General features: G+C 67.0%; 54 protein-coding genes, 1 pseudogene and 1 riboswitch (1 of these 56 only partly in view). Of the genes and pseudogenes, 31 read left to right on the top strand and 24 right to left on the bottom strand.

What is annotated here, in order from left to right:
* The 15 genes from ACIP0B_RS00990 to ACIP0B_RS00920 form a co-directional block, all read left to right on the top strand.
* Positions 1–1,160 carry the 3' portion of a GMC family oxidoreductase gene (locus ACIP0B_RS00990; RefSeq protein WP_400829030.1) on the top strand. 358 nt of this gene lie to the left of the window's left edge, so the window shows 1,160 of its 1,518 coding nt (coding positions 359–1,518); its start codon lies beyond the left edge, outside the window; the stop codon is at positions 1,158–1,160.
* Between the two features lie 55 nt (positions 1,161–1,215).
* Entirely contained in the window at positions 1,216–2,205 is a 990-nt protein-coding gene (metA, locus tag ACIP0B_RS00985) for a homoserine O-succinyltransferase (protein WP_400829028.1), read from the top strand.
* A 31-nt stretch (positions 2,206–2,236) separates the two neighbouring features.
* The gene (locus tag ACIP0B_RS00980) at positions 2,237–3,589 is read left to right on the top strand and encodes a glutamine synthetase family protein (protein ID WP_400829170.1); all 1,353 of its coding nucleotides are present in this window, start codon (positions 2,237–2,239) and stop codon (positions 3,587–3,589) included.
* Between the two features lie 430 nt (positions 3,590–4,019).
* Positions 4,020–4,961, top strand: coding sequence for a sigma 54-interacting transcriptional regulator (locus tag ACIP0B_RS00975; protein ID WP_400829026.1), 942 nt, complete (start codon positions 4,020–4,022; stop codon positions 4,959–4,961).
* A gap of 144 nt (positions 4,962–5,105) precedes the next feature.
* Positions 5,106–5,312, top strand: coding sequence for an ATP-dependent helicase HrpA (locus ACIP0B_RS00970; RefSeq protein WP_085583717.1), 207 nt, complete (start codon positions 5,106–5,108; stop codon positions 5,310–5,312).
* 69 nt (positions 5,313–5,381) lie between these two features.
* Positions 5,382–6,332 (top strand): DNA-binding protein, encoded by a 951-nt coding sequence (locus ACIP0B_RS00965; RefSeq protein WP_400829024.1) that lies wholly within the window; start codon positions 5,382–5,384, stop codon positions 6,330–6,332.
* Positions 6,333–6,406: 74 nt separating this feature from the next.
* The gene (gene sctI, locus ACIP0B_RS00960) at positions 6,407–6,721 is read left to right on the top strand and encodes a type III secretion system inner rod subunit SctI (protein ID WP_400829022.1); all 315 of its coding nucleotides are present in this window, start codon (positions 6,407–6,409) and stop codon (positions 6,719–6,721) included.
* Between the two features lie 9 nt (positions 6,722–6,730).
* Complete coding sequence (gene sctJ, locus ACIP0B_RS00955; protein ID WP_400829020.1) at positions 6,731–7,525, top strand: type III secretion system inner membrane ring lipoprotein SctJ; 795 nt, start codon at positions 6,731–6,733, stop codon at positions 7,523–7,525.
* Entirely contained in the window at positions 7,522–8,118 is a 597-nt protein-coding gene (locus ACIP0B_RS00950; RefSeq protein WP_400829018.1) for a hypothetical protein, read from the top strand. Before sctJ ends, ACIP0B_RS00950 begins: the two co-directional genes overlap by 4 nt.
* On the top strand, positions 8,069–8,677 hold the full coding sequence (gene sctL / locus ACIP0B_RS00945) for a type III secretion system stator protein SctL (RefSeq protein ID WP_400829016.1): 609 nt from the start codon (positions 8,069–8,071) through the stop codon (positions 8,675–8,677). Before ACIP0B_RS00950 ends, sctL begins: the two co-directional genes overlap by 50 nt.
* Before the next feature lie 71 nt (positions 8,678–8,748).
* The gene (locus ACIP0B_RS00940) at positions 8,749–8,970 is read left to right on the top strand and encodes a serine kinase (protein ID WP_400829014.1); all 222 of its coding nucleotides are present in this window, start codon (positions 8,749–8,751) and stop codon (positions 8,968–8,970) included.
* Positions 8,957–9,367 (top strand): type III secretion system chaperone, encoded by a 411-nt coding sequence (locus ACIP0B_RS00935; RefSeq protein ID WP_400829012.1) that lies wholly within the window; start codon positions 8,957–8,959, stop codon positions 9,365–9,367. Before ACIP0B_RS00940 ends, ACIP0B_RS00935 begins: the two co-directional genes overlap by 14 nt.
* A complete protein-coding gene (gene sctC / locus ACIP0B_RS00930; RefSeq protein WP_400829010.1) occupies positions 9,360–11,381 on the top strand; it encodes a type III secretion system outer membrane ring subunit SctC in 2,022 nt (673 codons plus the stop codon). Before ACIP0B_RS00935 ends, sctC begins: the two co-directional genes overlap by 8 nt.
* Before the next feature lie 291 nt (positions 11,382–11,672).
* Positions 11,673–12,023, top strand: coding sequence for a negative regulator of hrp expression HrpV (locus ACIP0B_RS00925; protein ID WP_400829008.1), 351 nt, complete (start codon positions 11,673–11,675; stop codon positions 12,021–12,023).
* A gap of 100 nt (positions 12,024–12,123) precedes the next feature.
* Positions 12,124–12,522, top strand: coding sequence for a type III secretion system chaperone (locus ACIP0B_RS00920; RefSeq protein WP_400829006.1), 399 nt, complete (start codon positions 12,124–12,126; stop codon positions 12,520–12,522).
* Positions 12,523–12,594: 72 nt separating this feature from the next.
* Here the strand turns inward: ACIP0B_RS00920 and ACIP0B_RS00915 are convergent, their stop codons facing one another.
* The 13 genes from ACIP0B_RS00915 to sctW form a co-directional block, all read right to left on the bottom strand.
* Positions 12,595–13,206 carry an aspartyl/asparaginyl beta-hydroxylase domain-containing protein gene (locus tag ACIP0B_RS00915; protein WP_400829004.1) on the bottom strand — a complete coding sequence of 204 codons (612 nt, stop codon included), beginning with the start codon at positions 13,204–13,206 and terminating at the stop codon, positions 12,595–12,597.
* A 59-nt stretch (positions 13,207–13,265) separates the two neighbouring features.
* Positions 13,266–18,305, bottom strand: coding sequence for an AvrE-family type 3 secretion system effector (locus ACIP0B_RS00910; protein WP_400829002.1), 5,040 nt, complete (start codon positions 18,303–18,305; stop codon positions 13,266–13,268).
* A 117-nt stretch (positions 18,306–18,422) separates the two neighbouring features.
* Positions 18,423–19,514 (bottom strand): type III secretion system export apparatus subunit SctU, encoded by a 1,092-nt coding sequence (gene sctU, locus ACIP0B_RS00905; RefSeq protein ID WP_400829000.1) that lies wholly within the window; start codon positions 19,512–19,514, stop codon positions 18,423–18,425.
* Positions 19,515–19,560: 46 nt separating this feature from the next.
* Complete coding sequence (gene sctT, locus ACIP0B_RS00900; protein WP_400828998.1) at positions 19,561–20,361, bottom strand: type III secretion system export apparatus subunit SctT; 801 nt, start codon at positions 20,359–20,361, stop codon at positions 19,561–19,563.
* Position 20,362: 1 nt separating this feature from the next.
* Positions 20,363–20,623 (bottom strand): type III secretion system export apparatus subunit SctS, encoded by a 261-nt coding sequence (gene sctS, locus ACIP0B_RS00895; protein ID WP_085583685.1) that lies wholly within the window; start codon positions 20,621–20,623, stop codon positions 20,363–20,365.
* A 7-nt stretch (positions 20,624–20,630) separates the two neighbouring features.
* Positions 20,631–21,284 carry a type III secretion system export apparatus subunit SctR gene (sctR, locus tag ACIP0B_RS00890; RefSeq protein WP_400828996.1) on the bottom strand — a complete coding sequence of 218 codons (654 nt, stop codon included), beginning with the start codon at positions 21,282–21,284 and terminating at the stop codon, positions 20,631–20,633.
* Positions 21,281–22,315, bottom strand: a complete 1,035-nt coding sequence (locus tag ACIP0B_RS00885; protein ID WP_400828994.1) for a FliM/FliN family flagellar motor switch protein — start codon at positions 22,313–22,315, stop codon at positions 21,281–21,283. Before ACIP0B_RS00885 ends, sctR begins: the two co-directional genes overlap by 4 nt.
* A 1-nt stretch (position 22,316) precedes the next feature.
* On the bottom strand, positions 22,317–22,883 hold the full coding sequence (locus ACIP0B_RS00880) for a type III secretion system HrpP C-terminal domain-containing protein (protein WP_400828992.1): 567 nt from the start codon (positions 22,881–22,883) through the stop codon (positions 22,317–22,319).
* The gene (locus tag ACIP0B_RS00875) at positions 22,880–23,332 is read right to left on the bottom strand and encodes a type III secretion protein (protein ID WP_400828990.1); all 453 of its coding nucleotides are present in this window, start codon (positions 23,330–23,332) and stop codon (positions 22,880–22,882) included. Before ACIP0B_RS00875 ends, ACIP0B_RS00880 begins: the two co-directional genes overlap by 4 nt.
* A complete protein-coding gene (locus ACIP0B_RS00870; RefSeq protein ID WP_400828988.1) occupies positions 23,319–24,674 on the bottom strand; it encodes a FliI/YscN family ATPase in 1,356 nt (451 codons plus the stop codon). The genes ACIP0B_RS00875 and ACIP0B_RS00870 overlap by 14 nt, the downstream gene beginning before the upstream one ends.
* The gene (locus ACIP0B_RS00865) at positions 24,674–25,603 is read right to left on the bottom strand and encodes an FHA domain-containing protein (RefSeq protein ID WP_400828986.1); all 930 of its coding nucleotides are present in this window, start codon (positions 25,601–25,603) and stop codon (positions 24,674–24,676) included. The genes ACIP0B_RS00870 and ACIP0B_RS00865 overlap by 1 nt, the downstream gene beginning before the upstream one ends.
* A 12-nt stretch (positions 25,604–25,615) precedes the next feature.
* A complete protein-coding gene (gene sctV / locus ACIP0B_RS00860) occupies positions 25,616–27,709 on the bottom strand; it encodes a type III secretion system export apparatus subunit SctV (protein WP_400828984.1) in 2,094 nt (697 codons plus the stop codon).
* Positions 27,706–28,806 (bottom strand): type III secretion system gatekeeper subunit SctW, encoded by a 1,101-nt coding sequence (sctW, locus tag ACIP0B_RS00855; protein WP_400828982.1) that lies wholly within the window; start codon positions 28,804–28,806, stop codon positions 27,706–27,708. The genes sctV and sctW overlap by 4 nt, the downstream gene beginning before the upstream one ends.
* Positions 28,807–29,099: 293 nt before the next feature.
* Between sctW and ACIP0B_RS00850 the strand changes: the two genes are divergently transcribed.
* Positions 29,100–29,630 (top strand): RNA polymerase sigma factor, encoded by a 531-nt coding sequence (locus ACIP0B_RS00850; protein WP_225927243.1) that lies wholly within the window; start codon positions 29,100–29,102, stop codon positions 29,628–29,630.
* Entirely contained in the window at positions 29,627–30,205 is a 579-nt protein-coding gene (locus ACIP0B_RS00845) for a GNAT family N-acetyltransferase (RefSeq protein ID WP_085640779.1), read from the top strand. The genes ACIP0B_RS00850 and ACIP0B_RS00845 overlap by 4 nt, the downstream gene beginning before the upstream one ends.
* A gap of 21 nt (positions 30,206–30,226) precedes the next feature.
* Here the strand turns inward: ACIP0B_RS00845 and ACIP0B_RS00840 are convergent, their stop codons facing one another.
* The 3 genes from ACIP0B_RS00840 to ACIP0B_RS00830 form a co-directional block, all read right to left on the bottom strand.
* A complete protein-coding gene (locus ACIP0B_RS00840; protein ID WP_400828979.1) occupies positions 30,227–31,162 on the bottom strand; it encodes a LysR substrate-binding domain-containing protein in 936 nt (311 codons plus the stop codon).
* 94 nt (positions 31,163–31,256) lie between these two features.
* The gene (locus ACIP0B_RS00835; RefSeq protein ID WP_400828977.1) at positions 31,257–32,030 is read right to left on the bottom strand and encodes an SDR family oxidoreductase; all 774 of its coding nucleotides are present in this window, start codon (positions 32,028–32,030) and stop codon (positions 31,257–31,259) included.
* Positions 32,031–32,133: 103 nt separating this feature from the next.
* Positions 32,134–33,054: a LysR substrate-binding domain-containing protein gene (locus ACIP0B_RS00830; protein WP_400828976.1), complete on the bottom strand. Its 921-nt coding sequence runs from the start codon at positions 33,052–33,054 to the stop codon at positions 32,134–32,136.
* A 106-nt stretch (positions 33,055–33,160) separates the two neighbouring features.
* On the opposite strand from ACIP0B_RS00830, the gene ACIP0B_RS00825 reads away from it, so the two are divergent.
* Together ACIP0B_RS00825 and ACIP0B_RS00820 are read left to right on the top strand one after the other, a co-directional pair.
* Positions 33,161–33,430: a hypothetical protein gene (locus ACIP0B_RS00825; RefSeq protein ID WP_085583656.1), complete on the top strand. Its 270-nt coding sequence runs from the start codon at positions 33,161–33,163 to the stop codon at positions 33,428–33,430.
* Positions 33,431–33,442: 12 nt separating this feature from the next.
* Positions 33,443–34,048, top strand: a complete 606-nt coding sequence (locus ACIP0B_RS00820; RefSeq protein ID WP_400828974.1) for a glutathione S-transferase — start codon at positions 33,443–33,445, stop codon at positions 34,046–34,048.
* Here ACIP0B_RS00820 and ACIP0B_RS00815 read toward each other — a convergent pair.
* Positions 34,033–34,935 carry a LysR family transcriptional regulator gene (locus tag ACIP0B_RS00815; RefSeq protein ID WP_400828972.1) on the bottom strand — a complete coding sequence of 301 codons (903 nt, stop codon included), beginning with the start codon at positions 34,933–34,935 and terminating at the stop codon, positions 34,033–34,035. The genes ACIP0B_RS00820 and ACIP0B_RS00815 overlap by 16 nt on opposite strands.
* Positions 34,936–35,028: 93 nt before the next feature.
* Here ACIP0B_RS00815 and ACIP0B_RS00810 point away from each other — a divergent pair, with 93 nt between their 5' ends.
* From ACIP0B_RS00810 to ACIP0B_RS00800, 3 genes are all read left to right on the top strand, one after another.
* Positions 35,029–36,216: an MFS transporter gene (locus ACIP0B_RS00810; protein WP_400828970.1), complete on the top strand. Its 1,188-nt coding sequence runs from the start codon at positions 35,029–35,031 to the stop codon at positions 36,214–36,216.
* Positions 36,216–37,244, top strand: a complete 1,029-nt coding sequence (locus ACIP0B_RS00805) for an AbrB family transcriptional regulator (protein WP_400828968.1) — start codon at positions 36,216–36,218, stop codon at positions 37,242–37,244. Before ACIP0B_RS00810 ends, ACIP0B_RS00805 begins: the two co-directional genes overlap by 1 nt.
* Positions 37,245–37,295: 51 nt before the next feature.
* Positions 37,296–37,364: riboswitch (Fluoride riboswitch) on the top strand.
* Between the two features lie 80 nt (positions 37,365–37,444).
* Positions 37,445–38,701, top strand: a complete 1,257-nt coding sequence (locus ACIP0B_RS00800; RefSeq protein WP_400828966.1) for a voltage-gated chloride channel family protein — start codon at positions 37,445–37,447, stop codon at positions 38,699–38,701.
* 26 nt (positions 38,702–38,727) lie between these two features.
* On the opposite strand, the gene ACIP0B_RS00795 is transcribed toward ACIP0B_RS00800, so the two are convergent.
* A complete protein-coding gene (locus ACIP0B_RS00795) occupies positions 38,728–40,074 on the bottom strand; it encodes a hypothetical protein (protein WP_400828964.1) in 1,347 nt (448 codons plus the stop codon).
* A 242-nt stretch (positions 40,075–40,316) separates the two neighbouring features.
* On the opposite strand from ACIP0B_RS00795, the gene ACIP0B_RS00790 reads away from it, so the two are divergent.
* The gene (locus ACIP0B_RS00790; RefSeq protein WP_400828962.1) at positions 40,317–41,891 is read left to right on the top strand and encodes a tyrosinase family protein; all 1,575 of its coding nucleotides are present in this window, start codon (positions 40,317–40,319) and stop codon (positions 41,889–41,891) included.
* Positions 41,892–41,893: 2 nt separating this feature from the next.
* Positions 41,894–42,613 (top strand): DUF2182 domain-containing protein, encoded by a 720-nt coding sequence (locus ACIP0B_RS00785; protein WP_400828960.1) that lies wholly within the window; start codon positions 41,894–41,896, stop codon positions 42,611–42,613.
* Here ACIP0B_RS00785 and ACIP0B_RS00780 read toward each other — a convergent pair.
* Positions 42,592–43,245 (bottom strand): TetR family transcriptional regulator, encoded by a 654-nt coding sequence (locus ACIP0B_RS00780; protein WP_400828958.1) that lies wholly within the window; start codon positions 43,243–43,245, stop codon positions 42,592–42,594. The genes ACIP0B_RS00785 and ACIP0B_RS00780 overlap by 22 nt on opposite strands.
* 138 nt (positions 43,246–43,383) lie before the next feature.
* On the opposite strand from ACIP0B_RS00780, the gene ACIP0B_RS00775 reads away from it, so the two are divergent.
* Positions 43,384–44,040, top strand: coding sequence for an O-methyltransferase (locus ACIP0B_RS00775; RefSeq protein WP_400828956.1), 657 nt, complete (start codon positions 43,384–43,386; stop codon positions 44,038–44,040).
* A 47-nt stretch (positions 44,041–44,087) separates the two neighbouring features.
* Here ACIP0B_RS00775 and ACIP0B_RS00770 read toward each other — a convergent pair whose 3' ends face one another.
* The 5 genes from ACIP0B_RS00770 to ACIP0B_RS00750 all read right to left on the bottom strand — a co-directional run bounded on the left by ACIP0B_RS00770 (position 44,088) and on the right by ACIP0B_RS00750 (position 49,247).
* Entirely contained in the window at positions 44,088–44,867 is a 780-nt protein-coding gene (locus ACIP0B_RS00770) for a MetQ/NlpA family ABC transporter substrate-binding protein (RefSeq protein ID WP_400828954.1), read from the bottom strand.
* A gap of 35 nt (positions 44,868–44,902) precedes the next feature.
* Positions 44,903–45,568 carry a methionine ABC transporter permease gene (locus tag ACIP0B_RS00765; RefSeq protein WP_400828952.1) on the bottom strand — a complete coding sequence of 222 codons (666 nt, stop codon included), beginning with the start codon at positions 45,566–45,568 and terminating at the stop codon, positions 44,903–44,905.
* Positions 45,565–46,938 carry an LLM class flavin-dependent oxidoreductase gene (locus tag ACIP0B_RS00760; RefSeq protein ID WP_400828950.1) on the bottom strand — a complete coding sequence of 458 codons (1,374 nt, stop codon included), beginning with the start codon at positions 46,936–46,938 and terminating at the stop codon, positions 45,565–45,567. Before ACIP0B_RS00760 ends, ACIP0B_RS00765 begins: the two co-directional genes overlap by 4 nt.
* Before the next feature lie 9 nt (positions 46,939–46,947).
* Positions 46,948–48,171: an SfnB family sulfur acquisition oxidoreductase gene (locus ACIP0B_RS00755; protein WP_400828948.1), complete on the bottom strand. Its 1,224-nt coding sequence runs from the start codon at positions 48,169–48,171 to the stop codon at positions 46,948–46,950.
* A gap of 182 nt (positions 48,172–48,353) precedes the next feature.
* On the bottom strand, positions 48,354–49,247 hold the full coding sequence (locus ACIP0B_RS00750) for a LysR substrate-binding domain-containing protein (protein ID WP_400828946.1): 894 nt from the start codon (positions 49,245–49,247) through the stop codon (positions 48,354–48,356).
* A gap of 144 nt (positions 49,248–49,391) precedes the next feature.
* Here ACIP0B_RS00750 and ACIP0B_RS00745 point away from each other — a divergent pair, with 144 nt between their 5' ends.
* The 6 genes and pseudogenes from ACIP0B_RS00745 to ACIP0B_RS00720 all read left to right on the top strand — a co-directional run.
* On the top strand, positions 49,392–50,585 hold the full coding sequence (locus ACIP0B_RS00745; RefSeq protein ID WP_400828944.1) for a M20 aminoacylase family protein: 1,194 nt from the start codon (positions 49,392–49,394) through the stop codon (positions 50,583–50,585).
* A 101-nt stretch (positions 50,586–50,686) separates the two neighbouring features.
* Complete coding sequence (locus ACIP0B_RS00740; protein WP_400828942.1) at positions 50,687–51,460, top strand: ABC transporter substrate-binding protein; 774 nt, start codon at positions 50,687–50,689, stop codon at positions 51,458–51,460.
* A gap of 357 nt (positions 51,461–51,817) precedes the next feature.
* Positions 51,818–52,546: an ABC transporter permease gene (locus ACIP0B_RS00735; protein ID WP_217892023.1), complete on the top strand. Its 729-nt coding sequence runs from the start codon at positions 51,818–51,820 to the stop codon at positions 52,544–52,546.
* On the top strand, positions 52,543–53,253 hold the full coding sequence (locus ACIP0B_RS00730; protein ID WP_400828940.1) for an ABC transporter permease: 711 nt from the start codon (positions 52,543–52,545) through the stop codon (positions 53,251–53,253). The genes ACIP0B_RS00735 and ACIP0B_RS00730 overlap by 4 nt, the downstream gene beginning before the upstream one ends.
* 15 nt (positions 53,254–53,268) lie before the next feature.
* Complete coding sequence (locus ACIP0B_RS00725; RefSeq protein ID WP_085583625.1) at positions 53,269–54,033, top strand: ABC transporter ATP-binding protein; 765 nt, start codon at positions 53,269–53,271, stop codon at positions 54,031–54,033.
* A gap of 185 nt (positions 54,034–54,218) precedes the next feature.
* Positions 54,219–54,396, top strand: a pseudogene (locus ACIP0B_RS00720) (urocanate hydratase); the annotation flags it as partial.

Genomic DNA, 54,396 nt, shown 5'->3' with positions numbered 1-54,396 from the left:
TCGAGCGCCAGAAGGAGCGCATCACCGTCGAGCGACGTCCGGAGCGCCACCCGGTCTCCCGGGCGTTCCTTGAGGCGGGCGTCGAACTGGGCCTGCCGAAGGTGGATTTCAGCCAAGGGGTCGGGCCCGGCATCGGCATGCTGACGCTGAACGCGAAAGGGCGGCTGCGCAGTTCCTCGTCGGTCGCCTATCTGCATCCGTTGGGCGAGGGGCACGACCGGCTCAAGATCCTCACCGACACCCAGGTGACGCGGATCGAGTTCACCGGCACGGTGGCCAGCGCCTGCCTCACCGACAAGGGACGCTTCGGGGCGCGGCGGGAGATCCTCCTGTGCGCCGGCAGCATCCAGTCGCCGCAGCTGCTGCTGGTTTCCGGCGTCGGCGACGGCGCGGCGCTGCGCGACCTGGGCATCGACGTGGTCCACGACAGTCCCGGCGTCGGCAAGCACCTGGTCGACCACTATTCGGTGCCGGTGATCTTCGAGACGGCCGAAGCGGTGCCCGAATGGGACGTGACCCCCTACGAAGCCATCGCGATGCTGAAGACCCGGCCGGACGGCGCGTCGGCCGAGAGCCAGATCCAGCTGGGCCTCACCGCCGGCTGGGTCAACGGCAGGTTCGGCGACGAGTACGAAGCGTCGGCCCCCAAACCCCGGACCGTCATCGCCCTGGAGCCCAATGTGGCCATCAGCCGCAGCCACGGCGAGGTGCGCATCACCTCGGCGGATATCGCGGTGCCGCCGGCCATCGAGCTCAACTACCTGTCCGACGCCGAGGGCCACGACGAGGACGTGCTGCTGGCCAGCGTCCGGTTCTGCCGCCGGCTGGGGCAGACGCAGGGGTTGGGGAGCATCATCCGCCGGGAGCTGGCGCCAGGCCCCGACGTGCAGAGCGAGGCCGAGCTGCGCCAGTACATCCGCGACAACTGCCAGACCTACTACCACGCTTCCGGCACCTGCCGGGCCGGTGCGGCGGACGATCCCCTCGCGGTGCTCACGCCGGACCTCAAGGTCAAGGGCGTGTCGGGGCTGCGGGTCTGCGACGCGTCGGTGTTCCCGGCGATGGTCTCGGTCAACATCAACGCCACGGTCATGATGGTCGGCGAGAAGGCCGCCGACCTGATCATCGGCGAGGCCAGGGCAGCCGCCACCGGCCACTGACGTTCACGCTGAGACCGAACACGCGTGCGAACCCTTTACGGAGGCTTGGAAGCCTATGTCGATCAGAATCCCCAAAGGTTTGCCGGCGGTGACCGCCCTGGCGACGGAAGGCGTCACGGTGACCGACGAAGACCACGTCGCGCAGCCGCTGCAGCGCCCGTTGCGGATCGGGTTGCTTAACCTGATGCCCAACAAGATCAGCACCGAAATCCAGATCGCCCGGCTGCTCGGCGCCACACCGCTGCAGGTGGAGCTGACGCTGGTCAAGATCAGCAACCACGCGCCCAGGAACACGCCGCTGGAGCATCTGTCGTCGTTCTACCGCGCCTGGTCGGACATCAAGGAGCAGACGTTCGACGGCTTTATCGTGACCGGTGCGCCGATCGAAACGATCCCGTTCGAAAGCGTCAGCTACTGGGACGAATTCACCAGCATCCTGCGCTGGACCCAGACCCATGTGCACAGCTGCTTCAACATCTGCTGGGGTGCCCAGGCCGCCGTGCACTATTTTCACGGCATGCCCAAGCATGCGCTGGGCGAAAAGGCCTTCGGCGTGTTCAGGCACCATGGGCTGAGCAGCGGGTCACCCTATCTCAAGGGGTTCTCCGACGACTTCACCGTGCCGGTGTCGCGCTGGACGGAAATGCGCCGCAGCGACATTCCCGCCGGCAGCGGCCTGCGCGTGCTGATCGATTCCCCGGACACCGGGATCTGCCTGCTGGACGACCCGAGGCACCACTCGCTGCATTGCTTCAACCACATCGAGTACGACTCGCACACGCTGGCCGACGAATACTTCCGCGACCGGGACGCCGGAAAGGACATCCGCCTGCCCAGGAACTATTTCCCGGACGACTGCGAAACCCGCCCGCCGAAGAACCAGTGGCGCAGCCATGCGCACCTGCTGTTCGCCAACTGGATCACGCAGATCTACCAGACCACGGCGGCCGATCCGAAGAGGATCGGCAGCGACAGGTTCACGCCTTCCGTGGTCCGGCCTGCGCACACCGTGCCACGCGCCTCGGAGCTGCTGTGGTGCAAATAACCTTCTGACCGTCGGGTGAACACACATGAGCATGACGTTCGATGAACTGAAACACGCGGTCGCCTCCGGCACCGTCGATACCGTGCTGGTGTGCCTGGTGGACATGCAGGGACGCCTGATGGGCAAGCGGTTCCACGGCGATTTCTTTGTCCGCCACGGCCATCATGAAACCCACGCCTGCAATTACCTGCTGGCCGACGACGTCGAGATGGCGACCGTGCCGGGCTACCTCAGCGCCGGCTGGGCGCAGGGGTACGGGGATTTCCTGCTCAGGCCCGACCTGTCCACCCTGCGGCGGTTGCCGTGGCTGACGGCCACCGCGCTGGTGATCTGCGACGTGTTCGACCACCACGGCCGGCCCGTGGCCCATTCGCCGAGGCAAATCCTGCAGCGCCAGTTGCAGCGGCTCGCCGACCGGGGGCTGCGCGCCTGCTTCGCCTCGGAGCTGGAGTTCTACCTGTTCGACGAACCCTACGAGACCCTGTCGGCCCGTCGCTACGCCGATCCGAAGACCTTCGGCAGCTACAACCAGGACTACAACATCCTGTCGACCACCCGGCAGGAATCGGTGATGCGCCCGATCCGCAACGGCCTGCACGGCGCCGGCATCAGCATCGAATGCACCAAGGGGGAGGGCGGACGGGGCCAGGGGGAAATCAATGTCCGCTACGCCGACCCGCTGGTGATGGCCGACCATCACACGATCATCAAGCACGGCAGCAAGGAAATCGCGGCCCTGCACGACAAGTCCATCACCTACATGGCCAAGTGGAGCGACACCCTGGCGGGCTCCTCCAGCCACGTGCACGCCTCATTGTGGTCGCTGGACGGGCAGGCGCTGTTTCGCGGCGACCCCGAGGCGCACGGCATGTCCGACCTGATGCGCCACTACCTGGGCGGCCTGTTGAAGTATTCCCAGGACATCACCCTGTTTCTGGCGCCCACGATCAACGCCTACAAGCGGTTCCAGAGCGACACGTTCGCGCCGACCAAGGTCGCCTGGAGCCATGACAACCGCACCGTGGGCTACCGCGTCTGCGGCGAAGGCACCGAAGCGGCCAGGGTCGAATGCCGCATCGGCGGCGCCGACCTGAACCCCTACCTGGCGTTCGCCGCGCTGATCGCGGCGGGGTTGTCGGGCATCGACGAGAACCTGCCCCTGTCGCCCGCGTTCGTCGGCGATGCCTACCGCGACCGCGAACTTGCGCAAATCCCGAAGACCCTGCGCCACGCCACCGACATCGCCCAGGGGTCGACCTGGCTGCGCGAGGCGCTGGGCAACGAGGTGGTCGACCACTACGTCCATGCCGCACGGTGGGAGCAGTCCGAACACGATCGGCGCGTCACCGACTGGGAGCTGGCCCGAGGGTTTGAGCAGGGCTGACCTGCGCCTGGGCCGTTTCCCCGATCCTCCCCGCGAAAGCGCAACGCTTTCACCGCAGACGCCGTTTGCGCCGCCTCGATCCGCCGAAATTGTCGGCGGATTGAGAGTTTCTATGGCTTTTGCGGCGAATTTCAATTTCGCCACGCCCCCACCCGGCGCTAGACTGCGGCCTTGCCGCAGGAGAGCGGCCGGCGCACCCGCAGCGGCGTCCGGTCCTGGATTACGCACTGAACAATGGGGGGACATGAACGCGCAGGCAGGTGACGGGTATCTGCCGCTATCAACACCGCCCTGAAAAAAACAATGGTGTCGCAGGCATACGCGTAAGTTTCTGACGTCCATCGACCTTCCGATGCTCGGATTAAAGAAGGCGCGGCGTCCCTGTATTCCTCGATCCCGACAGAAGTGATCATCATCGTGAGGGAACAAGATGACTGGGGGCTTTTCGAACAACCACTCCGTGCAATGGGAACATGAAGTTCTCGACACAGTGGGCACCTTGCAAGCGTTTATCAGAAAGGCGGCACCGTTGAAGGTCGACATGGTGCTGGAGGGGGAGACCGGCACCGGCAAGGACACCTTGGCCCGGCGCATCCATGAACTGTCCGGGCGCGAGGGCCAGCTGGTGGCCCTGAACTGCGCGGCGGTGCCGGAGCAACTGGCCGAGAGCGAGCTGTTCGGGGTCATCGCCGGCGCCTACACCGGCGCCTCCAAGTCGCGGGCCGGCTACATCGAGGCGTCGAGCCGCGGCACCCTGTACCTCGACGAGATCGACAGCATGCCCCTGCTGCTCCAGGCCAAGCTGCTGCGGGTGCTGGAGATGCGCGGCATCGAACGCCTGGGCTCGACCCGCTTCGTGCCGCTGGACCTGCGGGTGATCGTCGCCACCCAGACGCCGCTGGAGAAACTGGTGGAAGAGGGCAAGTTCCGCCGCGACCTGTTCTTTCGCCTCAACGTGATCAAGATCCAGCTGCCGACCCTGCGTTCGCGCCTCCAGCACGTGCAGCCGCTGTTCCAGCGCTTCGTCAGCGAGGCCGCCGAACGCCACCGGCAACCGATGCCGGCCCCGGACCCGCATCTGCTCAAGTGCCTGCTCAGCCACCGCTGGCCGGGCAACATCCGCGAACTCAAGTGCGCCGCCGAACGCTTCGTGCTGGGCATGCCTGCCCTGCAGACCGACGACCCTTCGCCGCCGTGCCGGCAGGCCGCACCGCTCAAGAGCCACCTGCGGCTGTTCGAGAAGACCCTGATCATGGATTGCCTGTCGCGTCACGCCAAGTGCATCGATTCGGTGGTCAGCGAGCTGGGCATTCCGCGCCGCACGCTCTATCACCGCATGAAAAGCCTGAGCATCGACTCGCCCGAACTCTGACGCCCGCCGTCCGTCAACCGACGCCCGGAACCTGCCGCACCGGCCAAATCGCGTTCGCCATGGAACCGCTTCCGAGAATCGACCACTCATTGTTCGAACACCATCCGGTGCTCAAACAACAATCGATTATCAGGAGTAAACACTATGGCCGGTACCGCATCCCTTGGCGCTTCGATGGCTGCCATGCAACAGATGGACGCCACTGCAGCAGCCACCACCACCATGAACGCCCAGGCCCAGTCCAACAAGATGATGACCGATACCGTCAACGGTATCGCCAGCGCCTACCAGGACTCCGCCACCAAGGCGCAGAACGCCGCCCAGCAGACCGGCAAGGCGATCAACTACTAAGTGGTCACAGGCCCTTCCGGCCTTGGCCGGAAGGGCCATGACTCGGGCAATCCAGGCAAGGAGCACCTTATGTTTTCCACTGCGTTAACACTCCCTCCAGGCGGTTCGTTCCAGGGCGGCTTCAGCCTGCCGGGCATGGGCGGATCCCAGGGCGGCTCGGGCAACGCCGCCGGGCAGATCGCTGAGCTGTTGAGCCAGGCGCTGTTCGAGAAGAACGGCAACGGCGCCAATATCCGCGACGCGAAAAACCCGCTGCTGGGCATGATCGCCGACTACATGGACAAGAACCCCGGCAAGTTCGGCAAGCCCGACGACGCCAACGGCAAGGTGCGCAGCTGGCGCGATGAGCTGAGCGAGGACAACTACCTCAACGGCGAAGAGAAGGCCGCCTTCACCAAAGGCCTGGAAGGGCTGATCAAGGATATGTTGGGCGGCGGCCTGCAGAACGGCGGCCAGTTCGGCGGCGGCAACGGCGGCGGGGGCTGGAACCCGATGCCGGGCGGCAACGGCGGCGGTGGCTGGAACCCCATGCCCGGCGGCACCGGTGGCGGTGGCGGCGTGCAGGACCTCTTGTCGTCGCTGCTGGGCAGCCTGGGCGAGGAGAAGCTCGACAACCTGCTCAAGCCCACCGGCAACCCGGCCCGCGACGCGCGCGGCGAGATGGCGTTCTCCAACGAAGACAAGGACGTGCTCAAGGAAGTCGCCCGCTTCATGGACATGCACCCTGAAGAGTTCGGCAAGCCGGACGGCAAGTCCAAGGACTGGATGGGCGAGCTGTCCGAGGGCGATCAGTTCATGTCCCGCGACGAGAGCAAGCAGTTCCAGAAGGCGATCGACATGATCAAGGGCGAGGTCAAGGGCAGTGCCCAAGGCAACTCCCTGGGCGGACTGTTCCCCAACGCCGAGCAGAACTTCCTCAACGGCGGCGCCGGCAACACGCTGCAGACCGATGCCCGGATCACCGCCGGCAACGTGCTCTCGGTGCTGACGCAGCAAAGCACCGGCAGCCTCTTCGGCTGAATGTAAACCTTCGTCTTGGCAGGAGAGCGTGAATGGCGATTACAGGGGTAACAACCGGGCATTCGGGGACATCCGTGTCCGAGGCAGCGCCGGTCAGGCCGCCTGCCGAGGCGGACATTGCCTGGTTCAACGCACAGATGCAGCAGGCGGCGACACGCGCCGCCAGCCAAGAGCCGCAGCCGTCGGCGGTTTCCCAGGCCTCGACGGCGCTGCAGAAGGACGCCGACAAGGCCTCCCGCGACCTGCAGCGGGCCGCGCGGTCGGTGGATCCGCAGCAGGCGCTGCAGGCCAACCGGTCGCTTTCGTCGTTTTATCTGCAAAGCCTGCTCAGCGCCAAACTGGTGAGCAAGGCCGCCCAGAGCGTGGAAAAACTCACCAGTCTTCAATAAGGCGCAGCCATGCATCCCAAGGTATTCGGGCCGCTCGCGGCGGTGCTGATGGTTCTGCTGCTGGCCGGTTGCGGCGAGCGCATGGAACTGCACCGCGACCTCTCTGAACAGGACGCCAACGAAGTGCTGGCGGAACTGGCCGGCAAGGACATCGACGCACAGAAGCGCCTGGACAAGAACGGCGTGGCGGTGCTGGTGGCCAGCCGCGACATTTCCCGGGCGGTGCGGGCGCTGGAGGCGGTGGGCCTGCCGCGCCGCTCGCGGTCGAGCCTGGGCGAGGTGTTCCGCAAGGAAGGGGTGATCTCATCGCCCCTGGAGGAGCGGGCGCGCTATCTCTATGCGCTGTCCCAGGAACTGGAGCAGACCCTGTCGCAGATCGACGGCGTGGTGGTGGCGCGGGTGCATGTGGTGCTGCCCGAGCGCATTGCGCCGGGCGAACCGGTGCAGCCGGCGTCGGCGGCGGTGTTCATCAAGCACCGCGCCGAGCTGGATCCGGACAGCGTGCTGCCGCGCATCCGGCGCATGGTGGCCAGCAGCATTCCGGGGATCGGCGGTGCCGACGACAAGAAGCTTGCGGTGGTGTTCGTGCCGGCCCAGGGCTACCGCGAGACCGTGGAGACGGTGACCGTCGGCCCGTTCACCCTGACCCGCGAACGCTGGCGCTTCTGGCAATGGCTGATGGGGTTGTGCGCGGTGGCCGCCGTGCTGCTGGTCGCCGGCCTGTTCGCCCTCAATCCCCGTTGGCGCCAGCGCCTGGGCAGCAGGGCGGGCGGCGCCGGGAACGCGCCGAGCGGATCGGCATGACGTCGCTGGAGGTCACGCCGCCGCAGGCCCTGGCGTGGGTGCGCTGGTGGGTCGTGGCCGGTCCGAAGAACCCGTCGGCCTCGGCCCGCTTGGCCCAGGTTCCCGAAGCATGGCTGGAACGGTGCGCGGGCATGGACGCCACGTTGCCGGCGCCGCCCAACCCCGGCCTGCTGCCTTTGCTGGCACTGGACGCGGCGCAGTGGTCGCGGGTGCTGGCATTGGCGGCGGCGGTCTGCGCCGGCAGCCAGGCCGCGCCGCAAGGGCTCGACGAGGCCGGCCGGCTCTGGTGCCGCCGCTTGGGCCGGGCGCTGCAGCCGGGGCACTGGCTGCCGGCCCGCTGGCGCGACGGCGATTCCCGTACCCAAGGCCTGCGGCTGCTGCGGGCCTGGGTCGGCGAGCCGGTGTGGCAGCGCCTGCGCCTGGAGTTCGCCGGCACGCCCATTGAGGACGCGCCGCTCGAAGGGCTGCCGCACGCCAGGCTCGCATCGCTGTGGCAGGCCGTCGGCTGGTACGCCCTCACGTTCACAACACAAGGATCCTCCCATGCTGACCCGTCGCCGCCTGAGCCTGAGCCATCCCCAGGCGCTGCCTGACGACCCCGTCCTGCGCCGAGAAATCTTCGAGGACAGCCTGCTGGCCGGGCAACTCCTTGAACATGCCCGCGCCCAGGCCGAAACGTTGCTGGCCGACGCCCGCGAAGAAGCCGACCGGCTGCGCGAAGACGCGCAGGCCCGTGCCGTCGCCGACGTCTTGCAACAGGCCGATGCGCTGCTCGCCCAATGGCAGGCGCAGCGCGAACAGATGTGGGACGGGATTCTCGCCAGCGCCGAAGCATTGATGGGCCAAGCCTGGCAGCAATTGCTGGGCGAGCAGGGCGACGCAGTACGGATCGCCGCCCTCTGTCGGCAGTTGAGCGCCGCCCGGCCGCCGGACGAGCCCGGTGTGCTGCATTGCCACCCCGACCGGCTGGACCTGGCCGCCCGCCATCTGCAACAGGCCCAGGCCGTGTGGAGCCTGCGCGCCGATCCGCAGCAGGCGCCGGACAGCCTGTGCCTGCGCACCGAGCAGGGCGACTTCACTCTCGACTGGCAGTCCCTGGGCAGTGCGCTCTGGCCGCTGCCGGACAGCGCAGCCATGAACCCGGAGCAATGACTGCAGGCGAGCAGGGAACCAACTCCGGGATCGGGCCACTCAGTGGGCAGTTTCCGACCTGGAGTCTCACCATGCTTTCTCCCGATGCACTGCGCCGCCGCCTGGACAACAACTTCGAACATGCGCAACAGGATCTGGACGCTTCGGCGCTGGACATGGACGCTTTCTCCCCGGACGACTGGCATGCCTTCAACTCGGCGATCCGTCAGTCCTCCACCGCCAGTTGGGCGGCGAACCAGGAAATCGTGGTCAAGCACAACCTGGCCAAGGCGATCATCAATGAAATCCGCTGAGTTGGCGGTCACCGCGCAACGCTGGCTGGACGGCGGCGACGGCGAACTGGGGCTGTTGATCGACGGCGCGCCGCTGCGCCTGCAACGGCGTCCCGGCGGCGTGCTGTGCCTGGCCATGCTCAGCGCGGCCTGGCGCGGCGACGACACAAGCCTTGAAGCGGCGCTGCGCCTGTCCGGGCCGAGCCTGGGGCGCTTCAGCGCGGCCCTGGCGCTGGATCCGGCCGAGCGCCGCCTGTGCCTGATGCGCTACCTGCCGTTCCAGGGCATCCCGGCGCTGATCGCCGCCATCGAATCGCTGGCCAATCAACGGGACGTGTGGGAGGCCATGCTCGAACGCAGCATGCCCGTCTCCCGCCCCCTGACACGTCCTCTGCCTCTGGGAAGATCCTATGTTTAAGCGACTGTGCGCCTTGACCCTGCTGCTGGCCGCGTCCAGCCCGGCGCTGGCCGTGGTGCCCGACGACTGGCGGCAATCGGCCTACGCCTACGAGGCTTCGCGCACGCCGCTGGAGACCGTGCTCAAGGATTTCGCCAACGCCTACGGCGTGGGCCTGAGCCTGAGCGGCGTCAGCGGCGTGGTGGACGCCAAGCTGCGGGCGGCGACGGCCGAGGAATTCCTCGACCGCCTGGCGCTGGAGCATCAGTTCCAGTGGTTCGTCTACAACGGCAAGCTCTACGTCAGCCCGCAGTCGGCCCAGGTCTCGCAGCGGCTGGAGGTGTCCGCCGACGCCGCGCCGGACCTGAAGCAGGCGCTGACCGACATCGGCCTGCTGGACAAGCGCTTCGGCTGGGGCGAGCTGCCCGACGAAGGGGTGGTGCTGGTCAGCGGGCCGTCGCGCTACGTCGAGCTGATCCGCGGGTTCAGCAAGGAGAAGGCCAAGCCCGACGACAAGCAGCAAGTGATGATGTTTCCGCTGCGCTACGCGGCGGTGGGCGACCGCCAGGTCAATTACCGCGAGCAGAGCCTGCGCATCCCCGGCGTGGCCAGCATCCTGGAGGACATGCTCGACAGCCAGCGCTCCACGCAGCCGTCGCCCCAGGATCCCAAGGCCAACATCGACGCCCTGCAAGGCATGGCGGACATGGCCCGGGGCAAGATCCTCAACCTGGCCAGCGAACGCACCGCCGGGCGCAGCGGCCACCGCCCCCAGCCCTCCGCCGGCCAGCGCCGGGTGGCGGCCGACGTGCGCAACAACGCCGTGCTGATCTACGACAACCCGGACAAGCGCGCCACCTACCAGCAACTGATCGAGCAGTTGGACCTGCCCGGCAACCTGGTGGAGATCGACGCGATCATCCTCGACATCGACCGCAGCCAACTGGCCAACCTGGAGTCGCGCTGGTCGGCCAAGGCGGGCAAGGTCGGCTTCGGCAGCTCGTTGCTCAACAGCGGCTCCTCGACCCTGTTCATCAGCGACTTCGAGCGGTTCTTCGCCGAGATCCAGGCGCTGGAGGGGCAGGGCATGGCCTCGATGATCGCCCGGCCCTCGGTGCTGACCCTGGAGAACCAGCCGGCGGTGATCGACTTCAGCCGCACCCAGTTCATCACCGCCACGGGCGAGCGGGTCGCCACGATCCAGCCGGTGACCGCCGGCACCAGCCTGCAGGTGGTGCCGCGCACCATCGGCGGCGGGTCGAGCAACCGCTTCCAGTTGATCGTCGACATCGAGGACGGCCAACTGGAGCAGCAGCGCGACCAGCAGACGCCGACGGTCAAGCGCGGCACGGTCAGCACCCAGGCGGTGATCAGCGAAAACCGCTCGCTGGTGATCGGCGGCTTCCATGTGGACGAGCAGGGCGACCAGAGCGACCGGGTGCCGGTGCTGGGCAAGCTGCCGTGGGTCGGGCCGCTGTTTTCCTCGACCCGCCGCGAACTGTCGCGCCGCGAGCGCCTGTTCATCCTGACGCCGCGCCTGATCGGCGACCAGGTCGACCCGGCCCGCTACGTGGCCAGCGAAAACCGCGGGCAACTGGACCGCGCCCTGGCGTCCGGTCGCCAACCCGGCGGCCCCGCGGTGCTGCGGGCGGCCATCGGCGCGACCTTCGCCGAACTGGTGCGCGGGCGGATACCCGGTGATATCAAACGAACATCATCTGGTGTGGCCTTGGGCGACCTGTGTAAAGTGGACGGCCCGTTCGCGCTGGACCGCGGGCGGATGCAGTGGTTCAGCGCAACGGACTACTCGGTGGCGGTCGGCGTGGTCAAGAACGTCGGTGTCAAACCGCAGCGCTTCAACCCCGAGGCGTGTTCCGGCGCCGCGACCTTGGCAGTGACGGCTGCCCCGCGGTTCCTGTTGCAACCTGGTGAATCAACGGAGGTGTTCGTGGCCTTGCGGCCCGCAGCGACAGCGTCGCCTGCGGCGGCACCGGCACGGGTATCGATGTTGCCCCCGCTTTCGCGCGGGTTATAAGAGAAGACTCAATAATCTGGACATGGCGTTTGCCTGTCGCGGTGCCCTTAAGCAGCTAGGCTTTGAGGCGATAATCTGTAGAGTCCGACAAGGAAGGTGAAAAGATGAAGTGGTGTCGTGCCGGTATTGCGTGGCTGTGTTTACTTATATTGAGCGCTTGTACGTCAGTACCTGAAACTTCCTGTCACATAGGGAATTGTCAGCAACTTGACGCCAACAACTCCGAGTTGAACGTCTGGTGGTCCCCGGCACTGCGTGACGGCGGTGGCCAATACAGTACGGTGTCTCTGAATGACTGAAACGATTCTTCAAAGCACCGATCAGCAGGACTTCCTCCAGCGCATCGCCCAGAAGCGGGCAAGCGTCTGGCAATGGGCTCCCGGCGTCGAATTCGTCTGTCGCCAGGAGAGCCTGGGCTGGGGCGTCTCCCTGAACATCCAGCGTCAGGCCCAGCGTCCGGACCTGTTTTCCGAGACCCTCAAGCGGCGGTTCGACAATGTCGAATCCTATGAGGGTTACTACATATGTCTCGATAGCCAGCACACTTTCGTGGTCTGGCATGAACTGCACAACGATGATCAGGGCGAACAACTACAGGCATTACTCGGACAACTCCTGTCGTTGGCCGGATTGAAGCACTGAATCCGGAATATTTGTTCCGCCTGGAACTTTTCGCCATTGTTTTTCCACTCAAGTTGCGAACCGGCCAGCCCCGGCCCATTCAACTTAAGAGGAGAAACAAATGGCGAACACCACACCGGTCATCCAGCGTTTCATCGCCCATCTGGCCGATCAGTTGGGCACCCCGCTGACATGGCAGAACGGCGTCTGCGCGCTGTACGACAGCGAACAGGCCCAGGCCGCCGTCATCGAATCGCCCGAACACAGCGAAAACGTGATCATCCACTGCCGGCTCGGCGCCTTGCGGCCAGGCCCGGACAACCTGCAGCGCCTGTTGGCCATGAACTTCGACATCGCGGCCCTGCGCGGCTGCTGGCTGGCCCTGGACAAGGGCGATGTGCGGCTGTGCACCCAGCGCGAACTGGCCCGGCTGGACGAAGACAGCTTCAGCGACGTGGTCGGCGGCTTCGTCGCCCAGGTGCGCGAAACCCGCTCCGGACTGGGCCGGGCCCTGCACTGAAACACCCGGACAAATAAAAAACGGGCGCATGCTTCATGCGCCCGTTTCTTTTTGTGTGCCCTGCGGCGCGGCTTACGCCGTGCGTGCGAGGCGTGCCCGGTCGAACTCCAGATAGAGCAGGGTGCGCGGCACGTCGCTGGCGTTGACCACGAAATGGTCCAGCGAGCCGTCGAACACCGCCGCCGCGCCGCAACGGTGCCGATGGAATTCGCCGGCCACGTTCAGGTAAGCGTCGTTGCGTTCGTGCGCGGCATCGAGGGTCAAGTGCATCTGCAACAGGCCTTCGGCGCGGATCTCCGGGTGCCGGTGGCGAGGCAGGAACGCCTGGGGCGCCAGCCGCGCAAGGGCCGCGACCTTGAGCCCGCCGACCTCGCCGAGCAGGGCCAGGGTCTGGGGCAGCGCCGCCACCGCCGGGGCGATGGGCACATCCTGAAACAGCAGCGGGTATTGCACCCAGTCGCGGTTGCCGCCGGCCTCGCCCCAGCCCTTGAGCCAGCCGTAGGCGCCGCCCTGTCGCAGATGGGCGCTGACTTCGTCGTGCACCGCGTGGTGGGGCTTGTCGGTGCGGTCGATGTCCAGCAGCGGCGCGTGCAGCGCCAGCAGTTCCTGGCGCATCTCTGTCCAGCGGGCGGCGAGGGCGGCCAGGGCAGGGAAGGTGTCGAGCGGGTAAAAGGCAGGATCCATGTGAACTCCTTGAAGGGATGAAGGCCCCGTCCGGGCGGGCGGGGCCGGTTGGACGGGCGTCAGCCCTTGAGTTGCAGGCCCTCCTGTTTCAGCGCCCCGACCGCCGTCTTCAGCGCACCGCCCGGCTCGGCGGCCATGCCGTCGAGGGTGTAGCTCTTGGGCGTGTCCTGATCCTGGCCGTAGCTGAAGTTGATCTTGCCCAGGGCCTTGCTGACGTTGAGCGAGGCGCTGCTGCTGTAGCTCAGCACCGGCAGCGGCGAGGTGAAGCTTTCCGGCTGGTTGACGCTCTGGGACACGGTGATCGCCTTGATCCGCATGTTGTCGCGATCCGACAGCAGCCCCGCCAGTTCCTTCTGCGACAAGGTGCCGTCGCGGCTGCCCTGGTCGATGCGGTCCTGCACCGCGTCCTTGAGCTCCAGCCGCACCCGGGCCTGGGTGCCGGGCGTGGCCTGGAGCTGCTTGACCAGCGCCTTGAGGTCCGGATCGCGCTCGATCAGCGCGGTGATGCGTTCGGCGTTGCTCGGCGAGTGGTGCGGATTGAGCCGCGCCATGACGCTGGCCACCGCGCTTTTGCCGTTCATGCGCGACAGGTTGGTGTAGGTGCTCTCGAACCGGCCGCTGTCGAGCAGGCTGTGCTTGGCATCGGCGGCCTGCTGCTGGACACCGGCGCGGGTGAGGGCGCGCAGGGCGGCGTATTGCTCGTCGTTGTCCTTCGGCTTGCCGGCGAAGTGCGCCTCCAGGGTTTGCAGGTGTTGCTTGAGCCGCTGCGACGCATCGACGCCTTCGCCCTGCGCGTCGCCGGCGTCGGCCAATTGGCTCAGCACCCGCTGCGATTCAGGATCCTTGAACGCCTTGCCCAGGCTCTTGCCGAGCTTGTCCAGGTTCTCGGCGGTCAGCGGTTCGGCCTCCTTGAAGTTGAACTTGATGCGCTTGGTGGTCTTGTTGTCCACCGAGGCCGAGCCCGAAATGCCGAACGGGGCGGTGATGCCTTGGTTGGCGGGCGTCGCGGCGTCCGAGGCCGGGGTGTTGCTGCCGGCGACCTGCGCACGGGCGAAGGCCGACACGCCGAAGTTGTTGAGCAGGCGCGGCCGGTTGCGGCTGCTTTCCTGCAGTTCGCCCTTGTTGCTGTGCTGTTCCAGCGAGTAGTTGCCGTAGTTCAGCAGGTTGACGCTGACCGTGCCGCCGATGCCCACCCGCGCCGCCGACGACAGCGGCGTACTGTCCTTGTCGGTCAGGCCGAACCCCACACGGAACTCCGCCGTGCCGCTGGCGTTGAGGTCGAAGTTGAAGCGCAGGCTCTTCTGGGCTTCGTGGTCGACGCCTTTCTTCATCAGCTCCAGCGGGTTGAGCTTGCCGGCGACGAGGTTGTCGATGAACGGGTCGATCTCTTCGTCGGGCAGGGTGAACACCACGCCGTCGCGCCAGGTGCTGGTGGCGGTGCCGGTGACGTCGGCCGACAGACGCAGGGCCGGGGTCATCTGGCGGTCGTTGCCGATGTCGACCTTGGTGTACTTGTCGGCGTTTTCGCCCCGGAAGAACCCCGGCCACAGGTCCTTGCCGCCGCCGACGCCACCGCTGGCCGTGCCCGCGCCTTCGCGTTGCAGGTAGACGGTCACGCCTTTTTCGCCGCGCTCGGCGCTGAAGAGGTAGTTGCGCCCGCCGCTGACGGCACCGCTGGGCCACGGCCCCAGGCCCTTGTTGGCCAGGGCCACGAACGGCGTGCTCACGCTCACGCCGTAGCCGCGCTGCAAGGCGATCTCGTCGTCGGCGTGATGCAGTTGCTTCATCGCGGCCTTGAGCTTCTCCGCCATTTCCGGTTGGGTCTTGCTGCCGGTGGCCGCGCGCAGGGTGACGCTGGTGGCGTGGTCTTCCTTCTTGAAACCGTTGAGGAAGGCCTTGATGCCGTCGTAGGCGCCTTCGAGGCTGGCATGGTCGACGAAGCCCATGTCGGTGATCTGCTTGAGCGGATGTTCGCCGTATTTCTTGTCCTTCAGTTCGCTCAGGCTTTTCTTCAGCGCGTCCGCCCCGGCACCGGCGTCGGTCGCGTGGGAGAGCGCCTCGGCGCTCTTGAGCACCTGGTCGAGTTCCTCCAGCGTGCCCACGTCGAGCGCCAGGCGCGCCTTGACCAGGCCAAGGCTGTCGCTGGCGTCGCGCTGCTGGCCGAGCGGGATGTCGGCCTTCTGGTGGGACACCCGCAACCCGTTGTTGCGCAGATCCGTGAGCAGGGCGCCGGTGCGGTTCTCTGCCGAGGGCGGCAGATGCGCCAGGGCACCGTTCAGTTCCTTGATGAAGTCGTGGCCGGAGCTGGCGAAGTTGAAGTTCTGCGAAAGCCGGTCCAGCTTCAGGCTCAGCTGACTGCGCTTGGAGGGCGCCGCCAGATCACCGTGGACGTTGAGCAAGCCTTCCTTCTGCTGCAGCAGCTTGGACCTGCCGGCATGCCGGCCCAGGTGCTGGGTGGCGCGCAGGCTGTTGTCCTCAAGCTCCTTGCGAAACGCCTCCAGCGCCTCGACCAGCCCGGTGCCCTGCAAGCCGGGCCGGGAGCCGAGCGCGGCGATGCGCGATTGCAAGTCTTGGCCTGCGCCGGTCTGCGGCGGTTTCGCGCTCAGCAGTTCCAGCCGCTTGAACTCACGGCCTTCGGAGGCATAGAGCGGCCGCAGGCCTTCACGGCCCTGATAGCGGTGCTGGAGGTGATAGCCGACGTTCTTCATCGGCCGCGGCACTTCCAGGGTCGGCTTGAAGATGTGGGCACGGAAGAAGTCGCCGACGCTGGCGCGGTTGTCCGTTTCGATCCCGCCGCGGCCCAGCAGGTTGCCGGTGAACTTGGCGGTCATGCCGGTGCCGGGGATCTTGGCGGTCTTGACGCTGTCCTTGAGCCGGCCGAACAGGTCGTTCAGCGCGTTGTGGTCGGCCGGACGCGGCGTCAGCGGTTGCCACGCCTGGCCCTTGAGCTGCACCTGCGCGTTGTCCTCACTGCCGTGAACGGTGGCGCTCAGGCGGTTGTCGTCGGCGGTGCGGATGCTGGCCAGCGTCCGTCCCTCGGGCAGCGGCACGGGTTTCCAGCGGGCCTCGGGGCGCGGATTGTCCGGCGGCGCCTGCCAATCGTCCTTGGCCAGGGTGAACAGTTTGCCCTCGGTGGTCAGCGCGTGCAGGTTGTGGTTTTCGTCCAGGGCCAGGGAGGCGACCGAGCCTTCCAGGTCGAGACGGCTCAGTTCGCTGGTTTCGCCGTTCTTGTGGTGGGCGGTGAAACGGTCGTTGTCGTCCAGCGCCACGAACTGCTTGTCGTTGAGCATGGCGAACGCGGTGATGTGGCGGTCGGTCAGGCCCGGCAGCGGGTCGCCCAGGGCCACGTCGGTGGTGCGCGACGGCCGGTTGAGGGCGTGGCCGTCGCTGACCGCCACCGACTCGAACTTGGGGCTCACGTCCAGCTTGTGCAGCTTGCCGTCCTGCACCAGATACGCCTTGCTGTCGATGCCCCGCTGCATCTGCGAGACATCCTTGATGCCGGTGTCTTTCCAGTCCTGGCTGGTGGAGTCCCAGCTCTGCACCCGGCCGTCGCTCAGGCCGACGCGCCCCGAGCGGTCCAGGTCGAACGTGGCGGCCGGCGTCGGCGCCTGCGAGCCGGGCAGGCCGCGGCGGTTGTCCAGCACCAGCGCGTCGCTGAGGTTCCAGCCGTGCTCAAGGGCAGGATGCGCTTCGTCCAGCGGATGGGAGTGGCTGTGCCCGGCCTTGTCGCCGACCAGCACGTTCAGGTTGCCGTCGTCGCCATGGAGAAAACCGGCGGCCTGTCGGGTTCCGCCCAGCGGTTCGCCCGGCGGCTGGAAGCGCAGGTCCGGCTGGAGCTTGAGGGTGGTCGCGTCGTCGTCGATCTCTCCGCGCCCGACGCTGTACAGGCGGCCTTCGGTGTCGCTGATGAACAGTCGGTCCTCTGTCAGGCCGATGTGCTTGGGTTCGGCCGAGCCGCCGTTCAGCTCCAGGGTCATGGACTTGGCGGTTTGGTCCGAGAGTTGCGTGAACTGCAGGGTCTGGCTCCTTTCGCCGCTCAGGCTGGCGGCGATGCCCTCGTTGTTCACGGAGAAAGCCTTGAGATCCGCCACCGTGAGCGGTGCGGCATCGTGATCGGTCAGGTCCACCAGGTTGTCGCCGCTCTGGCCGTAGAGCTTGCCGTCGCCCTGGCTGGAGAGGTGGCTGAACGTCGCCGGTTCGGCCTCGGTTTCCGGCTGCCGCCAGGTGGCGCTGGCCCGGTCGAGTTCATACAGTTTGCCGTCGTGCAGGCGCAGCGTCTGGCCTGCGCTGTCCTCGTGGATGCCGGTCAGATGCCCCATCTGCGCGCGCCCGAGGGTGGGCAGCGGCGTGCCTGCGCCGACCTTGGCGGCGTTGCCTTCGAACGTCAGGGGCGGCGCCGTCGACGCCGACGGCTTGTCCGTCACCGGCCCTTCGGCCTGGCTGCTGCGCAGCGCTACCAGCGCCGTCGGGGTCTGTTTGACGTGCAGCAGGTGGCCTTGGGGATCCAGCAGCAGATGCTCCTGACCGTTGCCGGCGCTGTGCTGCGCCTGATAGCGCTGGCCGGACTGGCCCAGCGCGCTCTGCAGCAGGTCGCCGACCGTCGACGGCTGGAAGTGCTGGAACTGGGGCTTGCCCTTGGCGTCCAGGCGGATGCCTGCCGACGGCGGCTCGGGCGTGGCCTGGCGTTGGATGCGTTCGCTTTGGCTGTCGAAGCGCCCGGCGTTGCTGCGGCTCAGGCGCGGGGTCGAGCCGGACGCCTCGGCGGCTTCGCTGTGGTGTTCCTGGAGTTCGATCGTCTCGCCTTGCTGAGCCGGTGCCGTTCCCGGCGCCGCGCTGCGCATCGGGGCTGCGCCGGCGGTTTGGCCGCCGGGCGCGGCCGTGTTCTGGCTGCGTCCCCAAGGGCGCGGCATGGCCCGCAGGTCCTGGGTCAGTTGGCCGAGGTTGCGCATCAGCCGCTGGCCCATGTGGCGCAGCGAATGGGTGCTGCGTTGGGTCGGTTCCTGCGGGCGCTGCTCCAGCCCCAGGGGGTTGTGCCCGGTGCGGGCGGCGACCGGGCTGGTGACCGCGGTGAAGTTGGCGTGAACCGGTGACTGCATGCTGTTCTCCGTGTCATGGACTGACAGGGCGAGTTCGTTAGGCTCGCCGAGGGCGTTCAGGAATGATTCCTTTGCCCTGAGTGGCAGCGGTCGCGGCCTGGTTCCAGCACCGGGGCGTCAGTACGGCACGCCGGGCATCTCGATCAGTTCGCCGTGGGCGGCGTCGTCCAGTTCGCGCAGCAGGCGATAGACCTGGGCCACCGCCTGCAACGTCTCGCGCGGGACGAAATGGCCCACCTCGCTGCGGTACAGCGTGCGCGCCAGCCAGACGAAGCGGATCACCGGCACGCCGGCCTGGCGGGCGCGCTCGATCAAGGCCCGGGCCTCGGCGTCGTGCCCTTTGCAGACGATCCGCGGCAACGGCGTCTGCTGCGGGCGGTAGAACAGCGCGACGGCGTAGTGGGTCGGGTTGACCAGCAGCAGGTCGGCGTCCTCTACCGGCGCCTTGGCCGGCGCGGCGCCCGCCGGCTGCTGGGTGAGTTCGCGGGCCAGGGACTTGCGGTGGGACTTCATGTGCGGGTCGCCCTCCATCTCCTTGTATTCCTTGCGCACGTCCTCGTGGCTCATGCGCTGGCCCTTGATGAAGAAATACTTCTGCAAGGCGAAGTCGGCCACCGCCAGCACCAGCAGCACGCCCAGGCAGGTGCGCGACAGCCGGCTGAACAGGGCGATCATCGCTTGCCAATACGTGTCCAGGTCGGTGTTGGCCAAGCCGATCAGGTCGTTCAGGGCCGGCGGCAGCACCCAGTACAGCACCGCGCCGATCAGCAGGGCCTTGCACAGGCTGTTGAGCAGGTTGAACAGTTGGCGCGAGGAGAACATCTGCTTGAACTGGTTCAGCGGGTTGAGCCGTTCGAAGTCCAGCTTCAGGGTCTCGGGCGCGAACAGGGGGCCGAACTGCACCCAGCCGCCGGCCAGGCGCATGGCCACGGCGATGCCCAGCACCGGCAGCATGAACAGCAGCAGATCCCAGCCGGCCTTGGTCAGCACCTCGCCGACGGCCGCGCCGAAGGGCCGGTCCAGTTGGCGCAGCGGCAGCATCACCAGGCCTTCGAGCTTGCCGATGCCGCCGCCGGCCAGGCCGAGGATCAGCTCCAGCAGCGCCGCGAAGATCAGCAGCTTGGGCACGTCCTGGCTCTGGCCGACCTGGCCTTTCTTGCGGGCGTCGGCGAGTTTCTTCTGGGTGGGCTGTTCGGTCTTTTCGCTCACGGGCGGTGCTCGTCAGGTTTCAGGGCGCAGGTGTCAGGGGCAGCCGTCAGGGGGCAGGGCGCAGCAGCAAGGGCAACAGGTGCCTGAGGTCGGCCAGCTCCGCCAGCCGGCCGTTGCCCAGCCAGCACAGCATCGGCAGATAGAGCACCAAAAAGCCCAGGCCGATCAGGCTCTTGGCCGGCATCGCCAGGGTCGAGACCTGCAACTGCGGGCTGTACAGGCTGAGGATCGCCATGCCGAACTCGATCAGCAGCAACAGGCCCACCAGCGGCGCGGCGAACAGCACCATGAAGCGGAAGGTGCTGGCCAGCAGCTTGAGGTACAGGCCCCAGCCGTCCACGGCGGGCATCGGCAGCCACTGGCTGGCGGGCCACAGGCCGTAGCTGTCCCAGATCACCTGGGTGAGGCTGGCGTAGCCGCCGCCCAGGATCAGCAACAGGATCAGCACCTGCTTGAACATGTGCCCCAGCTCCGAGGTGTTGTCCCCCAGCGCCGGGTTGATCTGCCCGCCGATCAGGGCGCCGCGCTGGTTGTCGAACAGACAGCCGACCGACTCGAACAGCCAGAACGGCATCGCCAGCAACAGCCCCAGCAGCAGGCCGATCAGGCTTTCCTTGAGCATCAGCCCGCTCAGGTCGAGCCAGCCGAGGTCGCGCCCGGCCAGGCTTGCGCGGATCGCCGGCATCGGCACCAGGGCCAGCGCCAGGACGATCGCGTGGCGCAGTGCGCCCTTGATTTCCCGGAAGGCGAACGCCGGTATCAGAAACAGGCACGGGTACAGGCGCGCCATGCCGACGGTCAGGGCAATGATCGATTCGCTGATGTCGTCGAAGGCCGGCTGGAACATCTCAGGCCCTCGTCTGCGGGATCATGGCGAAGGCCAGTTGCGCCAACTGGATCAGCTCCACGCCGATCCAGCGCCCGGTCAGCGCCAGGGCGATGCCCACGGCCACCAGTTTCACGGCGAACGGCAGGGTCTGGTCCTGCAACTGCATCACCGCCTGCAGCAGCGAGGTCAGCACGCCGACGATCACCGCCACGATCAGCGGCGGCGCCGACAGCACCACCACCAGCAGCATGGCCTGCTTGAACAGGGTCAAGGTTTCCATGGCGTCCTCACAGGTAGCTGTAGAACAGGCCGTCGAGCAGCCGCGTCCAGCCGTCCACCAGCACGAACAGCAGGATCTTGAGCGGCAGCGAGATGGTCATCGGCGCCACCATCTGCATGCCCAGGGCCAGCAGGATGTTGGAGACGATCAGGTCGATGACGATGAAGGGCACGTAGATCAGAAAGCCGATCTGGAAGCCCGCCTGCAACTCCGAGAGCACGAAGGCTGGGATGACCAGCAGCAAGTCGTCGCGGCTGGCCTTGGCCGCCATCGCCGCCGGCCACATGCGCTGGGTGTTTTCCAGCAGGTGGGTCTGGATGTCCGGGTCGACGTTGCGCGACATGAACTTGCGCAACGGTTCGGCCACCTGGCCGGCGGCGCTTTCCATCGCGGGGTAGTCGGCCATGCGTTGGGGCAACTGTTTGAAGCGCTGGCCCATATCGCTGAACACCGGGGCCATGATGAACAGCGTCGCCGCCAACGCGATGCCGTACAGCGCCATGTTCGGCGGCGCCTGCTGGACGCCGATGGCGTTGCGGGTGATCAGCAGCACCATGGAGATCTTCAGGAACGCGGTGCAGATCATCATCAGCAGGGGCACCAGCGACAGCGCCCCGAGAAACAGCGCGAGCGTCAGCGGATCGACATCCTGCAGGTTCACGGGCGCGGCTCCAGACGGGTGATCTGCAGGCCCAGCCGGCCGTCGATGTCCACCAGGTCGCCGTGGGCCAGCGCGCGTTCGCCCTGGAACAGGCTGGCCTGGCCCGGTGCGCAGCCGCCGAAGGCCAGCACCGAACCGACGCTCAGGTGACGCAACTGGCCCAGGCTCAGGCTCACGCTGCCGGCGCGCAGGGTCAGGGCCAGCGGCAGGTCGTCGAAACGGCCCGGGTCGGTCGGCGCGTCGAAGGATTCGGACGCGGCGTACAGCGGCTCGCTGTCGGCCAGGGCGAAAGCGTCAAGGGAGGCGTTCATGGGCAGGTCTTCCAGTTCAGTGAGGGTAAAACGCAGGTCCGTTGCAGGCAGGAGCCGCAGGTGCAGGCGACAGGCGCCGAGTTGCAGGTGGCCGAGGCCTTCGGGGGTGAACAGCGGCTGTTCGGCGAGCAGCACATCGCCCGTCCGCAGGCTGGCCAGGTCCGCGGCGCTCAGCGTGCAGCGGCCCAGCGCCAGGGGGATGCGCAGCGGCCAATCCGGCGCTGTGTCATGGCTCGACGGCTTTTGCCAGGGGGCGCCCCGGATCAGGTTCAGCAGCGTGGCGGCGGGTATCCGCGCACGGCAGACGAGGGCGGCTGCGCTGTCCTCGTGCAGTCCCAGCAGGCAATCGATGCCCGCCTCCGGCAGGGCCGCCACCGCCCGCAACGGACTGAGCAGCGGCTGGAGTTCGGTGGCCAGGTAATGGTTGTACAGCGGCCAGTACCAGTCGTTGTCGTCCGAGGCCGGTTGCGCCGGATCCAGGATCGCCGGGCATTGCGACAGCCGGCTGAGCAGCGGCTGGGCATCGTCCAGCCACAGCCGCCCGCAGGCGGTTTCGAGGGCATTGCCCGGTGCCCGGACGAAGGGCTCGGGGGCCAGGCGCAGGGTCAACGCGGCGGAGTGCGGCGCGGCGAGCCGCAGGTCCAGGCCGGCGCCCAATTGCAGGCGGGCCTGGGCATCGGCGGCGGGCAGGCTGCGCAGGCGCAGGGCTTGGGCCGGCATGTCAGCGCGCCTCGCTGTGCAGGGTCAGACGCACGGCGCGGCCCAGTTGGCGGCCGAGCCAGTCGGCGCTGGCCTGGCGGCGGGCGTCGCAATAGCGCCGGGCGCTGTCCTTGGCGAAGCCCAGGGCGATCTCCAGCGCGGCGCCCTGTTGGGTGATCCGCGCCGACACCGTGCCGAGGGTCGGCATGTGCAGCTGGACTTCGAGCGGTCCTGCGTCGAGCGCTTCGAGCCGTTCTTCCAGGCGCGCCAGCAGCGTTTGCCAAAGGCCCGCCGACGGTCCGGGGGGCAGGGGCGCGCCGGCGGACCGCTCCGGATCCTGGCCGGAGGGCTGGCGGTCGCCGCCGCTGAAGTCCGCCACCGCGCCTTGGCCGATGTCCGCCGGACCTGGGCCGTCAACGCCTGCCAGCAGTTGTTCGAAGCGGTCGCCGTCGTCGTGGGTTTCGCCGCGCAGTTCACGGGAGGCGCCGTGCCGGGCCGGCCAGGCGCCGGTCGCTTGCGTCTCCTGGCGCGCACGGGGCGGTTCCGGTGGCCGGGGCGGCGGCTTGAGCAGGGCGGGACGTGCGCTCATGAGGCCTCCCGGGACAGGTCGCGCAGGCAGTCGAGCTTTTCCAGGTCGCGCTGGCGTCGGCGCACCTGTTGGCGGCTGTCGTCGATCCAGTGCTGCTGTTGCCGATGCTCTTCCTGCAAGGCCCTGTAGTGCTGCTCGAAGCGCTCGATGCGGCGGATCGCCTGCTGCTCGCCGGCCAGCCAACGGTTCATTTCGTGCAGCGGCAGGCGGCGGTGGCTGTGCTGCTCGCGTTGCTCCTGGCGCTCCTGTTGCTGGCTTTGGCGCAGCTGTTGCAGCTCGTCGGCCATTTGCGTCAGGCGCGTCTGCAACGCCGCCAGCACGTCGCGCTGACGGCGCCAGGCCTGTTCGGCCATGGCCAGCCGGTGGCGGCGGATCGGGCCCAGCAGGTCGAGGGTCGGCAGCAGCGCGTCGTCGGCGGGCGACAGGGCGTCGGAATCAGAGTGGGACATCGGCGGTCACCTGCAAGAGATGGTCGAGGGTGTCGTCGAGCGACACGGGTTCGCGCAGCGACTGCTGCAGAAAGGCGTCGATCCGCGCCCGTGAGTCCACGGCGCAATCGGTCAACGGGTCGTTGCCCGGCTGGTATTCGCCCAGCTTGAGGAGCATCTCCACTTGCTGGTAGGCCGCCATCAGCCGGCGCAACTGTGTGGCGCCGTGCAGCTGTTCGGTTCCCGTGACGTTGCCCATCGTCCGGCTCAGGCTGGCGAGCACGTCCACCGCCGGGTAGTGCCCGCGCTCGGCCAGGCGCCGGGACAGCACGATGTGGCCGTCCAGCAGCGAGCGCACCTCGTCGGCCACCGGGTCGTTCATCGAGTCCTGTTCGATCAGCACCGAGTACAGCGCGGTGATCGCCCCGTCGCCGGTGCGTCCGGCCCGTTCCACCAGACGCGGCAGCAGGCTGTAGACCGAGGGCGGCAGGCCGCCGCGCCCGGCCGGTTCGCCGCTGGCCAGGCCGATCTCGCGCTGGGCCCGGGCGAAGCGGGTCAGCGAGTCGATGATCAGCAGCGTCGAGCGGCCCTGTGCGCGGAACCCTTCGGCGATGGCGGTGGCGGTGAAGGCGGCGCGGGCCCGCTCCATGCTGCTGCGGTCCGAGGTGGCGCAGACCAGCACGGTGCGGCGGCGCAGTTCGTCGTCCAGTTCATGGTCGAGGAATTCGCGCAGCTCGCGGCCCCGTTCGCCGATCAGGCCGAACACGATGGCCTGGCACGGCGTGTTGCGCGCCAGTTCGGCGAGCAGGGTGGTCTTGCCGCAGCCGGCCCCGGCGAACACCCCGACGCGCTGGCCTTCGCCCAGGGTCAGCAGGCCGTCGATGGCGCGCAGTCCGGTGGGCAGCGGGGCCTCGATGCGCGGCCGTTCGGTGGCCGCCGGGGCATCGCGGATCACCGGCAGGGCGCCGGGCGTGCCGGCCGGGGCGAAGGCTTCCGGGCCTTCGCCGCCGAGGGCGCGGCCGAAGCCGTCGAGCACGGTGCCGAGCAGCCGGTCGCTGACCACCAGGCCATGGGGCTGGAACAGCGGTGTGACCGGCGCACCGACGGCAATGCCGTCCAGCGGGCCGAGGGCCGCCAGCAGGGTGTGGTCGCGGTCGAAACCGACGATCTCGGCCATCACCTCGCCGCCGTCGGCCCGGCGGATCCGGCACAGGTCGCCGATCCGTGCGCGGGGCATGCGGCTGTGCAGCAAGATGCCGCTGACCCCGACGATGCGTCCGCGGATCTCCACCGCCGCGCAGTGCCCGAGGCGGGCCTGGTGCTGGCCTTGCCACTGGGCCAGGCGTTCGAGAGCGGCCTGCATCACCAGCTCAGCTCGACGCGTTGGTCGCTTTCGAACACCACGGTGTGGTCGCTGATGTCCACCAGCCGCACCCCGGCGACCTCGTCACCGAGGAACAGCCGGCGGCCGTCGCTGGTCAGCACGCTGGGCAAGCGCGCGTTGCTGATCTGCACCACGGTGAACGGCAAGACATCGGTGGCCGGGGGCAGGGCGCTCTGCACCGGCAGCGGGCTGCGGTACTGCTGCTCGAAGCGCAGCAGCATGCGTTCGGTGGATTGCAGCAGGTCGTCCTCTTCGAAACGGCCCTTGAGCAGCACCTTGCCCTGTTCCTCGACGATGCTGATGCGGCTTTGCAGCTCCCGTTCCTTGAGCATGTCCTCCAGCACTCCGCGCACGGCGGCGGCATCCTTGAGCGGCGTGCGGGCCGGGGCGACCGGCACCGGCGGCACCGGGTCCTCGGCGCTGAGCCCCCAGATCAACGCCCCGAGAAACAGCGCCAACGCGCCCAGCAACAGCAGCGGCCCGAGCAGCGGACGGGGCTGCACCACCGCCTGCGGCCGGGGCGCGTCATCCGGTTCGGCGTTCAGCGGCAAGGCTTCGGGCGCGAAGGCGTCGGCGACGGGGTCCTCGTCCTCGGGCCATTCGGTGTTGGCGCTGACCACCGACAGCCAGACGCCGTTGAGCGAGAAGGGCGTGCCCGGCTCCAGGGTGTCGATGGCGTCGACCTTGTGCCCTTCGCTGTCGGTCACCGCGCCGTCCTTGCGCGCCAGCGACCAGGTGTCGTCCACCAGCCGCAGCAGGCAATGGCGGTCCTTGATGCCGGGATCGTAGAGCGCAAGGTCGGCGCCGTTGGAGGAGCCGATGCTCCACTCGTCGCCGGTCAGCGGCAGGGCCGCGCCACGGTGCAGGCCCGTGAGCACGCGCAGTTCATAGAGCATCTGGGGTTTCATGGTCGCACTCCGTCAGGCCAGCATGGCCTGTGCCTCTTGCAGATCGATACGCCCCAGCACCTGCACCTGCACGCTGGACAGCAGCTCGGCGAAGGACAGCACCGGGACGTGGTTGAATTCGTCGTTGAGCAAACCGTGCAGCGGGCTGCGCAGGTCCTGGGCCACCAGCAGCACCGGGGCCGGCCGCGCCCGCAGCGGGAACGCGTCGCGCAGTTGCTCCAGCAGGGCGCCGCCGAGTTCGGGCTCCAGGGCGAAATAGGCTTCGTTCTGGCTCTGGCGCAGGGCGTCGCGCAGCAGCACTTCGGTCTCGGGGTTCAGCAGCCAGGCGTTCAGCGCGCCCTGGTCGGCGTGCTGATGGCAGATCTGCGCCTTGAGGGCGATGCGCACATAGTCGGTGAGGGCGCTCAGGTCGCGTTCGTGCTGGCCCTGTTCGATCAGGGTCTCGGCGATCGGCCGCACCGCACGCAGCGACACCAGTTCCGCCGACAGCCGTTGCAGCACCGCCGCGAAGCGGGCCAGCGGCAGGGTGCGTTGCAGCTCCTGGGCCAGTTCCGGCTGTTCGCTCTCCAGCCAGCCGAGGATCGCCTTGCTTTCCTGCAAGCCGATGAAGCGCGGGCCGGTGGCCTGGAAGGCGCGGCCCATGCGCTCCAGGATCAGTTCCTCGGCGCTCGCCGGCTCCACGCTGGTCATGCGCAGCAGCGTGTGTTCCGGTTCGAGCCAGACCCACTGGCTCTCGTCGCGCTCCGCCGACCCGCGTTCGCCGTCATGCAGCTCGCCCACCTGATGCAGCGGTACCGCCACCCGGCGGCTGTCGAAGGTGGCGCGGATCAGCGGAACCTCGTAGACGCAGAAGCAGAATTCGTCCTCGGCGCAGCGCTCGGTGAACTCCAGCTCGAACGACGGCAGGGTCAGGCCGAACCGGTGCACCAGGGTATTGCGCCGCTGGCGGATGCCGGACACCAGCCGCTCGACGTCGGCGCTGCCCTGGTGAGCGGGGTGGAATTGCAGCAGGTAAGGGCGCGAGGGGTTGAAGCGGCGGATGTCTTCGCGGCCGTTGAGCTCGGGCGCAGCGTTGCGGGCGGCGCCGGCATGTTCCTGCAACAGTTGCCGGCGGCGGATGCGCCACAGCTGGAGCAGCCCGCCGGACAGGCACACCAGGCTGATGCTGACGAACACCAGGCCCGGCATGCCGGGGATGGCCGCGAAACCGAGCATGCCGATGGAGGAAAACACCCAGGCCTTGGGCTGGCTGGTCAGTTGCTCGGCGATCTCGTGGCCGATGTTGGCGTCGCCGGCCTGACTGTCCGGCGCCACGCGGGTGATGATCATGCCGGCGGTGAGGGAAATCAGCAGCGCCGGAATCTGCGCGATCAGGCCGTCGCCGATGGTCAGCACCGAATACAGGTGCATGGCGTCGGCGGCTTCCATGCCGTTCTGCAGGACGCCGATGGAGAACCCGCCGATCAGGTTGATGAACACGATCACCAGGCCGGCGATGGCGTCGCCCTTGACGAACTTCATGGCCCCGTCCATGGCGCCGAACAGCTGGCTTTCCTTGGACAGCTGCTCGCGCCGCTGGCGCGCCTCGCGGACGCTGATCAGGTTGGCCCGCAGGTCGCTGTCGATGGACATCTGCTTGCCGGGCATGGCGTCCAGGGTGAAGCGCGCCGCCACTTCGGCCACCCGTTCCGACCCCTTGGTGATCACCAGGAAGTTGACGATGGTCAGGATCAGGAAGATCACCAGGCCCACCGCCAGGTTGCCGCCGACCACGAAGCTGCCGAACGCCTCGACGATGTGCCCGGCGTCCTGCTGCAGCAGGATCAGGCGGGTGGTGGCGATCGACAGCGACAGGCGGAACATGGTGGTCAGCAGCAGCACCGCCGGAAACGTGGAAAACGCCAGGGGCCTTGGCAGGTACATGGCCAGCACGATCAGCAGCGAGGAAATGCAGATGTTCAGGGCGATCAGCACGTCCACCAGCGGCGTGGGCAACGGCAGGATCATCATGAACACGATGGCCATGACCATCACCGCGCCGACGATCTCGGTGCGCCGCATCACCGCCAGCGCCAGGCGGTTGAGGCTTTGGATCAGTCGGTTCATCGCGGGCTCCGGCCGTCGTCGAGGCCCAGGGCCTGACGCTCCTGGCGGGCCATCTCATCCATCAGGCCTTGCAGCAGGCGCAGGCCGTTCTGGCGGGTCTTGAGGTCTTTCCACAGCACCAGCGGCAGTTGTTGCAGCAACGGGTACAGGGCGTTGAAGAACCACGCCTGACGGTCGGAGGCCGGCCCCAGCGTGTCATCGCCCAGCAGCGTCAGGTCTCGGGCGAAGAAGCCGTTGCCGCAAAAACGCAGCAGCCGCTTGCTCATGCCCAGCGAGGTCATGCCGCCGTGCCGCTGGCCCAGGCGCTCCAGCAGCGCCTGGCAGGCCTGGAGCAGGCTGTTGAGCCGTCCGCAGGAGCCGAGCCCGCGCAGCATCGAGCCCAGCACGCCGCCGGGCAGCGACGGCGACAGGGCGGCGATGTCGTCGGCCAGCGCCCGCTGCAAGGTGCGCAGGCCCCGGCCGAACTGCTCTTCGCTGAACTGTTCGAGCAGCCCTTCGAGCAGGTTGGCCAGCGGCTGCTGGCCGACGATGGCCTTGTAGTAGAGCTGGCGCATGGCGGCGCGCTGCTGCGGGTCGCGGGTGAACAGGGCGATGGCGCCGGCGGTGTTGAACCCGGCGCGGATCCGGTCGCCGTGCAGCTGGCGCAACTCGTCGATCAGGCTGCGGGTGGCCTGCGCATCGGTTTCCCGGCCTTCCTGCAAGGACAGGCGCAAGGCCTGCTGCAACAGGATGTCGGCCCGCGCCGGATCCTGCTCGGCCAGCCCCAGTGCGGTCTGCAGCGACGGTTGCTGCTGCAGTTGCATCTGCATGCGCCGGGCCTGCTGTTCCAGGCTCGGTTGGTCGCCGTGATCGAGCAGGCGGTAGAGCTCGGCCAGCTTCTCGATGCGCTCGACCCGTTGGCCCCGCGTCGATTCGCTGATCAGGCGTTCGTCCAGACTCTTGCTGTGCCGCTCGACGCTTTCGCTGAACTTGAGCGCCACTTCCTCCATGGAGTCGATCAGCGGGTTCTTCGCCGTGGCCGCCGCCGTGTCGGCGGGGAAGGGAAACCGGCCCGGCAGGTCCAGGGGCAGGACGTCGTTGTAGCTGTTGATTTTCATGGAGGCGCGCTTTCCACCGCAGTGCAGGTGAGCTCTGAGTGGCGCGCGGCGGCATCCGGTTCCCTGGGTGTTCCCTGGCCTGAAAACGGCGTGCAAGAACTGGCACGGGGATTTTCCCGAAAGTGCAACAAGTTGCCCGAATCGGCGGTTCCAGAAATTTAAGTCCTTGTGAATCAAGAACTTGAAAAATCGTCGAGGTTGGTACGTTCGCTGCTCTCTGTCTCTCCCGCCACTGTCGGCATAGCGTGAGACATGAGGGATCAAGCGTGGATTCGAATACCGTTCAAACGGACATGAAAGTGATTGGCGCGATCAAGCTGGACCTGGGAGGCCTGGCTCGCAGCAGCGAAAGGAAACTGCGCTGCTTCATCAATAAGCGGGTGTTCAACCAGGCCGATGTCGATGACCTGATGCAAATGACTTACCTGGAGGCCTGGCGCAACCAGCACAAGTTCGCCGGCGCGTCCCGGCCGGAGACCTGGCTGTTCGGCATCGCCTCCAACCTGGTCAGCAACCATTTCAAGAGCCTGTACAGCCGCCCGCAATGCGCGGTGCTGGAAGAGTCGGGCATCGAAAGCCTGGAGCACGGGCACGACCCCAGCCACGTCAGCGAACACCAGCGCCTGCTCAGCCGCGCGGTGGAGGCCATCGACGGGCTGTCGGTGGACATGCGCGCTGTGATCGATCTGCTGGTGGATTCCGACATCAGCTACCAGGACGCCGCCGTGCAGCTGGGGGTGCCCATCGGCACCGTGCGCTCGCGCCTGGCCCGGGCCCGCGGCCAACTGAAGATGAGCGTCTTTGCAGAGGAGGCCGGCGCATGAACGGTTTCAACCGCCGGGCATTGCCCGCGACCCTGCCGCGCGGCGTGCGCGAGTCCTGCGACGCCGACCTGCCGGCGATGATGGAGATCTTCAACGAAACCGCCGGCACCGGCGCCAACTCGCCGGTGACCCGGCCGATGACGCTGGAGGAGGTGACGTTCTACATCAACCTCTACAAGCGCGACGGGCTGCCGGTGTACGTGCTCGAACGCGGCGGCGAGGTGGTGGGCTGGCTGTCGATCAACCGCTTCAGCTGGGGCACCCAGGCCTGCCGCCACACCGGCGAGACCGCGATCTACGTGCGGGCCGACCGCCACGGCAGCGGCATCGGCGTGCGTTTGGGCCATGCGACGGTGATCCTCGGCCGCCAGTTCGGCCTGGAGACCCTGGTGGCGTGGATCATGGCGGCCAACCGGCCCAGCCAGCAGATCGTGCAGTCCATCGGCGCGGTGCTCTGGGCCCGCCTGCCGAACATCGCACGCTTCGGCGAGGAACGGGCCGACGTGCTGCTGTACGGCCTGCCGCTGTACGAAGGCTTGCCCCAGCGACCCGACGACCACCCGCCCGGCGCCTGACGCCGCCACCGGGCCGGCCGTTCACGGCGGTGGACGGCGGCCTGCTTGCCGATCGACCAGGCAGGGGGCCAACACCCCCTGCAACCAATCCACGAACACCTCCAACACCCCCGAACGCTGCTGCCGGTGCGGATAGAGCAGGGTGGCCGGCAACGGCGCCGGGCGCGCGTCCGTCAGCACTTCGCACAGGTCGCCGGCATCGAGCAGGTGCTGCACGTCGTAGCGCGGAATCTGAATCAGCCCCAAGCCTGCGCGGCAGCAGGCGATGTAGCTTTCGGCATTGTTGACCGTCACCTGGCTGGGCAGCGTGAGCGTGTGTGCCTGGCCTTGGGCGTCGACATGTTCCCAGGGCATTTCCCGGCCGGAGAGCGGCGAGGCATAGCCGATCATCCGGTGCCCCTGCGTCAGGTCGTCGACGCTTTCGGGCGTGCCGTGGCGGTGCAGGTAGTCGGGGCTCGCGCAGTTGATCAGTTCGATCATCCCCAGCGGACGGGCCGCCAGGCTGCTGTCGGTCAGCGGGCCGACCCGCAGCACGCAATCGATGCCTTCGCGCACCAGGTCCACGGCGCGGTCGCTGGAACCGAGCAGCAACTGAAGGTCGGGATAGTCGCCGAGCAGCTGCGGCAGCGCCGGCGCCACCACGCGGCGGGCGATGCGGCTGGGCAGATCGACGTGCAGGCGCCCTTTGACCTGACGCTGCTGATCCTTGAACAGCCGGTCGATGGCCTCGGCGCTGGCCAGCAGTTCCACGGCCCGCTCGAAGAGTTGCGTGCCGGCGGCGGTCAACTGCACGTTGCGGGTGGTGCGGTGCAGCAGGCGGGCGCCGAGTTCGCTTTCCAGCCGCTGCACGGCGGCGGAGACGGTCGCCCGGGGCAGCTCCAGCAGGTTGGCGGCCTTGATGAAGCTGCCCATTTCCGCCACGCGGACGAAGATCCTGTAGCGCTCAAGCTTGTCCATACCCTGTCGTTCCTGGGGTGGCGGTGCTGCCGAGTATAGGGCGGCCAGAAAAGAAAAAGGCCCGGCGCAGATCGCGCCGGGCCCGGGAACGGGGTTACTTGGTGGTATAGCCGCCGTTGATCAGGATCGTCTGGCCGGTGATCCACCAGCCGTCGCTGACCAGGTGGCGGATGAAGGGCACGACGTCGCCGATGTCGGTCAGGCCGGTGCTGGAGAGGGCCGACAGCGCGGCGGCGGTCTTGTGGTAGGCCACCGCGTCGGCGCCTTCGGCGGGGTAGAAGAACGGTGTGTCCATCGGCCCCGGTCCCACGGCGGTCACTGAAATCCCGCGTTCGCCGAACTCCTTGGCGGCGGCGCGGGTGAAGTGCTCCACCGGTGCCTTGGTGCCGGCGTAGGCCGCATAGAACGGCGTGAACGCCCCCAGCAACGAGGTGACGAGGGTGCAGACCTTGCCGTTGTCGTTGAGCTGGCGGCCGGCCTCGCGCAGGAAGAAGAACGCCGACTTGGCGTTGACCGCCGCCATCTCGTCGTACTCGGCTTCGCTGATCTCGGTGATCGGTTTCTTCAGCACCTTGCCCACGGTGTTGATGGCGATGTCCGGCCGGCCGAAGGCGGCGACCACCTCGGCGAACAGGCTTTCCATGGCGGCGGCGCCGCTGAGGTCGGCCTGGATCGCCAGGGCTTGGGCGCCGGCGGCGCGGATGGCTTGCACGGTGTCTTCGGCGGCCGCGCGGCTGGCGTCGCTGTTGTAGTGGATGGCCACGGCACGGGCGCCGTGGGCGGCGAGGTCGCGGGCGAGCAGGCCGCCCAGGTTCTTGGCGCCGCCGGTGATCAGCACGACTTTGTCCTGGATGCTGTGGTTGGGCATGGGTGTTCTCCTGAGTGCTTGATTGAGAGCGCTCAGGATAGGGACGCCGGGAGGCCGGATCAGCGCCGCTTTTCTGGATGGTCCATCCAGGGATCGCGAACAATCACAGGCCGGGCTCGCTGTCGGCCGTTCCGGGGTTCAGCTCGTTCAGGTAGGCCTCGACCTCGGCGCCGAGCCAGTCGGAGAACGCCTGCTGCCGGGCCAGCGTGCGCTCGCGTGCAGGCAACACCCGCCAGTAGGGGAAGGGGTACGGCGCCGAGTATTCGCTCAGTTGAACCAGTTCGCCCCGGCGGATCGCGTCGTGCACCAGGCTGCGCCGTTCCAGCGCGATGCCCTGGCCCAGGCGCACCGCTTGCAGCACCAGGTTGGAATCGTTGCTGCACAGGCCCGAGCGCGGTACGTCGATGTCCAGGCCCGCCGCCTGGCACCAGGGCTGCCAGGATTCCATGTTGAAGATGATCCGGCTGCCGACGATCTCTTCGGGGGACCGCGGCAGGTCGCCGGCGTTGAAGTGCGGCGCCGCCACCACCACGGTTTCGTCGTGGAACAGCAGGTGGCTGTCCAGCCCCTCCCAGTCGCCCTTGCCCATGCGGATGCCGACGTGCACCGATTCCCGGTTCAGGTTCGACACCGCCAGGCTTGCTTGCAGGCGCACGCTGACGTGCGGGTGCGCCTGCCGAAAGCGCGGCAGGCGCGGCAACAGCCAATGGCAGCCGAACGACGGCACCACCGCCACCACCAGCTCGGAAGCCTTGGGCTGGGTCTTGATCAGCCGGGTGGCCTCGGCGATGCCGCCCAGGGACTCGCGGATCTGCAAGGCGTACAGGCGCCCGTCCTCGCTGACCCGCACGCCGCGGCCTTCACGCACCAGCAGGGTGGCGCCGAGCAGTTCCTCCAGCACTTTGATCTGTTGGCTGATCGCCGAATGGGTGACGTGCAGCTCCTTGGCGGCCGCCGTGACGCTGCCCAGCCGTGCGACCGCCTCGAAACTGCGCAGGCAGGTGATGGGTGGAATGTTCGACATGTCACTTTTTCTTACGCGTTTTGGTAATAAATACCGATGTTTTGGCGCAATCGGTTTCTCTATTGTTAGGGACAGTAAACCATCAGCCCAAAGGAGGCACAACGCTATGGAACGGCAATGGCTTCAGGTCGCATTGGCCAAATCTCAACTGCTCTCGGTGCAGGCCGACCGGGCGCTGTACACCCAGGCGGTCAGCGGCACGCACTGGATCAGCGCCGACGGCGTCGATTACCTGATCGGCCCCGGCGAACAATTGAAGCTCTCGGCCGGACTGGCCCTGATCGACGGCGAGGGCCTGCTGCAGCTGCGCTCGGCGGGGCGCCGGATCCATGGGCGCCCTTGGCGCTCGCGGCTACTGAAAATCAACGTCTACTAGGGAGCGAACGCCATGAAACTGATAGGGATGCTGGACTCGCCTTACGTGCGGCGGGTGGCGATCAGCCTGGACCTGCTGGGGGTGCCGTTCGAACATGAGCCGCTGTCGGTGTTCCGCACCTTCGAGGTGTTTTCCGCGGTCAACCCGGTGGTCAAGGCGCCGACCCTGCTGCTGGACGACGGCACGGTGCTGATGGATTCGACGCTGATCATCGAGTACGGCAGGTCCCTCGTGGCGCCGGCTTTCCGTGGCTTGCCGCAGAACCCGCAGGCGCTGGTGGAGGTGCTGAGCACGCTGGGCGTGGCGCTGGCGGCCTGCGAGAAGGCCGTCCAACGGGTGTACGAGGACAATCTGCGGCCGGCCGAAAAGCGCCATCAGCCGTGGGTCGAGCGCGTCACCCGCCAACTGCTCGCGGCCTGCGCGGAGCTGGATCGCCGGCTGGCGGTGCGGCCGGTGCATGATCGGCCCGATCAGGCCGCACTGACCAGCGCCGTGGCGTGGTCGTTCATCCAGCTGATGCTGCCGGAAGTGGTGAAGGCCGCTGACTTTCCGGCCCTGAAGGCCCATGCCGAGCGCCTGGAGCAGACCGCGCTGTTCAAGCGTTATCCGATGCTCTGAACGGTCTGGCGCAGGATGTCGATGAAGGCGCGCACCAGCGGGCTGCGTTCCTGCTGGCGGGTCATCGCCAGCAGCGGCACGGTGGCGTGGGCCTCCGCCAGGGGCCGGTAGGTCACGCCGTGCCGCGCCAGGGTCTGCACGCACTGCGGCACGACGGTCACGCCCCGGCCGGCCGCCACCAAGGCGATGAGCGAGGTGATCTGCTTGCCGGTCGGCGCCCGGCGGGGCGTGAGCCCGTGGCGGCGGTACAGGGTCTCGATGCTGTCGTTGAGCCCGGAGCCGTAGTCCGTCGGGAAGGCGATCAACGGGTGTTCGCTCAGTTCGCTGAGCGTCACCCGCTCCTGCGCGGCGAGGGGGTTGTCGCTGGCGACGGCCGCGATCAGCGGTTCCTGGCCCAGGCATGTCACTTCGATGTCCGAACGGTCGGCCGGCGGTTGCAGGCGCCCCAGGCCAACGTCCAGGCGTCCCTCGGTGATCTGCGACCACTGCGCGGTGGACGCGCCTTCCTCGACCGTCAGTTGCACGTCCGGGTGGGCCGAGCAGAAGTCCCGGATGGCCTGGCTGAACACGTCCGACAACGCGATCGAGCTGGCGTAGCCCAGCGCCAGATGGCCGACGCTGCCGGCGGCCAGCTTGTGGCCGATGGCGGCCGTGCGCTCGACCTGTTCCAGCAACGCCCGTGCATAGGGCAGAAAATGCCGGCCTTCGGCGGTGAGCGTGACGTTGCGCGAGCTGCGGTCGAACAGGCGAAAGCCCAGTTCCGCCTCCAGCGCCGAGATCTGCCGGGTCAGCGGCGGCTGGGACAGGTGCAGGCGCGCCGCGGCGCGGCCGAAGTGCAGTTCTTCGCTGACAACCAGAAAGCAACGCAGGCGGCGCAGGTCGAGCATGTTCATCCTTGGTATCGATCGGTCGGAAATCGGTATTGGATCCTGAAGGCGGCCCATCTTATAAAAATGTTCGGCCCGCTGACGAACATTCCCATGACGCCACGCTTGCATTACCCACGAATCGCCTTGTTCCTCTGCGGCTGCGCGGCGTTCCTCAACCTGTACGCCACCCAGGGGCTGCTCGATCAACTGTCGGCCGCGTTCCGGATCTCTGCCCGGCAGGCGAGCTGGAGCATCACCGTCACCACCCTGGCCGTGGCGGTGTGCGCCCCGTTTGTAGGGCGGTTGACGGCACGCTGGCCGCAGCAGCGGGTGATCGCCGTGGCCGCGCTGCTGTTGGCGCTGCCGGCGGCGCTGTCGGCGTGGGCCGGCGGTTTCGGTGCCTTTCTGTTCTGGCGCTCGGTCGAGGGGCTGCTGATTCCGTTCGTGTTCGCCACCAGCGTCGCCTACATCGGCGGGCGCTGGAGCGGCGGCGCTGTCACCGAGGTCACCAGCGTGTACATCGCCGGCACGGTGCTGGGTGGGTTTCTGGGGCGGTTCCTGACGGGGTTGCTGACGGAACTCGGCGACTGGCGCCTGGGGCTGGCTTCGCTGGCGGGCCTGAGCCTGCTGACGGGGTTGGCGATTGCCGTGCTGTTGCCGCCCAACCCGCAGACAGTGCAGCGGCCGGTTCGCGCCGACCGGGCCGTGCGGTTTTCCGCCCCGTTGCTGGGCGCCTGCGCGGTGGGGTTCTGTGTGCTGTTCGCCCAAGTGGCGATGTTCACCTACATTGGCCTGCACTTAGGAAGGGCGCCGTTTTCGCTGGGCAGCGCAGCGCTCGGGTCGATCTATGCGGTGTTCCTGCTGGCGCTGGTGGTGGTGCCGCTGGCGGGGCGGCTGGGCCAGGGCCGGCCCCAGGCCGATCTGGTGAAGGTGGCCGCGTACCTGGGCGTGACGGGCACGGCCCTGACCCTGTCGCCGTCGCTGGGGTGGATCGTGGCGGGCCTGGCCCTGAGCTCCACCGGGGTGTTCCTCGCCCAGGCCGCCGCCAACGCCTTCATCACCGCCAACGCCGGCCAAAACAAGGCCGCCGCCGTGGGGCTGTACCTGACCTGCTACTACTTGGGCGGCAGCCTCGGGGCCTTTGTGCCGGGCGCGGCCTGGGAGCGCTGGGGCTGGCCCGGTTGCGCCGCCGTGATCGTGCTGTTCCAAGTGTTGCCGCTGCTGATCGCCCAAAGGTTCTGGAAGCCCGGCGGCGCCCGTCTTCAATCCCGATTGCCCACCGATACGCCGGAGTCCTGATGAAAACACTGTTCGAATGCCTGTTGCCCATCCCGGTGGCGGCGCTGGGGGCCTGGATCGGCCACCAGACCGGGCTGCCCCTGGGCGAGCTGATCGGTGCGATCTGCACCGTCACGGCCGTGAGCAAACTGGGCGTGCCCCTGCGCATGCCGCATGCGTTCGTGGCCGTCGTGCAACTGCTGCTGGGCATCAGCGTCGGCTCCATCGTCACGGTCTCGATGATCGGCGAGCTGGGCGATGTCAGCATCCTGGGCGGGCTGCTGATCTGCATGAGCGTGCAGATCCTGGTCGGCTACCACTGGTTGCGGCGCGCGGAGAAATGGGGGCATGTCGAAAGCCTGCTCGGTTCGGTCCCCGGCGCCATGGCGGCGGTCATGACCGTGACGGGCGGGCAGGGGGCGGCTTCCGGGCGCATCGCGTTCGTGCACATCGTCCGCCTGCTGGCGTTGCTGCTGGTGGTCACGCTCATCGCCGGCGGGCATCCCGGCGGCGCGGCGTCCACGGTCGGGTCGCTGCACGATTACCTCTTGGTGCTGGCGCCGGCGTCGGCGGCCGTCGTCACCGGTTACCTGCTGGAGCGCCTGGACATGCCGGCGCCGTACATGCTGACCGGCCTGCTGTACACCGCCGCGTTCAACGTCGAATTTCCCGAGGCGGCCCTGCACGTACCCGATCCGCTGGCCCTGATCGCCCTGGTGCTGCTCGGCGGGCTGATCGGCATCCGCCTCAAGGACATCACCCTCAAGGATGTGCTGCGTTACGTGCGCGCAGGCCTTGTGGTCACCGCCCTGACGTTCTGCGCCACGCTGCTGGTGGCCGCCGCGTTCAGCCAGCTGACGGGGCGGCCGTTCCTGACGCTGTTCATGTCCTGGGTGCCCGGCGGGGTCGAGGTGATGACGGCGGCGGCCTTGCTGCTCAAGCTCGATCCGGCCTTCGTGATGCTCAACCACGTGGTGCGGATGTCGATCATCCATGCGTCGCCGGCGGTGCTGCCCAAGCGCTTGTGGCAGGAACGGCCGCTGGCCTGAGGCGCCATCGGGAAAAAAGCCGTGGCCTCATCGCCCAGGGTTCGGTTAGCATCGCCCGCAGGAGATGGTGTTCCTCCTTGAACCGCCGCATCGCACGCGGCTGATGACGCCTACAGATACCTGACCAACGTCGGGGCTGTAGGCGTTCGCGTCACGTTCCCCTCCGTCGGTCAGCCCGAATCCTTTCGAGCACATGACCCATGCCAATCCTAAATCGTTTCGAACCCTTCCGGATGCTGCCTTATCTGGCCAAGTGGCTGGCCATCGCCTCTGCCGTGGCGGTGCTGGCCGGCAGCGCGTCGGCGTTTTTCCTGCTGTCGCTCGATCAGGCCACCGCCTGGCGCGAGCGCCACCCCTGGATCATCTGGCTCCTGCCGCTGGCCGGTTTCGCGGTCGGCCTGGTCTATCACCGGTTCGGCAAGGCCGTCGACGCCGGCAACAACCTGATCATCGACGAAATCCACGATCCCAAACGCGTGATCCCCCTGCGCATGGTGCCCCTGGTGCTGGGCGGCACGGTGGTTTCGCACCTGTTCGGCGCCTCGGTCGGCCGCGAAGGCACGGCGGTGCAGATGGGCGGGGCGCTGGCCGATCAGCTCACGCATTTGTTCAAGCTGGATCGCGTCGACCGGCGCGTGCTGCTGATGGCCGGCATCGCCGCCGGGTTCTCGTCGGTGTTCGGCACGCCGCTGGCCGGGGCGGTGTTCGGCCTGGAGGTGCTGGCCATCGGGCGCCTGCGCTACGACGCACTGTTCCCCTGCATCGCCGCCAGCCTCGTGGCAGACCGGGTCTGCCTGGCCTGGGGCGTGCACCACACGCCGTATGCCATCGGCGACCTGGTGCCGGTCAGCGTCGGCAGCGTCATGGCCGTCGTCATCGCGGGCGTGGTGTTCGGCCTGGTCGGCATGCTCTTCGCCGGCGCCACCCACTGGCTCGGCGCGCTGATGAAGCGACGGATCGCCTACGCGCCGCTGCGGCCGCTGCTGGGCGGCACCGTCATTGCGCTGGCGGTGTGGGGGTTGGATGCGCAGCCCTACATCGGCCTGGGCCTGGACGGCATCGTCCGCTCGTTCCAGGAACCGATGCCGGCCTACGACTTCGCGGGCAAGCTGGCCTTCACCGTCGCCTCGCTGGGCAGCGGCTTCAAGGGCGGTGAAGTGACGCCGCTGTTCTACATCGGCGCGACCCTCGGCAACGTGCTGGGGCCGCTGCTGGACATGCCGTTCGCCCTGATGGCGGGCATCGGCTTCGTGGCGGTGTTCGCCGGCGCCGCCAACACGCCGATCGCCACGACGCTGATGGCGATGGAGCTGTTCGGCGCCGGCATCGGGCCGCTGGCGGCAGTTGGGTGCGTCACGGCGTACCTGTTTTCCGGGCATGCCGGCATCTACCGGGCGCAGCGGGTGAGCGCCAAGCATCACCGGCAGGCGACGGATGTCCCGCAGGCGCGGGTTTAGGTCGGTTCATCGACGCTGTCGGAAACTCAGTGAAAAATCAGGCTGGTCACTTCATCCAGTTCGTAGTCCTTCGTGACTTTGATCAGCAAGACTTCATTGGGCGCATGGCGAAGGATCGCGATCACCAGAAAGCCGTCTTGCAGGTCGCCCACCAGTGCTTCGGCCTTCTGCCCCCGCACGGGGATCAGTACGCTGGCCCAGTCGTTGCCGTCGAGCGTGACGTAGTCCTGGGGTTTCGTCGATTCCAGGCTGAATGTCTGCGGGTCGAACCGGCCCTGATCCTTCAGGCGCAAGCGTTGCAGAAGGGCGACTGCAGCCGGTGTCTTGGGCGGTTTGTCTTTTATCTCCCGTAAGGTCACCACACCCCCCAGTTTCTCGGGAGGCACCGTGAGCCACGTGTTGAGGAATGTCCGGGCGAATTCCTTTTCCTTCGGTGATGCATCGATTCCGTTCATCATCAGGTCGCGCAGCTTCGGGTCGATTTCGATGGCGGGCAACCAGCCGGGCTCCTGCTGCTCATACTCGGGGATGTTCTCCTTGACCGCCGCGAGCGATTGGACGCCCCGGCGCAGATCGATCCGGGGCGCCTTGTAGAAACTGCGCCCACCGTCTTCAAGGCTAGTGTTTTTCGCAATGGCGTCGGCTTGCGGCACATGCTGGTCAACGAACCATTTGGCCTTTTCCGCTTTGGTCGAGGCTGCGCAGAATTCCTTGATGGAGGTTTCCAGTTCATCAGGTTTTTTGGGCGGGGTCGCGAGCGACATCGTGTCCCGAAAGCGCAGCATAAGGCCGTAGGTGCTCGACGCCGCCCTGAAACATTTTTCCTTGGCCCGGAAGGTCTGATCGGCGACGTGCGAGAAAATCCCCCCCTTATCTATGGGGTGCGACCAAATCCACAGCTCAGGGCACAAGGGGGAAAACGTATTGCTTTGCCCTGCGTGGGAATACGCATCCTGCCGACCGTGCAGCGCCTGGCCGAACTTGCCTTGCAGCTCCGGATCCTCATGGGGTTTGGTGTGGATGATGCTGTCGGATTGGCCCTCGGCGTAACGCGAGTCCTCGGTGACCTTGCGCTGCGCCGGCGGCAATGGCGGCGCCTTCTGCGCACGGAAATGCAAGGCCCGGGTCTGCGTGCTGGCGCCCTCGTTGCGCAAGATGCACAGGCCCAAGATGATCGCGTGTTTCGCATCGAGCATGCCGGTGTCGGTGAGTTCGTTCTGGCGGGCGATCTCCTGCGTCTGGAGCGGGTCGAAACCGGCCTGCGCGGCGAGCCAGTAGGTCAGGCCGTAGTGGAAATCCGATTCATAGGCATTGGCGCACAGGCTGGAGACAGCCGCTGCCAGGCCGAGCGCGATGATGTTCAGACGGTTCATGATTGCGTCCCTGTCCAGTCATCGGTCCCTGGGGCCGATAGACCGCATTCCTGAAGGAGTGGCCCGTGATCATTGGCTGAGTAGAGCACATTCCCGTCATTGCACATGGCCGTTCATCGCAATGAGCCATTACCGGATCCGTGGTTCCGACGCCGACCGCAAAGGTGCCCTATAGTCTGGTGACACAGCGTCCGACGTTTGACGGTGAAGGATCCGAACCCGACGACATGGAGGTGCAGGCGATGACGTACACACGGCGCAATGTCTGGAGCTTGAAGCAACCTTGGCCACCCGAACTGCTGTGGTATGCGCGCGGGGTCAAGATCATGAAGGCGCGACCGTTTTCCGACGTCACCAGTTGGCGCTACCAGGCGGCGATTCACGGGGTCAACGAGGACGTCTGGCGCCAGTTCGGCTGGTTGAAGCCGACCGAGAAACTGCCGACCACGCCCCAGTTCCTCAAGCAGGACAGCAACCAGTGCCAGCACCACAGCTGGTACTTCCTGCCTTGGCATCGAGGCTACCTGGCCGCGTTCGAGTCGATGGTGCGCGCCGCCATCAGCACCTTGCCCGGTGCGCCGTCCAACTGGGCCTTGCCTTACTGGAACTACAACGACGCCACCGCCGCCAACCCCCGGCAGTTGCCGGAAGCCTTCGCCAAGAACAGTTGGCCCGATGGCGGCGACAACCCGCTCTTTGAAGCACGCCGTTTTGGCCGTGGCGACGGGGTGGTGGTGATCCGCGCCATTGATGTCGACCTGACCGCTGCGCTGAGCGATCCTGACTACGAAGGGCTGCCCAACGGCTCGCCGGGATTCGGCGGCGTGCGCACGCCTTTTCAGCACAACGCCGACCGGGCGAACGAGGGCGTGCTGGAGCAGGGGCCCCACGATCCGGTGCACGGCCTGGTCGGGGGCGCGGTGCAGAACACCGATCCGCGGGACTGGAGGAACTACGGGTTGATGTCCATGCCGTTGACGGCCGCGCTGGATCCGATCTTCTGGCTGCACCACGCCAATATCGACCGGCTCTGGGAGGTCTGGCGCAACCGCAACCCGCGCTTCACCAACCCGGTGCTCAAGTCCTGGCTGGACGGCCCCTCCGGCAAGCAGCGTTTCGTGCTGCCGCAGGCCAACGGCAGCCACAAGTCGTTTGCCCCCAAAGACATGCTGGACACCAAAGCAGCGGGGCTCGACTATGTGTACGAGGACATTTCCGACCCTCTGGGTGGTCATCAGCGTGTGGCACTGCGCATGGATACGCTGAAGGCGCTGATGGACGTGCCTGAAACGTTCAACTTTGCGGAGATCGCTGACGTGCCCAGAAAACCCACGGTCGAGCTGCTCGGCGCCAACAGCAAGGCACTGACCTTGGGGAGCGCCCCGTCCGCGACGCTCGTCAAGACAGACAAGCCCACCGCCGCCAAACTCACCCAAAGCTTCAGCATGGCCAACTTCGCGTTGCAGGCTCCTGCGGAACCCGACCGGGTGTTCCTCAACCTGGAGAACATCACCGGTGCCAACGATGCGGCAATCTTCGACGTCTATGTCGGCCTGGCCGAAGGCGAGGATCCGGCCGAGCATCCGGAGAACCTGGCCGGCGTGGTGTCGCTGTTCGGCGTCGGCGAAGCCAGCAGCCTCGCCAAGCCCCATGGCGGCGCGGGCCTGAACAAGGTGATCGAAATCACCGCCACCATCGACCGGTTGCACCTGTCTGGCCAGAGCGACCTGAGCAAGCTGCCGGTGCTGTTCGTGCCGGTGCATTGCACCGAAGGGGTCTCGATCCAGCGGGTCAGCATCTACCGCCAGTCGACCTGACCATGGCCCTGGCGCAACGGCTGAGGGAGGCGGGGGTTGATCCCCTCGCCAGCCTGTTGTGGGGGATCAGCCTGTCGGCCTTCGCCCTGATGGCCGTCAACGACAGGGTTCATGCCGAACTGATGCAACTGTGCGTGGACGGCTCAAGGCCGATGCTCGCCGAAGGGATCGCCTATCTGCGGCTGGCCGGGGCAACGGTGGATGCCGCCGCCCTGACCGGTGGGATGCTGACGATGCTGGTCGCCATGATGGTGCCGGCATTGGCCGGCCCCTTGCTGCACCTCTGGTTCCGCTCGCTGACGCGTCACCGCTGGCGTGCCGTCGCGCTGTTTCTGCTGGCGTACTTCCTGGTTTGGATGGTGGCCTGCGCCCTGTTGTTTGTGGCCGCGCTGCTGCTGGTTTCCCGTGCGGGCTCGGCCTTGGCGGCGGCATCGATCGTGCTCAGCGGCGGGCTGCTGTGGCAGGTGAGCGGGGCACGTAGGCGTTGTCTGGCGCGTTGTCACCTACGTCCGCGCCTCTCGGTGTTCGGTTGGCCGGCGCTGGCCGACCCGCTGCGCTTCGGCGCAAACCATGGCTTTTGGTGCGTCTGCACCTGCTGGGCGTTGATGCTGTTGCCGCTGAGCCTGCCGGCCGGGCACCTGCCGTTCATGCTGTTCGCCGCGATGTGGGTGGCCCATGAACGGACGAATCCGCCGACGCCTCAAGCCTGGGTCGTTGGCTGAGCCGGCGCCCTGAGCATCCCCACATAAGCGCTAAACATGTCCGCCATCCCGTCGGCGCACACGGTGATGTCCTCATCGCTGCGCGGGGTGCCGGAAAAGTCCTTGCCCACCGCACTCAGCGTCCTGAGCATCAGGTCGCAGGCCTGGGCGCGGACGTCCTCTGCGGCGCCGGGCAGCAGCTCCAGCATGAAGGCGTCGAAGATCCGCTTGCCGGCCGCCCGCACTTCCTGGGCCTCGGGCGCGTCGCGGTAGAGCGGGGCGGCGTCGTTCAGGGCGCCGCGCATCTGCGCTTCCTCGCATTCCGAACGGATGAACGCATGCACCAGGGCGCGCAGGCGCTCCAGCGGCGGCTGCGCCTGGCTTTCCAGGATGCGGCGCAGCATCTGGGTGGTCGCCAGCCACTCGTCGCTCTGCAGGCGGAACAGGATCGCCGCCTTGTTGGGGAAGTACTGGTACAGCGAGCCGATGCTCACGCCGGCCTTTTCCGCCACCCGCGCGGTGGTGAAACGGGCGGCGCCTTCCTGGGCCAAAACCTGAACAGCCGCCTCCAGAATGGCGCTCACAAGCTCAGTGGAGCGCGCCTGCTGCGGCTGCTTGCGCGAGGAAATACGGGCGGTCTGGCGGTTTGTCATGGGCGGTCCTGCGGTTGGCGGAGAACGCGAATAGCGGCGGGCGCGAATCGCTCGCATCATTTGAATGCGACGAATCACTCGCGTTTGGTTCGACACTCTAGCGCCGAACCCACACAAAGCAACCGACGGAAAGCAATCATGACGACCCTGACCTCTGCGCCACTGGCGCCCCTGATCGAACGCCTCTACACCCAGGCCAGCGCCGCCACCAGCCCGGTGCTGGAGACGGTGTCGCGCGATGAGCGCGAGCGGCTGATGCACAGCAAGACCGAGTACCGCCAGCTCTACGCCATGCTCAAGGACCTGTGGCTGCCGGTGTCCCGCGACACCGGCAAGCTGCTGTACATGCTCGCCCGCAGCACGAAGGCAAAAGCCATCGTCGAGTTCGGCACCTCGTTCGGGCTGTCCACCCTGCACCTGGCGGCGGCCCTGCGCGACAACGGCGGCGGTGTGCTGATCGGCAGCGAGTTCGAGCCGTCGAAGATCGCTTTGGCGCGGCATCACTTTGAAGAAGGCGGGGTCAGCGACCTGGTGGAGATCCGCGAAGGCGATGCGCTGGTCACGCTGGCGAGCAACCTGCCCGGATCGGTCGACCTGCTGCTGCTCGACGGCGCCAAGGCGCTGTACGGCGATGTGCTGGGCCTGGTGGAGAAGCACCTGCGGCCGGGCGCGCTGGTGGTGGCGGACAACACCGATTACTGCCCCGAGTTCGTGGCCCACGTGCGCTCGCCGCAGAACGGCTACGTCTCGGTGCCGTTCGCCGATGACATCGAGGTGTCGATGCGGTTGGGCTGAACGCCCGGATCAGAGGCCGCTCCCTGGCCTCTGCACCGTGCCCGGCATCAGAAGCCGGGCGCGATCTGGCCCTTGTAGCGGGTCAGGATGAAGTCCCGGACCTGGGGCGAGTTCAGCGCCTTGGCCAGCTTCTGGATGCCCGGATCCTGCAGGTTGTCCGGACGGGCGACGAGGTATTCCACATAGAGGTCTTTGCCTTTCTCGACAATCAGTGCGCTGTTGGTGTCGATCCCGGCCTCCAGCGCGTAATTGGCGAACACGAATGCCAGATCGACCTGTTTCACGGAGCGGGCCAGCATCGCGCCCTCCAGCTCACGGATCTTGAGGTGGTGGGGGTTGTCGGTGATGTCGCGCTGGCTGGATTGCGGGTCTGTGGCGTCCTTGAGCTTGATCAGCCCGGCTTCGGCCAGCAGCACCAGGGCCCGTCCGGTGTTCACCGGGTCGTTGGGAATGGCCACGCTGGCGCCGTCAGGCAGCTCGGCGAGGCTCTTGTACTTGGCGGAGTAGGCTCCGAACGGCTCGATGTGCACGCCCACCACCGGCACCAGGTCGGTGTGGCGGGTCTTGTTGAAGTCGTTGAGGAACGGCCGGTACTGGTAGTAGTTGGCGTCCAGGTTCTTCTGGGCCAGTTGCAGGTTGGGCTGGATGAAGTCGTTGAACACCTTGATGTCCAGGTCCACGCCTTCCTTGGCCAGGGCCGGTTTGACGAATTCGAGGATCTCGGCATGGGGCACCGGCGTGGCGCCGACGACCAGGTGTTCCGCCGCGTGGGCTCCCAGGGACAGGAAGGAGACGGCAGCGGCGAGGGCGGTCAGGGTTTTTTTCATGGGCAAGGCCTTTTCATGGAGTGTGAGAGGGGTGTTCAACGTCGGGTGAAATGCCGGACCAGGCGATCGCCGCTCATTTGCAGGGCCTGCACCAGCAGGACCAGGAGCAGCACCGTCACGACCATGACGTCGGTCTGGAAACGCTGGTAGCCGAAACGGATGGCCAGGTCGCCCAGTCCGCCGCCGCCGATGACGCCGGCCATGGCGGTGTAGTCGACCAGCACGATCGCCGTGACCGTGACCGCCGCGATCAGCCCCGTGCGGGACTCGGGCAGCAGCGTGTGCCAGATGATCTGGCGCAGTGTCGCGCCCATGGCCTGGGTCGCCTCGACCAGCCCCCGGTCGACTTCCCGCAACGCGGTCTCCACCAGGCGGGCAAAGAAAGGCGTGCAACCGACCACAAGGGGCGGAATCGTGCCCCTGACGCCCAGGGAGGTGCCGGTGATCAGCGTGGTCATGGGGATGAGCACGATCAGCAGAATGATGAACGGCAGCGAACGCAGCACGTTCACCACCACCGACAGGGTGCGGTACAGCGGCAAATTGGCCAGCAGTTGGCGTTGCCCGGTCAGGTACAGCAGCACCCCCAGCGGCAGCCCCAGCACCACGGTGAAGCCCAGTGCCGCGCTGACCATGCTCATTGTTTCGATGCAGGCCTGGCCGATCTCCGGCCAGTTGACGTTGGCGAGCAGCTCGTTCATCGGCGTGCATCCCGACGCAGGGCGGCCACAGGATGCGGCGCGGCCAGGCGGTCGCCGCGGCCGAACAGCTTGTCGCGCAGCGTCCCGGGGGCGTAGGCCCGTTTGAACAGGCCTCTGGCCTGAAGCTCGGGAACCAGCAGATCCACCACGGCCACGAAGGTTTCCGGCGCCACTGCGCTGGCGAGGTTGAAGCCGTCCACGCCGGTCTCCTGCACCCATTCCTGCAACTGGTCGGCGACGGTCTTGGCCGATCCGACCAGCACCGGGCCGTCGCCGCCGATGGCGCAATAGTCGGCGATCTCGGCGGTCGTCCAGGTGCGGCTCGGGTCGGCCCGGGTGAAGGCTTCCACGGCGGAGCGGATCGCCTCGCTGGGCACTTCGCGCAGCACTTGGTCGGGCGCGTAGCGGGAGAAGTCGATGCCGGTCCAACCGGACATCAGCGTCAGGGCGCCGCCGGCGCTGGCGTACTCGCGGTATTCGCGCAGCAGGGCCAGCGCTTGCTCGTCGGTCGGCGCGACGATCACGGTCAGCTGTTCGAGGATCTGGATGTCATCGGGCGCCCGGCCTGCCGTCACGGCGGCTGCCCGCAAGTCGGCGACCTGCTTGCGCAGCACGGTCTTGCTCGGCGCGGCCACGAACACGCATTCGGCATGGGCGGCAGCGAACGCCCGCCCGCGGCTGGAGGCGCCGGCCTGGTAAATGAGCGGGGTGCGCTGCGGGGACGGCTCGCTGAGGTGGAAGCCAGGCACCTTGAAGTACGTGCCCTCGTGGTGGATGCCGTGCACCTTGCGCGGGTCGGCGTACACGCCGTCCTTGCGGTCGGCCTGCACCGCATCGTCCTCCCAGCTGGTCTCCCACAGCTTGTAGCAGACCTGCAGATATTCCTCGGCCAAGGCATAGCGCTGGTCATGGTCAAGCTGACGGTCCTGGCCGATGTTGCGCGCACCGCTGGCCAGGTACGAGGTGACGATGTTCCAGCCGGCCCGCCCTTGGGTCAGGTGGTCGAGCGTGCTCATCCGCCGGGCGAACGGGTAGGGGTGTTCGAAGGAGACCGAGGCGGTGACGCCGAAGCCCAGGTGGCGCGTGGCGGCCGCCATCGCCGGCACCAGTTGCAGCGGATCGTTGACCGGCACCTGGGCAGCGTTGGCCAGGGCCGAATCGGGGCTGTCGCCGTAGACGTCGTAGACGCCCAGCACATCGGCGATGAACAGCCCGTCGATGCAGCCGCGTTCGAGGGTCTTGGCCAGCTCGATCCAGTAATGGATGTCGGTGTAGCGCGTCGCCTGGTCGCGGGGATGGCGCCAGAGTCCGGGTGAGAGGTGGCCGACCGTGTTCATGGCGAAGGCGTTGAGGCGGATTTGCTTAGTCATGGCGCGGCCTCAGTTCCAGTCGTGGCGGGCCGGCTTGATGCCGTTCAGGGCCCAGTTGCCGACCAGGTGATACTTCCAGCGCACCGGGTCGTGCAGGGTGTGCACCCGCGCGTTGCGCCAATGGCGGTCGAAGTTGTGCCGGGTGAGGGACGAGCGGGTGCCGCCCAGCTCGAACAGGCGGTTGCTGGCCTCGATGGCCGCCTCGGTGGTCAGCACCTTGGCTTTCGCGACGGCGACCGAGGCCGCCGCGACGGAGTCTTCGTCCGGTGCCGGCCTGGCGGCGTCCAGTGCCCGGCCGGCCCGTTCGAGCAGGGCCTCGGCGGCCTCCTGGCGGATCTCCAGGGCGCCGACCTGGATGATCGTCAACGGATCTTCGCTGGCCTTCTCGACCCCGGCGTCGATCCACGGACGGGCGTGTTCGCGCACGAAGGCAATGGTGTCGTCCAGGGCCGCACGGCCGATGCCGGCGTCGATGGCCGCCGTGGTCAGCTGGGCGAACGGGCCGGCCAGCGTCGGGCTCTCGTAGGAGCGGTAGGAGGGGAACAGGTGGAACGCCGGCACCCGCAGGCCGTCGAGGATCACGGTGCCGCTGGAGGTGGTGCGCTGACCCATGCTGCTCCAGTCATCCACGATCACCAGGCCGGGGGTGTCGCGGGGCACGAACGCCAGTTGCGCGCGGTCTTGCTCGTCCAGCGCCAGCACGCCGATCCAGTGGGCGTACAAGGAGCCGGTGCAGTAGCCTTTGCGCCCGTCGATCCGATAGCCGTCGCCTTCGGCCACCAGACGGGTGCGGATGTCCTGCACGTTCTTGCCGCCGGTTTCCGACAGGGCGTTGGCGAAGCGGTGCCCTTGCAGCACCAGGCCGAAGAAGTGCTCTTTCTGCTGCGCCGTGCCTTGCAGGCGGATGTCTTCGAGCAGGCAGTAGTGGTTCTGCGGAATCTGTCCGAGCGACGGGTCGGCCGCCGAGACAAGGGCGATGACCTGCGCCAACGTGGCGAACGACACCTCGGCGCCGCCGTACTCCCGGGGCACGGTGATGCCCCACAGGCCGCTGTCGGAAAAGGCATCGACGATATCGGCCGGCACCTCGCGGCGGCGGTCGCGCTCGGCGGCACCTTCGCGCAGCAGGTCTGCGACCTGACGGGCCACGGCGATCGCCTCCGCATCGTCACGGATGACGTGAGCGGCGGGGCGGCGGATTTCATAGAAGGCGGATACGGTTTCGGTAGGCATGGACAGCTCGCGTGTAGTCGGAGATCTACGCTTTGCAGCTGTCGTGCCAATCGATTAGCTCACTGAAATCAATACGTTAGGCGCTATTCTTGATGTGGTTCCTGTACGCAGAATCAACCGATTGCTGAAGGCCTGTTTGCCCTGCAACAGCACAGCCCAGGCTCAGGCGGCCCGGACTGTCCTCAACGGCGTTTGACGACGCCCCGCAAGCATTCCATGAAACGCTGGGCCACCGGTGTGAGCAGGGTGCCCTTGCGCAGGATGATGCTCATCTCCAGCGCCGGCAGTTTCTGCTCCAGGGGAATCCGCTGCAGCCCGAAGCTGGCGATGCTGTCGGCCAGCAGCCGCGAGAACAGCACCAGGGAATCCGTGCCGGTGACCAGGCCCAGCGCGATGGCGAACGAGGAGCAATGGACGATCCGCCGGGGCAGCGGCAGGCCGGCGTGGCCGAACATCGTTTCCATCACGCTGTGCTGGAAACCGCCCGACGGCACCGTGCTCAGCCATTGCGCGTCGGTCAATTCGCGCAGGTGGCGCGCGTTCGCCAACGGATGCCCGGCCCGCGCCATCACGACGAAGTCGGTCGAGAACAGCGGCAGGCTGATCAGGTCGTCGCCGAGCATGTCGGGCAGTTCGTGGGAGACCACGAAATCCAGCGAGCCGTCGCGCAGGTGCTGGGCCGCGAGCGGGAACTTGACCTCCATGAACGTCATTTCGGCCTCCGGGGCCGTCTTCTGGAATTGCTCCAGGGCCTTGGGCAGCAGGCTCAGCGCGATGGTGGACGTGGCGCTGACCGTGACCTTGCCGCGCATGTTGTGGGTGATCTGGTCGAGCTCTTCCCGGGCCCGCCGCACATCCTCGAGGATCTGGTGGGCGCGGATCTGCAACGCCTTGCCGCAGTCGGTCAGCGTGATGCCCTGCACGTTGCGGGTCATCAGGACCACGCCCAGGTCGCTTTCCAGTTCCTGCACGCTGCGGGTGACGGCGGGCTGCGTCAGGTTCAGGCAGCGGGCGGCGGCGCGCAGGCTCTTTTCTTCGGCGACGGTCACGAACACCTGGAGCTGGTTGATCTTCATGGGCACTGACTTCCACGGGTTTCAGGTGATAAATAAAGCTGATCATCGGCAAAAAAATTACATCTTCTCAGCGCACCCGGCAATCTCTACTGTGGCTTCACACCCCCGCCAGACGGGGGGAATCACAAAGAGAAGCCAAGCGATATGGACACTACCCGACGTTACTGCGAGGTCGCCGACCTTGCCGAATCGACCGACGATCTGCGTGCGATACGCCATCACCTGCATCAGCACCCCGAGCTGGCCTACGAGGAACGGGAGACGGCCGGGCTGGTGGCCAAGAAGCTGGAGGAGTGGGGCTACGCCGTGACCACCGGCGTCGGGAGAACCGGCGTGGTCGGTACGCTGAAGGTCGGCGACGGCCCGCGCAGCATCGGCATCCGCGCCGACATGGACGCCTTGCCGATCCTGGAGCAGACCGGCTTGCCCTACGCCAGCCGCCATCACGGCAAGATGCACGCCTGCGGCCACGACGGCCACACCACCATGCTGCTGGGCGCCGCCCGTCACCTGGCGCAGACGCGCAATTTCTCCGGCACCGTGCACCTGTACTTCCAGCCGGCCGAGGAACACGGCATCGACAGCGGCGCGCTGAGCATGATCAAGGACGGCCTGTTCGAGCGTTTTCCCTGCGACGCGGTGTTCGGCCTGCACAACCATCCGGGCGCGCCGGCCGGCACCATGCTGTTCCGCCGCGGGCCGCTGCAGGCGGCGGGCGACAACGTCTACATCACCGTCAAGGGCAACGGCGGCCATGCGGCGCGGCCCCATCTGACGGTGGATCCGGTGGTGGTGGCCTCCAGCATCGTGATGGCGTTGCAGACCGTCGTGGCGCGCAACGTCGAGCCGACCCAACCGGCGGTGGTGACGGTCGGCGTGTTGCAGGCCGGCACCGCCAACAACGTCATCCCCGGCACCGCGCGGCTTGAGTTGAGCGTGCGCTCGTTCAGCGCCCAGGTGCGGGCCTTGCTCAAGTCGCGCATCACCGAACTGGTGCAGCAGCAGGCCGCCAGCTACGGCGCCGAAGTCGAGATCGACTACCTCATGGGCTATCCGGTGGTGATCAACAGCGACCGCGAAACCGACTTCGCGATTGCGGTGGCGCAAGAGCTGCTCGGCACCGACCGGGTCGTGCCGCACACCGACCTGCTGATGGGCAGCGAAGACTTCGCCTACATGCTCCAGGCCCGTCCGGGCTGCTTCCTGCGCCTGGGCAACGGCGTCGGCGCGGACGGCTGCATGGTGCACAACCCCGGTTACGACTTCAACGACAGCAACCTGCCGGTCGGGGCCGCCTTTTGGGCGCGCCTGGTCGAGCGGTTCCTGGCGCAGCCCTGACCTGATGCTTCCCCCAACCAGCCTCTGACAATGAGTCCAAATACCCAGGCTGGCCTTACCTCAAAGCACGGCTTTGAACGAATGTGTCCTCGGAGACCGACATGAACAAAATCATCCTCTCGCTTGTCCTGTTCCTGGCTGCCGGCGGCGTCCACGCCAAAGACTGGACCGTCATCCGCTTCGGCGTCGACCCCAGCTACGCGCCGTTCGAATCGAAGGCGCCCGACGGCACGCTGGTGGGCTTCGACATCGACATCGGCAACGCCATCTGCGCCGAGCTCAAGGCCAAGTGCGTGTGGGTCGAAAGCCCTTGGGACAGTGTGATTCCGGGGCTCAAGGCAAAAAAGTTCGACGGCATCCTGTCGTCGATGAGCGTGACCGAAAAGCGCCTTCAGCAGATCGACTTCTCGGACAAGATCTACCACACCCCGTCCAGCCTGGTGGCCCGCAAAGGGTCGGACATCAAGCCTGCGGTCGAGTCGCTCAAAGGCAAGCACATCGGCGTGGAGATGGGCTCGACCCAGGAAGCCTACGCCAAGGCCCACTGGGCGCCCAACGGTGTCGACGTGTTGTCCTACCAGAATCAGGACCTGGTGTATCAGGACCTGCTGTCGGGGCGACTGGATGCCGCGCTGCAAGACACGGTACAGGCGGACATGGGCTTCCTCAAAACCGATCGAGGCCATGACTTCGGGTTCGCCGGCGAGGCCGTGCACGACACCCAGACCCTGGGCGTCGGCGCGTCCATCGGCCTGCGCAAGGATGACGCCGAGCTGAAGCAGGCCATCAACGCCGCCCTGGCCGAGATCCGCCGCAACGGCACCTACGAGAAAATCCGGGCGAAGTATTTCGACTTCGATATCGACAACGGCTGACCCGACGGCAGACAGGGCGCGATCGGGCCCGTCGGGGAGGGTGCCTTGCACGGTTCCCGACGGGATGACGAACAAACCGACCAAATGCTTATGCCTGTCTGTACAAGTAAATATAGGTGCATTAGAGTCGGCCGAACACCTCGACACACGGATCGGTTCGAGACCCGGGTCGGGGTGTTCGCGTTTTCATCGCCTCATCTGCGTTCCATGAACAGTACCCGTGCGCCGCAAGCGCCCTTGTCGGTCTTCAGGAAATAACAATGAAAAAAACATTTCTGATCCTTGCTCCACTGCCTTTCCCGCAACGCTGCCCTCAAGTCCTCTGCGTGCCTGGCGCCTCTGCCCTGGAGGTGCGCGATGTTCGATGAACTGCTGCAGCTGCTGGGGCTGTCGGGCTTCAGCCTGAAAGGCTTCGGCCCGTTGCTGCTGGAAGGCGCGTGGATGACGGTCAAACTGTCCTTTCTGTGCCTGCTGGTGAGCGTGCTGCTGGGCCTGATCGGCGCCAGCGCCAAGCTGTCGCGCACGGCCCTGCTGCGCATGCCGGCGCAGGCCTACACCACGCTGATCCGCGGGGTGCCGGACCTGGTGCTGATGCTGCTGATCTTCTACAGCCTGCAGACCTGGCTGACCAACCTGACCGAAGCGATGGGCTGGGAGTACATCGAGATCGATCCGTTCAGCGCCGGGGTGATCACCCTGGGCTTCATCTACGGGGCGTACTTCACCGAAACCTTCCGCGGCGCCATCCTCGCCGTGCCCCGCGGGCAGATGGAAGCCGCCACCGCCTACGGCCTGACCCGCATGCAGCGCTTTCGCCTGGTGGTGTTCCCGCAGATGATGCGTTTCGCCCTGCCGGGCATCGGCAACAACTGGATGGTCATCCTCAAGGCCACCGCGCTGGTGTCGATCATCGGCCTGGCCGACCTGGTCAAGGTGGCCCAGGACGCCGGCAAGAGTTCGTATCAGCTGTTCTTCTTCCTGGTGCTGGCGGCCCTGATCTACCTGCTGGTCACCACCGTCTCTAACTACGTCTTGCGCCGGCTGGAGATCTTCTACGCCGCCGGCACCCGGGAGGCCGTGCGATGATCGAGCTACTGCAGGAATACTGGAAACCGTTCCTTTTCCACGACGGCTACCACATCACCGGCCTGGCCATGACCCTCTGGCTGCTCAGCGCCTCGATCTTCATCGGCTTCGTGCTGTCGGTGCCGCTGTCCATCGCCCGGGTCTCGTCCAATCCCCTGGTGCGTTGGCCGGTGCAGTTCTACACCTACCTGTTCCGCGGCACGCCGCTGTATATACAGTTGTTGATCTGCTACACGGGGATCTACAGCATCGCGGCGGTGCGCGCCCAGCCGATGCTCGACGCGTTTTTCCGCGACGCCATGAACTGCACCATCCTGGCCTTCGCCCTGAACACCTGCGCCTACACCACGGAGATCTTCGCCGGGGCAATCCGCAGCATGAACCACGGCGAAGTCGAGGCCGCCAAGGCCTATGGCCTGCGCGGCTGGAGGCTTTACGTCTACCTGATCATTCCGTCGGCCCTGCGCCGGTCGCTGCCGTACTACAGCAACGAAGTGATCCTGATGCTGCACTCGACCACCGTGGCGTTCACCGCCACCGTGCCGGACATCCTGAAAGTCGCGCGGGACGCCAACTCGGCGACGTTCCTGACCTTCCAGTCCTTCGGCATCGCGGCCGCGATCTACCTGGCCGTCACGTTCTCGCTGGTCAGCCTGTTCCGCCTGGCGGAACGGCGCTGGTTGTCCTTCCTTGGCCCGGCCCATTAATTCAGGAGGTTTGCCATGTACAAACTGACCGTTGAAAACCTGCACAAAAGCTACGGCAACCACGAAGTCCTGAAGGGCGTTTCGCTGAGCGCCAAGACCGGCGACGTGATCAGCCTGATCGGCGCCAGCGGCTCGGGCAAGAGCACGTTCCTGCGCTGCATCAACTTCCTGGAAACGCCCAACGACGGCGCCATGAGCCTGGACAACCAGCCGATCCGCATGGTCCACGACCGGCACGGCATGCGCGTGGCCGACGCCGACGAACTGCAACGCCTGCGCACGCGTTTGGCCATGGTGTTCCAGCACTTCAACCTGTGGAGCCACATGACGGTGCTGGAGAACATCACCCTGGCCCCGCGCCGGGTGCTGGGCGTGAGCAAGAAGGACGCCGAGGAGCGGGCCCGGCGCTACCTGGACAAGGTCGGCCTGCCGGCGCGGGTCGCCGATCAGTACCCGGCGTTTCTCTCCGGCGGCCAGCAGCAGCGGGTCGCCATCGCCCGTGCGTTGAGCATGGAGCCGGAGATCATGCTGTTCGACGAGCCGACCTCGGCCCTGGACCCGGAACTGGTGGGCGAGGTGCTCAAGGTGATCCAGGGGCTGGCCGAAGAGGGGCGCACCATGATCATGGTCACCCACGAGATGAGCTTTGCCCGCAAGGTGTCGAACCAAGTGCTGTTCCTTCACCAAGGGCGGGTAGAGGAGCAGGGCGCGCCCGAGGATGTGCTGGGCAACCCCAAGAGCGAACGCCTGCAGCAGTTCCTCAGCGGCAACCTGAAGTAACGTTCTGCCCCTTTGAGCGGCCGTCCGGCCGCTCGTTTTCCATTGCCGACCGATTCTTTCACCCAAAGCGACAGGTAACGCACAGGTCGTCAAATTTTGCTTGATTGAGCCTGTATATACATGTTTGTATTTACTTCAATCCACAACAACAAAACGGCACGACTGCCGATTCAAGAGGATTCACGGTGAGCAAGCCAACCCGTTTTCGTGACGTCGAAATCCGCGCCCCCCGCGGCAACCAGCTGACCGCCAAGAGCTGGCTGACCGAGGCGCCGCTGCGCATGCTGATGAACAACCTCGACCCGCAAGTGGCCGAGAACCCGAAAGAGCTGGTGGTCTACGGCGGCATCGGCCGTGCGGCGC

This window comes from Pseudomonas sp. NPDC089534, from assembly GCF_044749305.1.
GTDB lineage: Bacteria > Pseudomonadota > Gammaproteobacteria > Pseudomonadales > Pseudomonadaceae > Aquipseudomonas > Aquipseudomonas ekonensis.
The sequence above is the reverse complement of the archived record's forward strand: the minus strand, read 5'-3'. Positions and strand labels throughout refer to the sequence as shown.

Excerpts from the sequence above, each read along its gene's own strand:
- metA (WP_400829028.1), top strand. The coding sequence starts at position 1,216 with ATGTCGATCAGAATCCCCAAAGGTTTGCCGGCGGTGACCGCCCTGGCG.
- ACIP0B_RS00980 (WP_400829170.1), top strand. The coding sequence starts at position 2,237 with ATGACGTTCGATGAACTGAAACACGCGGTCGCCTCCGGCACCGTCGAT.
- ACIP0B_RS00975 (WP_400829026.1), top strand. The coding sequence starts at position 4,020 with ATGACTGGGGGCTTTTCGAACAACCACTCCGTGCAATGGGAACATGAA.
- ACIP0B_RS00970 (WP_085583717.1), top strand. The coding sequence starts at position 5,106 with ATGGCCGGTACCGCATCCCTTGGCGCTTCGATGGCTGCCATGCAACAG.
- ACIP0B_RS00965 (WP_400829024.1), top strand. The coding sequence starts at position 5,382 with ATGTTTTCCACTGCGTTAACACTCCCTCCAGGCGGTTCGTTCCAGGGC.
- sctJ (WP_400829020.1), top strand. The coding sequence starts at position 6,731 with ATGCATCCCAAGGTATTCGGGCCGCTCGCGGCGGTGCTGATGGTTCTG.
- ACIP0B_RS00950 (WP_400829018.1), top strand. The coding sequence starts at position 7,522 with ATGACGTCGCTGGAGGTCACGCCGCCGCAGGCCCTGGCGTGGGTGCGC.
- sctL (WP_400829016.1), top strand. The coding sequence starts at position 8,069 with ATGCTGACCCGTCGCCGCCTGAGCCTGAGCCATCCCCAGGCGCTGCCT.
- ACIP0B_RS00940 (WP_400829014.1), top strand. The coding sequence starts at position 8,749 with ATGCTTTCTCCCGATGCACTGCGCCGCCGCCTGGACAACAACTTCGAA.
- ACIP0B_RS00935 (WP_400829012.1), top strand. The coding sequence starts at position 8,957 with ATGAAATCCGCTGAGTTGGCGGTCACCGCGCAACGCTGGCTGGACGGC.
- sctC (WP_400829010.1), top strand. The coding sequence starts at position 9,360 with ATGTTTAAGCGACTGTGCGCCTTGACCCTGCTGCTGGCCGCGTCCAGC.
- ACIP0B_RS00925 (WP_400829008.1), top strand. The coding sequence starts at position 11,673 with ATGACTGAAACGATTCTTCAAAGCACCGATCAGCAGGACTTCCTCCAG.
- ACIP0B_RS00920 (WP_400829006.1), top strand. The coding sequence starts at position 12,124 with ATGGCGAACACCACACCGGTCATCCAGCGTTTCATCGCCCATCTGGCC.
- ACIP0B_RS00915 (WP_400829004.1), bottom strand. The coding sequence starts at position 13,206 with ATGGATCCTGCCTTTTACCCGCTCGACACCTTCCCTGCCCTGGCCGCC.
- ACIP0B_RS00910 (WP_400829002.1), bottom strand. The coding sequence starts at position 18,305 with ATGCAGTCACCGGTTCACGCCAACTTCACCGCGGTCACCAGCCCGGTC.
- sctT (WP_400828998.1), bottom strand. The coding sequence starts at position 20,361 with ATGTTCCAGCCGGCCTTCGACGACATCAGCGAATCGATCATTGCCCTG.
- sctS (WP_085583685.1), bottom strand. The coding sequence starts at position 20,623 with ATGGAAACCTTGACCCTGTTCAAGCAGGCCATGCTGCTGGTGGTGGTG.
- ACIP0B_RS00885 (WP_400828994.1), bottom strand. The coding sequence starts at position 22,315 with ATGCCGGCCCAAGCCCTGCGCCTGCGCAGCCTGCCCGCCGCCGATGCC.
- ACIP0B_RS00880 (WP_400828992.1), bottom strand. The coding sequence starts at position 22,883 with ATGAGCGCACGTCCCGCCCTGCTCAAGCCGCCGCCCCGGCCACCGGAA.
- ACIP0B_RS00875 (WP_400828990.1), bottom strand. The coding sequence starts at position 23,332 with ATGTCCCACTCTGATTCCGACGCCCTGTCGCCCGCCGACGACGCGCTG.
- ACIP0B_RS00870 (WP_400828988.1), bottom strand. The coding sequence starts at position 24,674 with ATGCAGGCCGCTCTCGAACGCCTGGCCCAGTGGCAAGGCCAGCACCAG.
- ACIP0B_RS00865 (WP_400828986.1), bottom strand. The coding sequence starts at position 25,603 with ATGAAACCCCAGATGCTCTATGAACTGCGCGTGCTCACGGGCCTGCAC.
- sctV (WP_400828984.1), bottom strand. The coding sequence starts at position 27,709 with ATGAACCGACTGATCCAAAGCCTCAACCGCCTGGCGCTGGCGGTGATG.
- sctW (WP_400828982.1), bottom strand. The coding sequence starts at position 28,806 with ATGAAAATCAACAGCTACAACGACGTCCTGCCCCTGGACCTGCCGGGC.
- ACIP0B_RS00850 (WP_225927243.1), top strand. The coding sequence starts at position 29,100 with ATGAAAGTGATTGGCGCGATCAAGCTGGACCTGGGAGGCCTGGCTCGC.
- ACIP0B_RS00845 (WP_085640779.1), top strand. The coding sequence starts at position 29,627 with ATGAACGGTTTCAACCGCCGGGCATTGCCCGCGACCCTGCCGCGCGGC.
- ACIP0B_RS00840 (WP_400828979.1), bottom strand. The coding sequence starts at position 31,162 with ATGGACAAGCTTGAGCGCTACAGGATCTTCGTCCGCGTGGCGGAAATG.
- ACIP0B_RS00835 (WP_400828977.1), bottom strand. The coding sequence starts at position 32,030 with ATGCCCAACCACAGCATCCAGGACAAAGTCGTGCTGATCACCGGCGGC.
- ACIP0B_RS00830 (WP_400828976.1), bottom strand. The coding sequence starts at position 33,054 with ATGTCGAACATTCCACCCATCACCTGCCTGCGCAGTTTCGAGGCGGTC.
- ACIP0B_RS00825 (WP_085583656.1), top strand. The coding sequence starts at position 33,161 with ATGGAACGGCAATGGCTTCAGGTCGCATTGGCCAAATCTCAACTGCTC.
- ACIP0B_RS00820 (WP_400828974.1), top strand. The coding sequence starts at position 33,443 with ATGAAACTGATAGGGATGCTGGACTCGCCTTACGTGCGGCGGGTGGCG.
- ACIP0B_RS00815 (WP_400828972.1), bottom strand. The coding sequence starts at position 34,935 with ATGCTCGACCTGCGCCGCCTGCGTTGCTTTCTGGTTGTCAGCGAAGAA.
- ACIP0B_RS00810 (WP_400828970.1), top strand. The coding sequence starts at position 35,029 with ATGACGCCACGCTTGCATTACCCACGAATCGCCTTGTTCCTCTGCGGC.
- ACIP0B_RS00805 (WP_400828968.1), top strand. The coding sequence starts at position 36,216 with ATGAAAACACTGTTCGAATGCCTGTTGCCCATCCCGGTGGCGGCGCTG.
- ACIP0B_RS00800 (WP_400828966.1), top strand. The coding sequence starts at position 37,445 with ATGCCAATCCTAAATCGTTTCGAACCCTTCCGGATGCTGCCTTATCTG.
- ACIP0B_RS00795 (WP_400828964.1), bottom strand. The coding sequence starts at position 40,074 with ATGAACCGTCTGAACATCATCGCGCTCGGCCTGGCAGCGGCTGTCTCC.
- ACIP0B_RS00790 (WP_400828962.1), top strand. The coding sequence starts at position 40,317 with ATGACGTACACACGGCGCAATGTCTGGAGCTTGAAGCAACCTTGGCCA.
- ACIP0B_RS00785 (WP_400828960.1), top strand. The coding sequence starts at position 41,894 with ATGGCCCTGGCGCAACGGCTGAGGGAGGCGGGGGTTGATCCCCTCGCC.
- ACIP0B_RS00780 (WP_400828958.1), bottom strand. The coding sequence starts at position 43,245 with ATGACAAACCGCCAGACCGCCCGTATTTCCTCGCGCAAGCAGCCGCAG.
- ACIP0B_RS00775 (WP_400828956.1), top strand. The coding sequence starts at position 43,384 with ATGACGACCCTGACCTCTGCGCCACTGGCGCCCCTGATCGAACGCCTC.
- ACIP0B_RS00770 (WP_400828954.1), bottom strand. The coding sequence starts at position 44,867 with ATGAAAAAAACCCTGACCGCCCTCGCCGCTGCCGTCTCCTTCCTGTCC.
- ACIP0B_RS00765 (WP_400828952.1), bottom strand. The coding sequence starts at position 45,568 with ATGAACGAGCTGCTCGCCAACGTCAACTGGCCGGAGATCGGCCAGGCC.
- ACIP0B_RS00760 (WP_400828950.1), bottom strand. The coding sequence starts at position 46,938 with ATGACTAAGCAAATCCGCCTCAACGCCTTCGCCATGAACACGGTCGGC.
- ACIP0B_RS00755 (WP_400828948.1), bottom strand. The coding sequence starts at position 48,171 with ATGCCTACCGAAACCGTATCCGCCTTCTATGAAATCCGCCGCCCCGCC.
- ACIP0B_RS00750 (WP_400828946.1), bottom strand. The coding sequence starts at position 49,247 with ATGAAGATCAACCAGCTCCAGGTGTTCGTGACCGTCGCCGAAGAAAAG.
- ACIP0B_RS00745 (WP_400828944.1), top strand. The coding sequence starts at position 49,392 with ATGGACACTACCCGACGTTACTGCGAGGTCGCCGACCTTGCCGAATCG.
- ACIP0B_RS00740 (WP_400828942.1), top strand. The coding sequence starts at position 50,687 with ATGAACAAAATCATCCTCTCGCTTGTCCTGTTCCTGGCTGCCGGCGGC.
- ACIP0B_RS00735 (WP_217892023.1), top strand. The coding sequence starts at position 51,818 with ATGTTCGATGAACTGCTGCAGCTGCTGGGGCTGTCGGGCTTCAGCCTG.
- ACIP0B_RS00730 (WP_400828940.1), top strand. The coding sequence starts at position 52,543 with ATGATCGAGCTACTGCAGGAATACTGGAAACCGTTCCTTTTCCACGAC.
- ACIP0B_RS00725 (WP_085583625.1), top strand. The coding sequence starts at position 53,269 with ATGTACAAACTGACCGTTGAAAACCTGCACAAAAGCTACGGCAACCAC.